General features: G+C 63.0%; 52 protein-coding genes and 2 riboswitches (1 of these 54 running past the window's edge). Of the genes, 32 read left to right on the top strand and 20 right to left on the bottom strand.

What is annotated here, in order from left to right; genetic code table 11:
* The 3 genes from QZ501_RS01715 to QZ501_RS01705 form a co-directional block, all read right to left on the bottom strand.
* A protein-coding gene (locus QZ501_RS01715; protein ID WP_151439726.1) for a DUF1682 domain-containing protein crosses the window boundary here: on the bottom strand, positions 1-417 show its 5' portion. 60 nt of this gene lie to the left of the window's left edge; only the first 417 of its 477 coding nucleotides appear in the window; its start codon is at positions 415-417; the stop codon falls past the left edge of the window.
* Between the two features lie 96 nt (positions 418-513).
* Positions 514-1,125: a class I SAM-dependent methyltransferase gene (locus QZ501_RS01710; protein ID WP_202405660.1), complete on the bottom strand. Its 612-nt coding sequence runs from the start codon at positions 1,123-1,125 to the stop codon at positions 514-516.
* Between the two features lie 158 nt (positions 1,126-1,283).
* Entirely contained in the window at positions 1,284-2,417 is a 1,134-nt protein-coding gene (locus QZ501_RS01705; protein WP_295716682.1) for a porin, read from the bottom strand.
* Between the two features lie 296 nt (positions 2,418-2,713).
* Between QZ501_RS01705 and QZ501_RS01700 the strand changes: the two genes are divergently transcribed.
* Positions 2,714-3,391: a transporter substrate-binding domain-containing protein gene (locus QZ501_RS01700; RefSeq protein WP_160898929.1), complete on the top strand. Its 678-nt coding sequence runs from the start codon at positions 2,714-2,716 to the stop codon at positions 3,389-3,391.
* On the opposite strand, the gene QZ501_RS01695 is transcribed toward QZ501_RS01700, so the two are convergent.
* Entirely contained in the window at positions 3,385-3,873 is a 489-nt protein-coding gene (locus QZ501_RS01695; protein WP_160898930.1) for a YcgN family cysteine cluster protein, read from the bottom strand. The two genes, QZ501_RS01700 and QZ501_RS01695, sit on opposite strands and share 7 nt — an antisense overlap.
* Positions 3,874-3,992: 119 nt before the next feature.
* Between QZ501_RS01695 and QZ501_RS01690 the strand changes: the two genes are divergently transcribed.
* The 6 genes from QZ501_RS01690 to QZ501_RS01665 all read left to right on the top strand — a co-directional run bounded on the left by QZ501_RS01690 (position 3,993) and on the right by QZ501_RS01665 (position 12,065).
* Positions 3,993-5,372 (top strand): M20/M25/M40 family metallo-hydrolase, encoded by a 1,380-nt coding sequence (locus QZ501_RS01690; RefSeq protein WP_295716679.1) that lies wholly within the window; start codon positions 3,993-3,995, stop codon positions 5,370-5,372.
* 80 nt (positions 5,373-5,452) lie between these two features.
* The gene (locus QZ501_RS01685; RefSeq protein WP_295716677.1) at positions 5,453-8,062 is read left to right on the top strand and encodes an EAL domain-containing protein; all 2,610 of its coding nucleotides are present in this window, start codon (positions 5,453-5,455) and stop codon (positions 8,060-8,062) included.
* A 6-nt stretch (positions 8,063-8,068) separates the two neighbouring features.
* Complete coding sequence (locus QZ501_RS01680; protein WP_095615966.1) at positions 8,069-8,263, top strand: CPXCG motif-containing cysteine-rich protein; 195 nt, start codon at positions 8,069-8,071, stop codon at positions 8,261-8,263.
* 14 nt (positions 8,264-8,277) lie between these two features.
* Positions 8,278-8,679 (top strand): MAPEG family protein, encoded by a 402-nt coding sequence (locus QZ501_RS01675; protein ID WP_095615965.1) that lies wholly within the window; start codon positions 8,278-8,280, stop codon positions 8,677-8,679.
* A 142-nt stretch (positions 8,680-8,821) separates the two neighbouring features.
* A complete protein-coding gene (gene acnA, locus QZ501_RS01670; RefSeq protein ID WP_151439733.1) occupies positions 8,822-11,494 on the top strand; it encodes an aconitate hydratase AcnA in 2,673 nt (890 codons plus the stop codon).
* A gap of 247 nt (positions 11,495-11,741) precedes the next feature.
* Positions 11,742-12,065 (top strand): DUF2288 domain-containing protein, encoded by a 324-nt coding sequence (locus QZ501_RS01665; RefSeq protein ID WP_160898934.1) that lies wholly within the window; start codon positions 11,742-11,744, stop codon positions 12,063-12,065.
* A gap of 62 nt (positions 12,066-12,127) precedes the next feature.
* Here the strand turns inward: QZ501_RS01665 and QZ501_RS01660 are convergent, their stop codons facing one another.
* Entirely contained in the window at positions 12,128-12,949 is an 822-nt protein-coding gene (locus QZ501_RS01660) for a TatD family hydrolase (protein WP_151439735.1), read from the bottom strand.
* A 71-nt stretch (positions 12,950-13,020) separates the two neighbouring features.
* On the opposite strand from QZ501_RS01660, the gene QZ501_RS01655 reads away from it, so the two are divergent.
* Both QZ501_RS01655 and QZ501_RS01650 read left to right on the top strand, forming a co-directional pair.
* On the top strand, positions 13,021-13,380 hold the full coding sequence (locus tag QZ501_RS01655; RefSeq protein WP_151439736.1) for a DUF6164 family protein: 360 nt from the start codon (positions 13,021-13,023) through the stop codon (positions 13,378-13,380).
* A 102-nt stretch (positions 13,381-13,482) separates the two neighbouring features.
* On the top strand, positions 13,483-15,111 hold the full coding sequence (locus QZ501_RS01650; protein ID WP_151439737.1) for a methyl-accepting chemotaxis protein: 1,629 nt from the start codon (positions 13,483-13,485) through the stop codon (positions 15,109-15,111).
* A gap of 12 nt (positions 15,112-15,123) precedes the next feature.
* Here the strand turns inward: QZ501_RS01650 and QZ501_RS01645 are convergent, their stop codons facing one another.
* On the bottom strand, positions 15,124-15,726 hold the full coding sequence (locus tag QZ501_RS01645) for an isoprenylcysteine carboxylmethyltransferase family protein (protein ID WP_151439738.1): 603 nt from the start codon (positions 15,724-15,726) through the stop codon (positions 15,124-15,126).
* On the opposite strand from QZ501_RS01645, the gene QZ501_RS01640 reads away from it, so the two are divergent.
* Genes QZ501_RS01640 through QZ501_RS01630 form a run of 3 tightly spaced genes read left to right on the top strand, consistent with a single transcriptional unit; the run spans position 15,725 to position 18,720 of the window.
* Entirely contained in the window at positions 15,725-16,408 is a 684-nt protein-coding gene (locus tag QZ501_RS01640) for a gamma-glutamylcyclotransferase family protein (protein WP_151439739.1), read from the top strand. The genes QZ501_RS01645 and QZ501_RS01640 overlap by 2 nt on opposite strands.
* On the top strand, positions 16,405-17,928 hold the full coding sequence (locus QZ501_RS01635; protein ID WP_295716670.1) for an AbgT family transporter: 1,524 nt from the start codon (positions 16,405-16,407) through the stop codon (positions 17,926-17,928). Before QZ501_RS01640 ends, QZ501_RS01635 begins: the two co-directional genes overlap by 4 nt.
* Before the next feature lie 21 nt (positions 17,929-17,949).
* A complete protein-coding gene (locus QZ501_RS01630; RefSeq protein ID WP_295716668.1) occupies positions 17,950-18,720 on the top strand; it encodes an SDR family oxidoreductase in 771 nt (256 codons plus the stop codon).
* Between the two features lie 4 nt (positions 18,721-18,724).
* Here the strand turns inward: QZ501_RS01630 and QZ501_RS01625 are convergent, their stop codons facing one another.
* Positions 18,725-20,677 carry a hypothetical protein gene (locus tag QZ501_RS01625; protein WP_295716666.1) on the bottom strand — a complete coding sequence of 651 codons (1,953 nt, stop codon included), beginning with the start codon at positions 20,675-20,677 and terminating at the stop codon, positions 18,725-18,727.
* Positions 20,678-20,857: 180 nt separating this feature from the next.
* On the opposite strand from QZ501_RS01625, the gene betI reads away from it, so the two are divergent.
* The 6 genes from betI (at position 20,858) to QZ501_RS01595 (ending at position 29,325) form a co-directional block, all read left to right on the top strand.
* Positions 20,858-21,463, top strand: a complete 606-nt coding sequence (gene betI / locus QZ501_RS01620; protein WP_151439743.1) for a transcriptional regulator BetI — start codon at positions 20,858-20,860, stop codon at positions 21,461-21,463.
* Positions 21,454-22,917, top strand: coding sequence for a betaine-aldehyde dehydrogenase (betB, locus tag QZ501_RS01615; protein ID WP_160898939.1), 1,464 nt, complete (start codon positions 21,454-21,456; stop codon positions 22,915-22,917). Before betI ends, betB begins: the two co-directional genes overlap by 10 nt.
* A 77-nt stretch (positions 22,918-22,994) precedes the next feature.
* A complete protein-coding gene (gene betA, locus QZ501_RS01610) occupies positions 22,995-24,680 on the top strand; it encodes a choline dehydrogenase (protein ID WP_295716663.1) in 1,686 nt (561 codons plus the stop codon).
* Between the two features lie 127 nt (positions 24,681-24,807).
* The gene (locus tag QZ501_RS01605) at positions 24,808-26,010 is read left to right on the top strand and encodes a BCCT family transporter (protein ID WP_160898941.1); all 1,203 of its coding nucleotides are present in this window, start codon (positions 24,808-24,810) and stop codon (positions 26,008-26,010) included.
* A gap of 105 nt (positions 26,011-26,115) precedes the next feature.
* Positions 26,116-27,483, top strand: a complete 1,368-nt coding sequence (locus QZ501_RS01600) for an FAD-dependent oxidoreductase (RefSeq protein WP_295716661.1) — start codon at positions 26,116-26,118, stop codon at positions 27,481-27,483.
* A gap of 156 nt (positions 27,484-27,639) precedes the next feature.
* Positions 27,640-29,325: an AMP-binding protein gene (locus tag QZ501_RS01595; RefSeq protein ID WP_295716660.1), complete on the top strand. Its 1,686-nt coding sequence runs from the start codon at positions 27,640-27,642 to the stop codon at positions 29,323-29,325.
* 86 nt (positions 29,326-29,411) lie between these two features.
* Here QZ501_RS01595 and QZ501_RS01590 read toward each other — a convergent pair whose 3' ends face one another.
* From QZ501_RS01590 to QZ501_RS01575, 4 genes are all read right to left on the bottom strand, one after another.
* Complete coding sequence (locus QZ501_RS01590) at positions 29,412-30,272, bottom strand: tetratricopeptide repeat protein (RefSeq protein WP_295716658.1); 861 nt, start codon at positions 30,270-30,272, stop codon at positions 29,412-29,414.
* Between the two features lie 46 nt (positions 30,273-30,318).
* Positions 30,319-31,278, bottom strand: a complete 960-nt coding sequence (locus QZ501_RS01585) for a DUF523 and DUF1722 domain-containing protein (protein WP_295716656.1) — start codon at positions 31,276-31,278, stop codon at positions 30,319-30,321.
* Positions 31,279-31,356: 78 nt separating this feature from the next.
* Positions 31,357-32,286, bottom strand: coding sequence for a PA2778 family cysteine peptidase (locus QZ501_RS01580; protein ID WP_160898944.1), 930 nt, complete (start codon positions 32,284-32,286; stop codon positions 31,357-31,359).
* Positions 32,274-32,675 (bottom strand): PA2779 family protein, encoded by a 402-nt coding sequence (locus tag QZ501_RS01575; protein ID WP_202405662.1) that lies wholly within the window; start codon positions 32,673-32,675, stop codon positions 32,274-32,276. The genes QZ501_RS01580 and QZ501_RS01575 overlap by 13 nt, the downstream gene beginning before the upstream one ends.
* 108 nt (positions 32,676-32,783) lie before the next feature.
* On the opposite strand from QZ501_RS01575, the gene QZ501_RS01570 reads away from it, so the two are divergent.
* The 3 genes from QZ501_RS01570 to fetB are packed head-to-tail and all read left to right on the top strand — an operon-like array spanning position 32,784 to position 34,846.
* A complete protein-coding gene (locus QZ501_RS01570; RefSeq protein WP_202405663.1) occupies positions 32,784-33,434 on the top strand; it encodes a hypothetical protein in 651 nt (216 codons plus the stop codon).
* Positions 33,435-33,444: 10 nt separating this feature from the next.
* On the top strand, positions 33,445-34,056 hold the full coding sequence (locus QZ501_RS01565) for an ABC transporter ATP-binding protein (RefSeq protein ID WP_295716652.1): 612 nt from the start codon (positions 33,445-33,447) through the stop codon (positions 34,054-34,056).
* A complete protein-coding gene (gene fetB / locus QZ501_RS01560; protein WP_151439751.1) occupies positions 34,043-34,846 on the top strand; it encodes an iron export ABC transporter permease subunit FetB in 804 nt (267 codons plus the stop codon). The genes QZ501_RS01565 and fetB overlap by 14 nt, the downstream gene beginning before the upstream one ends.
* A gap of 217 nt (positions 34,847-35,063) precedes the next feature.
* On the opposite strand, the gene QZ501_RS01555 is transcribed toward fetB, so the two are convergent.
* On the bottom strand, positions 35,064-35,915 hold the full coding sequence (locus QZ501_RS01555; RefSeq protein WP_151439752.1) for a class I SAM-dependent methyltransferase: 852 nt from the start codon (positions 35,913-35,915) through the stop codon (positions 35,064-35,066).
* A 502-nt stretch (positions 35,916-36,417) separates the two neighbouring features.
* Between QZ501_RS01555 and QZ501_RS01550 the strand changes: the two genes are divergently transcribed.
* From QZ501_RS01550 to QZ501_RS01535, 4 genes are read left to right on the top strand one after another with little or no spacing between them, the layout of a single operon-like run.
* A complete protein-coding gene (locus tag QZ501_RS01550) occupies positions 36,418-36,975 on the top strand; it encodes a nicotinamidase (protein ID WP_295716650.1) in 558 nt (185 codons plus the stop codon).
* Positions 36,972-38,333, top strand: coding sequence for a nicotinate phosphoribosyltransferase (locus tag QZ501_RS01545; RefSeq protein ID WP_363174384.1), 1,362 nt, complete (start codon positions 36,972-36,974; stop codon positions 38,331-38,333). The genes QZ501_RS01550 and QZ501_RS01545 overlap by 4 nt, the downstream gene beginning before the upstream one ends.
* Entirely contained in the window at positions 38,326-38,667 is a 342-nt protein-coding gene (locus QZ501_RS01540) for a TraR/DksA C4-type zinc finger protein (protein WP_151439755.1), read from the top strand. Before QZ501_RS01545 ends, QZ501_RS01540 begins: the two co-directional genes overlap by 8 nt.
* An 8-nt stretch (positions 38,668-38,675) precedes the next feature.
* Positions 38,676-39,857, top strand: a complete 1,182-nt coding sequence (locus QZ501_RS01535) for a cation:proton antiporter (protein WP_151439756.1) — start codon at positions 38,676-38,678, stop codon at positions 39,855-39,857.
* On the opposite strand, the gene QZ501_RS01530 is transcribed toward QZ501_RS01535, so the two are convergent.
* The gene (locus tag QZ501_RS01530) at positions 39,843-40,403 is read right to left on the bottom strand and encodes a DJ-1 family glyoxalase III (protein ID WP_295716646.1); all 561 of its coding nucleotides are present in this window, start codon (positions 40,401-40,403) and stop codon (positions 39,843-39,845) included. The genes QZ501_RS01535 and QZ501_RS01530 overlap by 15 nt on opposite strands.
* 21 nt (positions 40,404-40,424) lie before the next feature.
* A complete protein-coding gene (locus QZ501_RS01525) occupies positions 40,425-41,039 on the bottom strand; it encodes a Yip1 family protein (RefSeq protein ID WP_151439758.1) in 615 nt (204 codons plus the stop codon).
* A 178-nt stretch (positions 41,040-41,217) separates the two neighbouring features.
* Between QZ501_RS01525 and QZ501_RS01520 the strand changes: the two genes are divergently transcribed.
* Entirely contained in the window at positions 41,218-41,949 is a 732-nt protein-coding gene (locus QZ501_RS01520; protein ID WP_160898949.1) for a sulfite exporter TauE/SafE family protein, read from the top strand.
* 30 nt (positions 41,950-41,979) lie between these two features.
* Here the strand turns inward: QZ501_RS01520 and QZ501_RS01515 are convergent, their stop codons facing one another.
* Positions 41,980-42,966: an AraC family transcriptional regulator gene (locus tag QZ501_RS01515; RefSeq protein WP_237416561.1), complete on the bottom strand. Its 987-nt coding sequence runs from the start codon at positions 42,964-42,966 to the stop codon at positions 41,980-41,982.
* A gap of 122 nt (positions 42,967-43,088) precedes the next feature.
* On the opposite strand from QZ501_RS01515, the gene QZ501_RS01510 reads away from it, so the two are divergent.
* Genes QZ501_RS01510 through QZ501_RS01500 form a run of 3 tightly spaced genes read left to right on the top strand, consistent with a single transcriptional unit; the run spans position 43,089 to position 46,196 of the window.
* Positions 43,089-44,012, top strand: coding sequence for a sterol desaturase family protein (locus QZ501_RS01510; protein WP_295716641.1), 924 nt, complete (start codon positions 43,089-43,091; stop codon positions 44,010-44,012).
* Complete coding sequence (locus QZ501_RS01505) at positions 43,991-45,004, top strand: D-arabinono-1,4-lactone oxidase (RefSeq protein ID WP_295716639.1); 1,014 nt, start codon at positions 43,991-43,993, stop codon at positions 45,002-45,004. Before QZ501_RS01510 ends, QZ501_RS01505 begins: the two co-directional genes overlap by 22 nt.
* On the top strand, positions 44,997-46,196 hold the full coding sequence (locus tag QZ501_RS01500) for an alanine racemase (RefSeq protein WP_160898952.1): 1,200 nt from the start codon (positions 44,997-44,999) through the stop codon (positions 46,194-46,196). The genes QZ501_RS01505 and QZ501_RS01500 overlap by 8 nt, the downstream gene beginning before the upstream one ends.
* 7 nt (positions 46,197-46,203) lie before the next feature.
* Here the strand turns inward: QZ501_RS01500 and QZ501_RS01495 are convergent, their stop codons facing one another.
* From QZ501_RS01495 to QZ501_RS01475, 5 genes are all read right to left on the bottom strand, one after another.
* A complete protein-coding gene (locus tag QZ501_RS01495) occupies positions 46,204-47,124 on the bottom strand; it encodes a metal-dependent hydrolase (RefSeq protein ID WP_295716635.1) in 921 nt (306 codons plus the stop codon).
* A 161-nt stretch (positions 47,125-47,285) separates the two neighbouring features.
* Entirely contained in the window at positions 47,286-48,233 is a 948-nt protein-coding gene (locus QZ501_RS01490; protein WP_295716633.1) for a metal-dependent hydrolase, read from the bottom strand.
* Between the two features lie 151 nt (positions 48,234-48,384).
* Entirely contained in the window at positions 48,385-49,170 is a 786-nt protein-coding gene (locus QZ501_RS01485) for a MerR family transcriptional regulator (protein WP_151439795.1), read from the bottom strand.
* A gap of 103 nt (positions 49,171-49,273) precedes the next feature.
* Complete coding sequence (locus QZ501_RS01480) at positions 49,274-50,761, bottom strand: PepSY domain-containing protein (RefSeq protein WP_295716630.1); 1,488 nt, start codon at positions 50,759-50,761, stop codon at positions 49,274-49,276.
* Positions 50,761-52,695 (bottom strand): TonB-dependent receptor, encoded by a 1,935-nt coding sequence (locus QZ501_RS01475; protein WP_295716628.1) that lies wholly within the window; start codon positions 52,693-52,695, stop codon positions 50,761-50,763. The genes QZ501_RS01480 and QZ501_RS01475 overlap by 1 nt, the downstream gene beginning before the upstream one ends.
* A gap of 137 nt (positions 52,696-52,832) precedes the next feature.
* Positions 52,833-53,046: riboswitch (cobalamin riboswitch) on the bottom strand.
* 71 nt (positions 53,047-53,117) lie between these two features.
* Positions 53,118-53,329: riboswitch (cobalamin riboswitch) on the top strand.
* Between the two features lie 47 nt (positions 53,330-53,376).
* On the opposite strand from QZ501_RS01475, the gene QZ501_RS01470 reads away from it, so the two are divergent.
* The 3 genes from QZ501_RS01470 to QZ501_RS01460 all read left to right on the top strand — a co-directional run bounded on the left by QZ501_RS01470 (position 53,377) and on the right by QZ501_RS01460 (position 55,326).
* Positions 53,377-53,949, top strand: coding sequence for a cobalt-precorrin-5B (C(1))-methyltransferase (locus QZ501_RS01470; protein ID WP_295716626.1), 573 nt, complete (start codon positions 53,377-53,379; stop codon positions 53,947-53,949).
* Positions 53,950-54,173: 224 nt separating this feature from the next.
* Entirely contained in the window at positions 54,174-54,617 is a 444-nt protein-coding gene (locus tag QZ501_RS01465; RefSeq protein WP_295716624.1) for a RidA family protein, read from the top strand.
* Positions 54,618-54,738: 121 nt separating this feature from the next.
* Positions 54,739-55,326: a uracil-DNA glycosylase gene (locus QZ501_RS01460; protein ID WP_295716622.1), complete on the top strand. Its 588-nt coding sequence runs from the start codon at positions 54,739-54,741 to the stop codon at positions 55,324-55,326.
* Positions 55,327-55,331 lie beyond the last annotated feature (5 nt).

Here is a 55,331-nt window from a genome sequence, read left to right as displayed (position 1 = left end):
GCTTCCTTTACCGGCCTGAGGGGCGCCATCCTTTTTGGCGAGTCCGGCGGGCATGTCGTCTCCCTGGCGCTTGCTCTGCTTGCCTTTTTTCTCTTTTTGCCGATCATCCCGGTCGCGAGCTTCCCTTTCGCGCTCTTTCGCCTGTGCCCGCTTTTCTTCAGCACGTTCCTGGGCTTCCTCGCGCTTTTCCTCAGCGTCTTCCCTCGCGTCTTCTTCCTGCTCCTGGGCTTGTTCCCGTTTTTCTTCAGCGCGCTCCTGCGCTCCTTCACGCTGCTCTTCTGCCCGCTCGCGAGCCTTTTCCGCGCGTTCCTTACCCTTGCCGGCGGCGTGATCCGGAGGGCCATCCTGCCCCATCGCCCCTGAGCTGAGGGTGAGGGTCAACGCGGTTACGATCATCAAAGCGAGTTGTCTGTACATGTCTGCTTCCTCGGGCATGGAAATGGTTGCGTCTGCAGTTGAACAGACGCTCATGGTCCGCTACCGGTTCCATGTTATGAAACACCGGGCGTTTTGTCAGAGGTTCCGGGGTCGGGCAACCGCGAGACAGGACGCCCGGTCGCCGTGGGTTTCGAGGGTTGTGAAGGTTTCCAGCTCCAGTCCCGCTGCCTCGATCTGCGCCCGGAAGTCGGCCTCGTAGGTGACTCGTCCGAAGTCGATGCTGGTAAGGCGTCGAAGCACGGGCTTGAACGCCTCCATCATTCTGGAGTGGCTGTTCTGGATGGTCTGGGTGAAATGGATCCGGCCGCCGGAATTCAGGAGCGTGCAGCAGTGGCGCAGTGCCTGTTCAGGTTCGGGCAGCAGCATGAAGCTGGCAGAGAAGTAGATGGCATCATAGGGGCCGCCCTGGTGAGCGTAGACGGATTCCTGGTGGACCACGACCCGATCACTCAGGCTGGACTGCGCCAGCCGCTGCTGTGCCCGTTCCACGTAATCCCCGTCGATATCGATACCGGTGATGTGCAGCTGTTTGCGGGTGACATGCTCGGCATTGGCAATAAGGGCGCCGGCGGTTCCGATGCCGACATCCAGTACGGAGGCGCCCGCAGGCAACCGTTCCAGCACTTCAGCGTACCAGCGGCTGGTCAGCCTGAGGATCAGTGTGTCGTAGATAGCGCTTCGGATCATGGTTGCCAAACCTATCACAGCAGCCAGTTGGTAACACGCCTGGTTGTGGGTGAAACCATTCCGGTTCCAGGGTGAGCCGGCTTGGTCTGGGGATAGGGTGGGGGGCTTCTGGGGACGCCACCGCCACCATCATCAATGGCGGTGGCGTGGGGCATGGATCAGAAGTAGTAGTCCATGGTCACGTACATGGCGTCGAAGTCCGACTCGTAGATATCGCCGTTGCCATCGATATCACCATTGGAGTTCAGGTACTCGACGTAAACCCAGCCAGGCCCGTAATCATACCGGACGCCCGGAGAGATGCCGTAAACGGTATCGGCCTTGTTCGTATCCGTATCCGTTGTTGCTGCGGTCGCATCCAGGTAGGCGAACCAGTTACCTGACGTGTAACCGCCCTGAACCGCATAGCGGGTGTTTTCTATATCCGCTTGAACGCCAGCATCGGGGATATCGCGTTTAACGCGGATCACTTCCGCTTTGGTGGTGATGGATCCGTATGATCCTTCAAAGTATGCAGCAAAAGCGCTGTGCGAGCCGTCATCGTTAGTGCTGCAGGTTGTCGTGTCGCATTTGTTTCCGAGGTCTTCAATGTCCTGGAGAATACCCGTCTGTGCCGATAGGCCGAATGTCGAGCTGTTCCCTTCTTGCTCCAAGGTGTAGCTGACGTCGGCGACACCTGTCTTAATCTTACGGTAGGTCGCGGGAATCCCTTTGAAACTGCCCCAGTGCCCGTTGTCGTCGACAGTGTCAGTGCTGGTTTCACCCCAGTCATCCTGATGGAAATAGGCAATCGAGATATCCAGATCGGACATTTGCCCTGTGAATTTGGCGCCAACATCCATCTGGTCACCGTAACCGCCCTGAAGCATGTCACCAGGCCAGAAGTTCACGGTCTTCCAGCCAAACGGCACCTGAGACTTACCGATTTTAACGTCCCAGTTCTCGTTCAGGTCCCGTCCGACCCACAGCTTGTGGATCGCGAATCGGTCACCCGTTGAGTTGTTCACTGGGTCGGTGAAGCTGCCTGGCCCAAAGCGCACCTCAGTCGATAAACGCCATGGCCCGTCATCCTGAGTGTGGTCACCATACAGAATGAAGGTTTCTTCACCGATATCGCCCCCGGTCTCGTTATCCAGGTTCTCATTGAACTTGAGCGAGCTGAAATCGGAATTGGTCACGTGCCGGTAGGTCGCCCAAACCCCCGCTGAAATATTGGTCGTCGCAACGGCCAGTGAGGGGGCGGTGGCTGAAATGGCGGCTGTTACTGCGGCACCGATCAACTTTTTCTTCATTGCATAGACTCCTTTTCTAAGGGATTTCCGAAACTCCGAGTTGCGAGAGGGTAATTTTATTTTGATTGAACGTCCAGTTAAAAAAAGAAACACCGATTCTGTGGGTGATGGATTCCAGCGTTGGGCCTGCCTCCTGGGCGAATTAACCGATCATTGCAATTCGGGCTCGTGATCGGTCACAAATAACATTAACCTGACGCAATCGAACCAGGTTCATGGGTAGGCGATCGATGAGGCGGAATGGATGCTTTCGTGCATGCCTCGTGCTGGCGTTGGTGCTGACATCAGGAGCGGGTGTGCATGCTGGCCAGAGCGTGACCGTGGCAGCGCCCAATCTGGCCAACCTGATTGAGCCGGATGGTTCCGGCATCTATCAGCGGCTGATGGCGCGCGCCCTGGAGCCGCTGGATGTGAAGGTGGAACCGGTTTTCTACCCATACCGGCGTGCCCTTCGGATGTTTGAGGAATCCCGGGTTGATTGCCTGCTCTCACTGACGGATGTGGTGCGTCGGCGCATTGGCAGCGACGCCATCGTCTACAGTTATCCCCTTGGCAGGTTCAGCTTCCATATCTTCACACTTGCTGAAGACCCTCCGATTGAGTCCCTTGAGGCGCTGGAAGGCCGGGTTGTCGGGAGTATCAAGGGGCATGAGCTGTATCTGGGCCCGACCATAAAGGGAGATATGGCGCTGGAGTCGGTACCCTCCGAGGCGCAAGCGGTCCAGATGCTGAAAATGGGCCGTCTGGACGCTCTCATCGCCGCCCTCCCGGACATCCGGCCCCATCTGGATGGGCTGAACTATGACCCGGACCGCCCCCTGCTCGAGAGCTACGACCGCATCAACTGCCATGATACGGCGAAAAACCGGGCCTTCATCCAGGCCCTGTCCCGGGAACTCAGGGGTCTCAAGGAAAAAGGTGTCTACCAGGAGGTTATGGGGTCGTTATATATGCCGTTTAAGGATCCTCACTGAGCCCCTTTAGAAACGGGGGCGGGCTCCTCCTGGATCCAGTCGACGATGTGCTCCTCATAGTCCTCCGGGTCGACGATGGGCTCGGGAAGAACATGACCCTGCACCGAGATTCCCGCTGTATGGACGGTGGCGCGTGAACCGGAAACCAGGGGGTGCCACCAGGCCAGCCCCCGACCCTCGGCGATCCGCCGGTAGGCGCAGCTTTTGGGCAGCCAGTCGCTGTTGCGCGCGATCGAGGGGGTGACCTGGAGGCAGTCCGGCACCTCGCTCAAGCGGTTGGGGTAGTCCGAACACAGGCAGCTCTCGCAGTCGAGCAGCCGACAGGCGATCTGCGTGGCATAGACGTCACCGGTATCCGCGTCTTCAAGCTTATGGGTACAGCAGCGCCCGCAGCCGTCGCAGAGAGATTCCCACTCATCAGCCGTCATTGCTTCCAGCTGCTTGCGCTCCCAGAACGGAACGGTTCCATCAGTATTGGTCATGGCCTACCCCCTGTTATCCGCGAGGGTACGGTGATCGCGCGGTGCCTTCAAATACTTGTTCGCCCGTGGCTGCTCCCCTATGCTCGAAAGCCCCGAAACCGGTGAACAAGGAGCGCCTCATGCTGGAATCCGTCCTGCAACGCATCGATAACGGCCTCGAGGGATCCATCGAGCGCTGGGCCGACCTGTTGCGTATTCCCAGTGTCAGTACGGATCCAGCCTATGAGAGCGCCATGCGCGAGGCAGCGCAGTGGCTTCTGGATGAGCTGGCGCCGCTGGGATTCCGCATTGAGATCCGCGAAACCGAGGGTCACCCGGTGGTGATCGGCCATCATGAAGGCCCCGGGGATGATGCCACCCACGTGCTCTACTACGGCCACTATGACGTGCAGCCGCCTGAGCCGTATGAGGAGTGGCGCAACGAGCCCTTTGAGCCGACGCTCGAGGACAGTCCCCATGGCCGGAAGATGGTTGCCCGGGGCGCGGTCGACGACAAGGGTCAGTTGATGATGTGGGTCGAGGCCCTGAAGGCCTGGCATGCGGAGCACGGCGGTCTGCCGATACAGGTGACGGTGCTGCTTGAAGGGGAAGAGGAAGTTGGCAGTAGGAACCTCCGACCAGTGCTGGAGCGCTACCGGGACGAGCTCAAGGCCGACGTCTGCGTGGTGAGCGATACCGGCATGTGGGACGTGGACACCCCTGCCATCACCTACACCCTCCGTGGCCTGCTCTACACCGAACTGACCTGTCGTGGCCCGGGCCATGACCTGCACTCCGGCTTCTACGGCGGTGCCATCGAAAACCCGATCAATGGTCTCACAAAAGTACTCGGCGCACTCCAGGATGAGAAGGGCCGGGTTCAGATGCCCGGGTTCTACGACGGCGTGGTGGAACCCTCCGACGAGGAGCTGGCCGCCTGGAAAGCCCTCAATATGGACGATACCGGCTTCCTTGCCTCCGCTGGCGTGACCACTGCAGGCGGTGGTGAGTCGGACCGCAGCCTGCTGGAACGGGTCTGGTCGAGGCCCAGCTGCGACATCAACGGCATCATTGGCGGTTTCACCGGCAACGGCGCCAAGACGGTGATCCCCCGGGAGGCCAGCGCCAAGGTGAGCTTCCGGCTGGTGCCGGACCAGGACCCGGACCGCATTATCGAGAGCCTGCGCCGCTTCATTGATGACCACACGCCGGCGGGCTGTTCCATTGAGCTCACCGTGCACTCGGCGGCCCCGGCCATCCGTATTCCCACGGAATCCCGGTACCTCAAGGCCGCCCTGAGCGCATTGGATGCGGTCTATGACCGCGAGCCGGTTCTGCTGGGCAGCGGCGGCTCTATCCCCATTGCGGCCTGGGCGCGGGACATCCTCGGCATCGATACGCTGCTGATGGGCTTCAGCCTGGAGGATGACGGCATGCACAGCCCCAATGAGAAATTCGAGGTGACCTGCTTCCATCGTGGCATGCGGGCCCATGCGGCACTTCTGGAGCAGCTGCGCTGACGGACTGTCCGGAAGTCGCAGGCACAGCCGCAGCTCACTGTCTATACTGCAGCCGGTAAGACACAGGCTCAGGAGTATCCATGGGCAGGGTCGCATTGCACATCTGGACCGCATACCGGGGCGCCGTTGGAGCGATGCTCGCGCTGGCGCTTGTGCTTGCGAGTCTGTCCGCTGCGGGCGCGGTTACGGTACTGCCCGGCACCACCAGCCAGAATCCTACCCACAGCCTCGAGTACTGGTCTGAGCCGGCCGACCGCTCTGTGACCATGCCCGCTATTCTCGCAGGGGAGGTCAGCCCGGACTGGTCGCCGGTGGAGGGGGATGTGGCCAATTTCGGCTATACCGCGGGCACAAACTGGTATCGGATGCGGCTGGAAAACCCGCTTCAACAGCCGGTAGAGCGGCTTCTGGAGATCCGATACCCGCTGCTGGATCATATAGAGTTCTATCGGGTGCGTGGTGGGACCATTGTCGAAAGCCACCTGACCGGGGACCATTACCCTTTCGAGTCCAGACCCATGGGCCACCGGACCTTCATTCTGCCGATGGAGCTCGAGCCGGAGTCAGAGAGCCGGATTTATCTTCGGGTCAGGACGTCCGGTTCCCATCAGGTTCCGATGATGTTGTGGAAGCCAGAGACCTTTTTTGAGGTGAATGAGACGGACATGGTGGGTCGCAGCATGTTCTACGGCATGCTGCTGATCATCATCACCTTCAATGTCTTCCTTTATGGCGCACTGCGTGAACGCAGCTACCTCTACTATGTGCTCACCAATGCCACGCTTCTGGTGCTTATGGCCAGTCTCCACGGCATGGCCTTCCAGTTCCTCTATCCGAGCTATCCGGAGATCAATGAGCGTGTGACCCTGGTGTCCTCCGCCATGATCGCGCTCTTTTTCAGCCTGTTCGCACGGACCTTCCTCAACATCACGCCGGAGATGCGCGTCCGGAGCAATGTTTTCCATGGCCTGACCATTGTCACTGCACTGAATACCGTGGCGGCATTCTTCATCAGCTATGACCTGTCCACCCGGCTGTCCGTGATGCTGGCGGGCATGGTGAGTCTCATCATGTTCCTCATCGGCCTTGCGATGATGGTCCGGGGGCACCGGGCTGCCCGATACTTCATGGGGGCCTGGATCATGCTGCTGGTGGGATCGATGGCCTGGATACTGCTGGTGGCCGGGCTGGTGCCCTCCAACTTCCTGACGCGCTATGGCGTGGAACTGGGGGCGGTCTCCCAGGCGCTGGTGCTGACGTTCGCGATGGGGCAGCGCTTCAGCTATGAACAGCGCGCCCGCCTGAAGGCCATGGAGGAGCGAGAATCCATGGAGCAGAGCCTGCTGGAGCAGGCGCGGCACCATGGCCTGACAGGGCTGCCGGGCCGCAATCTTCTGGAGGTGGTGCTGGGCGGGTGCACTGAGCGTGTGGACCATCGGCGGGACTGCAGTCTGGCGCTGGTGCTGATTCATTTCCGGGGCTTTGACGACATCAACAAGACCCTGGGCCATGAAAACGCGGACCAGCTTCTGTACCAGCTGTCATGGCGGATGAATGAGGTGGTCCTGGGACTCCCGGATTCGGTCATCATCGAGAACATCAGCGGTAGCCCCTGTGCCGTTGCGCATGTGGAGGGCATTACCTTCGCCTGCGCCTTCCATCCGCGGGAGACAGAGGCCATGCATGGCCAGATGGAGGCGCTCGTGGAAGCGCTGCGCCAACCGATGGAGTTCCGCGGGTTGAGCCTGGATATGCGGATGGTCGGTGGCTGTTCCTTTTACCCGGAGGACAGTGCCGACATCACCACCCTGCTCCGCCACGCCTTCATCGCCTTTGATCAGGCCGAGAGCGGCGTCAGCCACGTGGCGACCTATACTGAGTCCATGAATCCCTACAGTGAGCGCCGCCTTACCCTGATGACCGAGCTCCGCCGGGCCATCAGGGAGGACAGTCTGGCGCTGTACTTCCAGCCCCAGGTGCGGCTGAGCTCCGGGGAGGTGTGTGGCTTTGAGGTGCTGCTGCGCTGGAACCATCCGGATCACGGATTCATCCCCCCGGATGAATTCATCCCCATGGCGGAGCAGACCGGCCTTATTCAGCCTCTGACCCAGTGGGTTCTGGATCGCTCCCTGCTCTTTGGCGCTTCCATGGATGCCGCCGGCCATCCCGTGCGCATGGCGGTGAACATCTCCGCACGCAATCTGGAGGAACCGGCGTTCGCGGACATGGTTCTGGGGTTGCTCGAGCGCCATGGACTGCCCACCGGGCGGCTGATTCTGGAAGTGACCGAGACCGCCACCATGGTTAATCCCATCAACGCCCTCCAGGCATTACGCGGTCTCTATGACGCCGGCATCCGCCTTGCCATTGACGATTTCGGCACCGGGTATTCGTCGCTGTCCTACATCCGCAAGCTGCCGGTTCACGAGATCAAGATTGACCGTTCCTTTGTGCGGGAAATGGACGCCAACCGGGAGGACGCCACCATCGTGCGCACCACCATCAACATGTGTCATGATCTTGGTTTCGAAGTGGTCGCCGAAGGCGTGGAAAGCGATGACACCTCGCAGCTGCTGCGGAACATGCAGTGCGACATCATGCAGGGCTATCATCTCAGCAGGCCCATGCCGGAGGAGCATGTCGCCGGCTGGCTGTCGACCTGGTATTACACCAGCGGTTCAGGAGGCTGAGACCCTATGGCGCTGACCGAGACGGTACCCGTGCCCTGTCCCTGCTGCGGGGAGGTGATCGATGTCCTGGTCGACTGCTCCCTGGGTGACCAGACCTATGTGGAGGACTGCTTCGTCTGCTGTCAGCCGCTGGTGCTGACCGTCTCTGTAGACCCCGAGACCGGCCAGCCAGCAGTGGATGCCATGCCCGAAAACGCCTGAACCGAGGAGACTCCATGCTCGCACCCGCGACTGCCTTCTATGCTGTTGTCTTTGTGGTCCTGAAACTGATCCTGGTGTGGCGGGTCGTGGCGTTGCGCCAGCAGTTGGGGGTGGGTGTTGGTGATGGCGGGCATCAGCAGCTGAATGTGGCCTCACGCATCCACGGCAACTACATCGAGTCCATGCCGCTGATGCTGGTGCTGATGTTCATTGCGGAGATGAACGGGGTGGCCTATGCCGCGTTGCACACCGTGGGAGGTCTTTTCCTGGTCAGCCGGATCGGCCACGCGTGGGGTATGCACGAAGCCCAGGGGCGCTGGCATGCGGCCCGCGCAGCGGGCGTTGCGGGCACCTGGCTGGCGCTGCTCGGCGCTTGTGGTCTGCTGGTGTACAACGTGCTGACCATCCGTTACTGATTTGACCCCCCGTAACCGATCTCGGGTTACACCTACAGTTCTCTGTTCATTTCCAGTACAATCCGCCACCGATCCGGGCCGCTTGAATAACCGCTGTCTGGTATAATCGGCCCGTCGAATAACCCTACATAGGGAGGATGCCATGTCGCCTGTCGATAGTTTCAAGACCGCCCAGACCCTCGAGTCTGGCGGCAAACAGTACCGGTACTACAGCCTGCCGGAAGCCGAGAAGCATCTCGGTGACCTGCAGCAGCTGCCGGTTTCACTCAAGGTTCTGCTCGAGAACATGCTGCGTCACGAAGACAATGAGACCGTGACGAAGGATGATGTCGAAGCCATTGCCGGCTGGCTGAAGAACCGCTCTTCCAGCCGTGAGATCCAGTACCGCCCGGCGCGTGTTCTGATGCAGGACTTCACCGGCGTACCCGGTGTCGTGGACCTTGCCGCCATGCGTGATGCGGTCAAGAAGGCCGGTGACGATCCCGAGAAGATCAACCCGCTGTCGCCGGTGGACCTGGTTATCGACCACTCAGTGATGGTCGACCAGTACGCCACCTCCGACGCTTTCCGCGCCAACGTCGACATCGAGATGACGCGGAACCGCGAACGTTACGAATTCCTGCGCTGGGGCCAGGAAGCATTCGATAACTTCCGCGTGGTTCCGCCGGGCACCGGCATCTGCCACCAGGTCAACCTGGAGTACCTGGGCAAGGTTGCCTGGACCAAGGAGCAGGACGGCGAGACCCAGGTCTACCCGGACACCCTGGTCGGCACCGACTCCCACACCACCATGATCAACGCCCTGGGCATCCTGGGCTGGGGTGTTGGCGGCATCGAGGCGGAAGCGGTGATGCTGGGTCAGCCGATCTCCATGCTGATCCCGGAAGTGGTCGGTTTCCGTCTGACCGGTTCCATGAAGGAAGGCGTGACCGCGACTGACCTGGTACTGACTGTGACCCAGATGCTGCGCGAGAAGGGCGTGGTTGGTAAGTTCGTCGAATTCTACGGTCCCGGTCTCGACAACCTGCCGCTGGCCGACCGTGCCACCATTTCCAACATGGCGCCTGAGTACGGTGCGACCTGTGGCTTCTTCCCGGTCGACAACGAGACCCTGAACTACCTCAAGCTCTCCGGCCGCAGCGACGAGCAGATCAAGCTGGTCGAAGACTACAGCAAGGCCCAGGGCATGTGGCGCGATTCCAGCAAGCCCGAGCCCAAGTTCAGCGATTCGCTGGAGCTCGACCTGGGCGATGTGAAGGCCTCCCTGGCCGGCCCGAAGCGGCCCCAGGATCGGGTCGACATGCCGGCCATGAAGAGCACCTTCGAGAAGCTGCTGGATGACGCTGGTGTTCAGGACAAGGACAAGCGTGTACCGGTCAAGGGTCAGGACTACGACCTCGGCCACGGCGACGTGGTGATCGCGGCGATTACCTCCTGCACCAACACCTCCAACCCGAGCGTGCTGATGGCCGCCGGCCTGGTGGCCAAGAAGGCCCGTGAGAAGGGTCTGGACCGCAAGCCCTGGGTCAAGTCCTCTCTGGCACCCGGCTCCAAGGTGGTAACCGACTATCTGGATACCGCCGGTCTGAGCAAGGAGCTGGATGCGCTTGGCTTTAACCTGGTTGGCTACGGTTGCACCACCTGCATCGGTAACTCCGGCCCGCTGATGGACGAAATCGGCGAAGCCATCAACGAAGGCGGCCTGCAGGTCTCCTCCGTGCTCTCCGGTAACCGGAACTTCGAGGGCCGTGTGCATCCGGATGTGAAGGCCAACTGGCTGGCGTCACCGCCCCTGGTTGTGGCCTATGCCCTGGCCGGCACTACCCGTGTCGACCTGGAGAACGAGCCGCTGGGCAACGACCAGAGTGGCAACCCGGTCTACCTGAAGGACATCTGGCCCTCCAATGCGGAGATCGCCCACGAAGTGTCCAAGGTCGACGACGAGATGTTCCGCAAGGAATATGCGGATGTCTTCAAGGGCGACGAAGTCTGGCAGGGCATTCCGTTCAGCAAGGACGAGACGTACCAGTGGGACGACGAGTCCACGTACGTGAAGAACCCGCCGTTCTTCGAGGGCATTGAGAAGCCGCTGCAGCCGCCGAAGGACATCGAGGGTGCGAATATCCTGGCGCTGTTCGGTGACTCCATCACCACGGACCACATCAGCCCGGCCGGCTCGATCAAGCCGGATTCCCCGGCAGGCAAGTACCTGCAGGAGAAGGGCGTGCATCCCAAGAACTTCAACAGCTACGGCTCGCGCCGGGGTAACCATGAAGTGATGATGCGCGGTACCTTCGCCAACGTCCGCATCAAGAACGAGATGCTGGACGGCGTCGAGGGCGGTTTCACCAAGTTCGTGCCCACCGGCGAGCAGATGGCGATGTACGATGCGGCCATGGAGTACCAGAAGCAGGGTACGCCGCTGGTTGTGATTGCCGGCAAGGAGTACGGCACCGGCTCCTCCCGTGACTGGGCCGCCAAGGGTACCCGCCTTCTGGGCGTGGAAGCCGTGGTTGCCGAGAGCTACGAGCGGATCCACCGTTCCAACCTGGTGGGCATGGGCGTTCTGCCGCTGCAGTTCAAGGATGGCGAGAACCGCCAGACTCTGGGCCTGACCGGCGAGGAGAAGATCAGCATCAAGGGTCTGGATGAGAATCTGGAGCCGCGCCAGGTGCTGAAGCTCGTTGCCGAGCGCTCGGACGGCAGCACCACGGAGACCGAGGTGATCTGCCGCGTGGATACCGCCAACGAGATGAACTATTACCTCAGCGGCGGCATCCTGCACTACGTGCTGCGCAACATGATCGCCAAGTGAACTCTGGCGGTTGATGGGTTAGCCTCTTCGGGAGGCTGATCCGAGGAAAACGGGTGGCTTTCGGGCCACCCGTTTTTGTTTCTATTGTCACCAGATTGTTGACTGGTAGCAGGCAGGCGATCGGGGAGGGCTTTCAGGGAATCGCCACGAGTACATCCATGTAGGCTGCTCTTCCGCCATCCCTGGCTCCAGAGCTTCCCTGAAAGCCCTCCCCGATCCCCTGCTTTCGAACGTGTTGGAGACGCTGATGTCCCTTGAAACTGACGGAATTCCTGAAAACGACGACGAACTCCGCGCCAAACTCCACCAGGAGACGGCCCAGATCGGCTGGGTGGAGCTGCAGCGGTTCTACGCCCGAGGCAATGTGGTACGCGTTGCCCCGGGGCAGGATCTGATCGAGGTTGGATTGTCACTGGTGCGGGATGACAAGGCCCGTTTCCAGCAGTGGATCCAGGATGGGTCCGTGGGTGAGGTTAAGCCGGATGAGGCCCAGGGGTGGCATGATTCGGATGCGACAGTCTGGGCTCTGGTTGTCGCTCCCTGGGTTCTGGTGCAGCCGAATCACCAATAACGCCTGATCGGTAAGGGGAATGGGAGAGCACTCCCCCATTCCCCTTACCAGGCAACGATTTATCAGTTCTGCTGACTGAAGAACACCGCTTCACTGTTCCGGTAAGCCTGCGCCAGGAACTCTTCGACTTCCAGCCCCTTGTGCTGGGCGATGAACTCCCCCACAAACGGCAGGTAGTAAGGCATGTTCTCCTTGCCCCGGTACGGGACCGGCGCCAGATATGGCGAATCCGTCTCCAGCAGGATCCGGTCCGCCGGCGTCAGGTCGATGATCTCACGCACATTCTCCGCCTTCTTGAACGTGCAGATCCCGTTGAACCCGATGTACCAGCCCTGCTCCAGCGCATAGCGTGCCAGCGTCTCACCCGAGGTGTAGCTGTGCACAACGCCCCGCTGCTTCAGTGACCCTTCGAACTCCTTCAGGATCTCCATGGTGTCCTCATCGGCATCGCGCGTGTGGATCACCACCGGCTTGTCCAGATCCGAGGCCATCTGCAGCTGCTTGCGGAAGACCGACTTCTGGGTCTCCGGGTCGCTGAAATCGTAGTGGTAGTCCAGCCCGATCTCACCGATGGCCAGCAGCCGCTTGGGGCTTGCCGCCATGGCCTCCCGGATGAAGGGGTCGAGCCCGTCGTGCCAGTTGTCCGCCTGGTGCGGGTGAATCCCCTGGGTGCCGTAGACGCGCGGGTGGGCACCCACCAGGTGCTGGACGGTCTCCAGATTGTCCGGCGAGACCGTGATCGTGATCAGTCGCTCGATGTTCACCTGTTCGGCGGCCATGACCACGTCTTCCACCGGCTCTCCCTGGAGGTAGTCCAGGTGGCAGTGGGTCTCGATGATCGGATGTTCGAAGACCGGTACGGGACGGCGTTTGTGTTTGCTCATGGGCGCGGAACTCCACCACGGGTGCCTGCTACAATGGACCCACATGATAGCGGAACCGACGAGGTCCTGACATGGGGCATCTGCTCCTCAACCTGCGCAACGTGCCCGAAGATGAATACTTTGAAGTCAAAACGCTTCTTGAGGAGCACGGCATTGCGTATTACGAGACGGAGCCCAGCCGCTGGATGGTGTCCTTCGGAGCCATCTGGCTCGATGACCCATCACGGCTTGAGGAAGCGGAGCAGCTGTTGGCCGACTATCAGGCCGAGCGCGCCGAGCAGGCCCGGTCCGACCATGAAGAGGCGCTCGCCCGTGGGGAAGCCGAGACACCCGCCCAGCGATACCGGCACAATCCCCTTGCCTTCATTGGTGCCCTGATCGGAATTGGCGTGATCCTCTACCTGGCGTTGATGCCCTTTCTGACCCTCTAGCCCGCAGGGGCAGCTCATCCGAAAGTATAAGGGCATCCGTGCTGGCTATAATCTAACCTCTCCTGAGACCTTGAATAATAAGACAGACAAAGGGTGGCTGGTATGGGGGCGCTTCAGAAACAGGTAGTACTACGGGCCTGTGCCGGTATGGGCGGGAGTCTTCTGGTTGCGGTGGCATGCAGTTGGTTGCCTGTCCCGGAGCTGTACCGTTTTCTTCTGGCGGGGGCTCTGGGGGCAATCGCCGCAATCCTGCCCCTGATGGCACTGCTGCAGCGTGTGCAGGGGGAGGCGCACGCGGACGCCCAGGCGGAACACCCTCTGTTGCAGGCGCTCATGCCCTCCATTTTCCGCAAGGCACGGACCGGTGAAGCACTGGAGCAGACGCTGGTGGAAGGCGCTGACGCCAATGCCGTCTCGGCCGCCCAGGTTTCCTATGCCGCGGACCGACTGCGCAGTCGTCTCGATCGTCAGGTGGAAAACACCAACCACATGACGGACTACGCCGGGCGGATCATGGAAACCATCCGCCAGTCCGCGGAGCAGGCCTCGGAGGCGGCGTCCGCCGCCAGTCAGGCCAGCGAGGTCAGTGATCAGGGGCAGACCGCGTTGAGGGAAGCCATCGAGCAGGTCCGGCGGGTGCACGAGCAGTCCTCGGAGACGGTATCGCTGATCCAGGCGCTGAACGACAAATCCGAAACCATCCAGAATGTGACCTCGGTGATCGAGGGCATCGCCGAGCAGACCAACCTGCTCGCACTCAATGCCGCCATCGAGGCAGCCCGGGCCGGTGAGCAGGGTCGCGGTTTTGCGGTGGTGGCGGATGAGGTGCGCCAGCTTGCCGGCCGTACCTCGGAGGCGACCAAAGAGGCGTCCAGCACACTGGAATCCATACAGCAGGACACCGGCCACATTGTTACCCGGGTCAAGGAGCTGGCCACCAGTGTCGAGAATGGCCTTGATTCGGTCGAGGCCGTTGGCCACCAGCTGGATGAGATCAATACTGGCTCAAGGAAGGTGGAGGAACAGGTGCGGTGGATTGCCGAGGGCGACCAGCACAACGAGGAGAGCCTGGGGCAGATGTTCGGCTCCATCGAGAGCCTGCGTGATGAGATGCGCGACAGCGATGAGGCCGTTGCCGAGCTGGCGCAGCAGGCTTCAAGGCTGATGGAGCTGGCAGAGCAGACCAACGCTGAGTTCGCGCTGTACAGCAGCGAAAGCTACCATCGCCGCTTCTACGAAGCGGCAAGGACCGGGGCGGCGGAGATTGCGCGTTGTTTTGAGCAGGCCCTTGAGCGTGGCGAGCTGACCCGGGAACAGCTGTTCAGCAAAGAGCGCACCCCGATCCCGGGCACCGACCCGCAGAAGTACCACAGCCCCTTCGATGCCTTTACGGATAGGCATCTTCCCGCCATTCAGGAGCCCGTGGTTGAGTCGCTGGAACCCATTGTCTTCGCGATCACCGCCGCGCCGGATGGCTATGTGCCCACCCACAACAATGTCTTTGCCCATGAGCCGACCGGGGATCCCCAGGTGGATCTGGTGAAGAGCCGCAGCAAACGCCTCTTCAATGACCGCACCGGGGCCCGCTGTGGCAGCCATACCCGCGACATGCTGCTGCAGACCTACCGGCGGGATACCGGGGAGATCATGCACGATCTGTCAGTGCCCATCTATGTGAACGGTACCCACTGGGGTGGCTTCCGGCTGGGCTACCGCCCGGCGCAGCACTGAGCGCGGGGCGCTTCAGAACCAGCGCGGGACGCGCTCCCGGTACTGGCGGTAATCCGCACCAAGCAACGTGTTCAGACTCGTCTCCTCGGCCAGGGCCTGACGTCTCAGGACCGCGACGCCAACCACCAGGCACACCAGCGAGAACAGGCTGGGCAGTGCCAGGAAGAAGCCGAGCTGCCCCAGCATGATGATCAGGAACATGGGGTTACGGCTCCGGGACCAGGGCCCGGTGGTGAGCAGTTTCGGCGGGTTTTCAGTATCAATCCCCGAGCGCCAGTCCTCGTGCATGTAGGCCTGCAGGTAGTTGATGCCCGTGAAGGCCGCACACAGAAGAACCACGCCCGACAACAGTACCGGCGCGCTGTAGAGTGGCTCGATGATGCCCAGCCAGGGATCCACCGGCAGTCCGATGCGGAGAACACTGATCAGCAGGATAGCGGCCCTGAAGACATTGAATATGTGGCGGTTCCACCAGGGGCGTGAGCCCACGTGACCGTAATGGATATGGGAGTGGCGGGTACGCGCGCTCAGCCCCAGTGTCCGCCCGGTGAAGAACAGGCCGATCAACAGGAAATAGGTGGCGACAAAACATCGGGTGAACAGTTCTGCGCTCATGGAGCGAGCGTCTCCGGTCCGGTTTATGTCTCATTCTAGCCGGAAAAGACGCTATGGTTCAGCCGGCTCCTATAGGATCTTCCAATTCCATGTATTGCCCGGGGCGGGTAACCGTGGCAGTTTCGGGCACTGCACGTCTTCGGGAGAGGTTCCATCAATGCTCTGTTTTGCCTATGGCTCGAACATGTCCATTCGCCGCCTCCAGGCCCGGGTCCCGGAATCCCGTTTCCTGACGGTTGGCTGGTTGCACCGTCACCGTCTGGTCTTCCACAAGCGCAGCCGCGAAGACCATTCGGCCAAATGCGATGCCTTGCATACTGGCGATCCGGGTGACTGGGTCCTGGGGGTGGTCTATGACATCCCGGATCGCGAGAAACCGATCCTGGACCGGATTGAGGGGCTGGGGAATGGCTATGAGGAGGCGTTGATCCGGCCCCGGACCCCGGAAGGGGACTCCCTGGAGGCGCGGATGTACGCCGCCACGGATGTGGACGCCTCGCTGACACCCTACAGCTGGTACCGGGCGCACGTGCTGATCGGGGCCCGGGAGAATGCATTCCCGGCCGATTATGTTGATCGCATCCTGCGGACACCAGCGCAGCACGATCCGGATTTCGCACGCCACCAGAACGAACTGGCCATCTATCCGGAGGATGTTCTGCCGCATGGGGCCGTGACATGAAACCCGCGATTTCTTCAACCCGTTGGCTGGATCGGATCGAGCGGGCGGGCAATGCCCTGCCGCATCCGGTCACCCTGTTCGCCATGGCCCTGAGTCTGGTCATGGTGCTCTCCCAGGTGGCCGCCTGGGCGGGCTGGTCCGTGCGCAAGCCCGCGGGCGCGGCCGGCGAGGGCGAACTGGTGCAGGCCCGAGGATTGCTTGAGAGTGATGGCCTCTGGTGGCTGCTCTCGCACCTGGTGGACAATTTCATGCAGTTCCCGCCCCTGGGGCTGGTGCTGGTGGCCATGCTGGGGATTGGCGTGGCGGAGCGCTCCGGCCTTCTGCCAGCGCTGCTTGCCCGGCTGCTGAGGCTGACGCCCAGGGCGCTGCTGGCGCCTATGGTCGTCCTGCTGGGGATTCTGTCTTCGGTCACCCTGGATGCGGGCTACGTGGTGCTGCCGCCGCTGGCGGCGATCCTGTTCCACGCGGCGGGACGCTCGCCCCTGGCCGGGCTGGCAGCGGCCTTTGCCGGGGTCTCCGCCGGGTTCAGTGCGAACCTTGTGATCACGGCCCTGGATCCATTGCTGGCGGGGCTGACTGAGGCGGGGGCGCGCATACTGGACCCCGATTACGGGGTTGCGGTCACGGCCAACTGGTGGCTGATGATTGTCTCCACCCTGGTGCTGGCACTGCTCGGGTGGTGGGTCACCGCCCGGGTTGTGGAACCAAGGCAGGCCGGCGTTGAGCTTGCCGGGGCGCATGGGAGCCGGGCGGATGACGATGTGGGTGCAGACCCCGGGCGCGGGCTGCGCCATGCCGGGTTTATATTCGGGGTTACCCTGGCCCTGGTGCTGGCCGCGGTGCTGGTTCCCGGGGCGCCACTCCACGGCGAGGGTGAGAACTTCGCCCGCTGGGTCGAGGCCATGGTCCCCCTGCTGCTGATCCTGTTCCTGCTGCCCGGCCTGGCCTACGGGTTCGCGGCCGGCACCCTGAACAGCAACCACGACGTGGCGCAAATGCTGTCGGCCACCATTGCCGCACTGGCGCCCTATATTGTGCTGGCGTTTGTCGCGGCCCAGTTCATCGAGGCTTTCAACTACAGCCAGCTCGGGCTGCTGTTGGCCATCACCGGTGGCCAGTGGCTGGCCTCTCTGGCTGTACCCGCGCCGGTGCTGGCGGTGGGCTTCATCCTGATCGCCATGCTGGCCAACCTGTTCATCGGTTCCGCTTCCGCCAAGTATGCCTTCCTGGCACCGGTGTTCGTGCCCATGTTGATGCAGGCGGGCCTGAGCCCGGAACTGACCCAGGCGGCCTACCGCATCGGGGATTCGGTGACCAACATCATCACGCCCCTCAATCCCTACTGGGTCATTGTCCTTGCCTTTGTGCAGCGATGGCGGCCCGAGGCAGGCATCGGCACCCTGATGGCGCTGATGCTGCCCTACGCGATCGCCTTTGCCGTGGTATGGCCGTTATTACTGGCGGTCTGGGTCGCTCTGGGCATTCCGCCGGGCCCGGGGGCCCCGGTTATACTCGGCTGACGCTGACACAGGGAGAGAACCATGAAGACGATCTTCATCACCGGGGCAGCCGCTGGCATCGGCCGTGCCACGGCCCAGCTGTTTGCCGGGAAAGGCTGGTTCGTGGGAGCCGCGGATCGGGATGAAGCGGCATTGCGGACCCTTCAGGAGGGACTGGGTGAGGCCAACTGCAGTGTCCACGTCATGGATGTGACGGATGCCGCGTCGGTACGCCAGGCACTCGCGGGGTTCGCCGCGCGCACCGAGGGCCAGCTGGATGTACTGCACAACAACGCCGGCATTCTGCGGGTCGGGCGCTTCGAGGCGATTCCGCTGGAGGACCACAGGGCCCAGGTGGACGTGAATCTGACCGGGCTGCTGAACGTCCTCCATACCGCGTTCCCCTGGCTCCGTGATACGCCCGGCGCCCAGGTGGTGAACATGAGTTCGGCCTCTGCGATCCATGGCACGCCGGACTTCGCGTCCTATTCCGCCACCAAGCATGCGGTGCGCGCCATGACCGAGGCGCTGGACATTGAATGGCAGGAGTACGACATCCGTGTTTGTGACCTGATGCCGCCTTTCGTCGCCACGGGGATGGTGAACGCCAACCGGGCCGGATCCGGTATGTTCGACGGTATAGGGGTGAATCTGGGCGCGGAGGATGTGGCCGCGCAGGTGTGGGCCGTAATCCGGGGCGGGCGCGGTGTGCACCACCCGGTTTCCTTCCCGATGAAAGGGCTCTGGTCCACCTCCGGGGCCATGCCTACCGCAGTCACGCGCCGCATCATGAAACGGCTCTGGGGGCGCTGAGGGGTCAGTGCCTTTCCGGATCGCGCCCCAGCACCACCAGTTGGTCCCCCGCTGACAGGTTCAGGGGCTCTCCGGGATCCGGGTTGAGGGTCAGGTGGCGCCCTTCCGGGGTTGGTTGCGCCCGGTGGATGCCAAGGGCGGTTTCGCCGCTGGTGGCAACCGACTGTGCCGCCGCCCGGAAGTCCGTGTCGGCTGCCAGAAGCTCTGCGGGAAGCGCACGGAAGCCGATCTCGGCACCGCCCTGGGTGAAGAGTTCGTCATACACCAGGCGAAGCTCCCGGCGCAGGGCGACCTGGGCCAGCAGGTGGCTGAGCATAACGGGGCTGAGGAAGATCTCACTGTTCCGCGCCAGAAGCAGGGCCTCATTGTGCGGGTCAGTGAGTTCCAGCAGGATCTGCGGCCACGTCCCCGCCTGCTGAAGGTGATCCTGGAGCTGCAGGTAGCCCACCATGGCCCGGGCGTCCGCTTCTTCGTTGCTGCCCATGCGGTCACTGGTCAGCAGCATGACGGTGTCATAGCGTTCGGGGGCCAGTCGGGCAATCTCACCCTCCATCAGGAAGTCCGTCTTCACGTGCTGGCAGCCGACGCGTCCAGGCTCGGGCACATAGCCGTTGATCATGTTCTGGCGGTCTTCCACGGGCCAGAACGAGGCCACTGTGACGTCCGCCGTTTCGCCCGGGTAACTGTCCAGTTCCTGCAGCAGTGCCGGCACCCTGTGGTTCCAGCCCAGGATCAGGATACGCCGGTGACGGGAGGGTGGCCTCTCCCCCTCATTGCGCGGCCGGCGATGCAGTGGCTCCAGGGTCTGCCCGCGTGCCGGATTGGTATCCTCGAACCGTCGTGCCAGCAGGATGAGCCCGTCACCCTTGCGCAGGCGTTGTTCGGACGGCGCATTCATATGGACCACCCACCCACTTCCCGCTCGCTCAAGCACGCCCAGTACAATCGCGCTGGGCCGCCGGCTGTCGAGGCTGGCCAGGGGCTCGCCAGCCCACTCATCCTGGAACCGGATGTAGAGTTCATTGCCATCGGGCAGGATCATCATCTCCTGGAAGACCTCGGCCAGACCCGGATGACGCAGTGTCTGGACCATGAAACGGCTGAGCGTGGCGTCCCCGGCCACCAGTTCCAGGTCCCCGCCAAAGGCGCTGTGCAGGATGCGTTCGCGGCGCGGGTCCTGCAGTTCCGCCACCACATAGGGTAGGGGCCGGCGCTGGTCCTTGGCCTGGGCTGCGATGGTGAGAAGGATCTTGATGGTCTCGGTATCCGCGTTAAGAAGGCTGTTCGTGGCCTGGGTACTGCCGGGAATGATGACCGCGGCCGCATCCAGGCAGGCCACACGACGCAGGGCCTCGGACTGGAGCGGGTCACCGGAGCGCAGGATGACCTGTCGGGCACGGCGGCCGACGCCGCTCTCGCTGCGCAGCTGGTGCTCCCGGCTGGCGGAGACTTCCTCGGCCAGCGCCACCAGTCGCAGGCGCTTGGTGTCATTGCGGTGCAGGAACAGCCGCATCCGGCCGGTGGTGCTGAGCAGTTTGGTGATCAGGGGCAGGGTGCGGCTGGTCCAGCCCAGCACCGCAATGTGGTGCTTCAGCGAGACCGGCGTGAGCCCGCGTTCCAGATTGGTCATGGCGCTGATCAGCCACCGGGTCATGATGGCCACCAGGGTGCCCATGAACACCACATAGCCGCTGATGGTCAGCAGCGTGGCAACCACCCGCCGCCAGCTGCCCTGGTCATCGCCCAGATACCCCGGGTCCGTCAGCCGCAGGAACGCCCACCAGAGTGCTTCACCCAGGTCCGAGAAGGCTCCCTCCAGTGGCAGCACCAGCAGACCACCGATCAGCGAGATCAGGGCAATGAGCAGCCCGACCACCATCAGCTGGAAAAATGCGCCGCGGATGAGCTGGCGTTCAAGGAAGAACTTGAGCCGGTCTATGAATCGGAGCGGGGTCATGGACCTCCCGGTGGCGTCGCGTGCTGTCGCCAGTGTAGCGGAAATCCGAAAATGCATCCTGTCGGCAGGCTACTGATCTGAAAGGTTTCTGTGGTTGGGTTACCATCAACCTATCACGCGCCTGTTGATCAATGGCGATCAGCAGGCTATCCTTATTTTAATTGAACGGTTAATCAACTTATGCCCAAGGTCGGAGTACAGGAAGAACGCAGGCGCCAGCTCATTGAAGCCACCCTTGAAGTGGTGGGTGAGCTGGGGCTCCAGAGCGCCACCATTGGCGCCATCAGTCGCACCGCCGGGATGTCGTCCGGCCTGATCAGCCATTACTTCGGCGGCAAGCAGGCACTGATCGAGGCCACGCTGCGCCAGCTGCTTGAGGAGCTCAAGCTCGCGCTGCTGGAGCACACCCAGGCCGGAACACTCACGCCGCAGCAGCGGCTGGTGGCGATCGTGGAAGCCAACTTCAGTGACTTCCAGCGGTCCACGGCCACCACCCGCACCTGGCTCAGTTTCTGGGCGCGGGCGATGCACGAACCGGGGCTGGCGCGCCTGCAGCACATCAACAACCGCCGTCTCTACAGCAACCTCTGCTATTCATTCCGGCAGCTGTTGCCGGCAGAGGCGGCCCGGAGCGCCGCGAAGCAGACCGCCGCACTGATCGACGGGTTCTGGCTGCGCAGCGCTCTCTGGCCCGACCAGGAAGAGGGCTTCCGCGAGAGCGAGGCGCTCTGCCGGGCGTTCATCAACGACACACTGACACAGCACGGAGTCGAACCATGCCACTGACCCGCTACCAGAACTTTGTGGCCGGCCAACCCATGGCCAACAGCACGGGCGAAACCTTTGAAGTGGTGAACCCGGGCACTGGCGAGGTGATCTATGAAGTGGAGGTGGCGGACGAAAGCGTGCGCCAGGCCGCACTGGAAAGCGCCCGCGAAGGCTTTGCTACCTGGTCCGCCATGACCGGCATGGAGCGGGCACGCATCCTCAACCGGGCCGTGGCGATGCTTCGCGAACGCAATGACGAACTGGCAAAGGTGGAAGTGCTCGACACCGGCAAGCCCTGGCAGGAAGCCAGTGAGGTGGACGTGAACACCGGCGCGGACTCCCTGGAGTTCTACGCGGGGCTGGCTCCGGCGCTGGAAGGCAATCAGCAGGACCTGGGCGGCGACTTCTACTACACCCGGCGCGAGCCCCTGGGTGTGTGCGCCGGCATCGGGGCCTGGAACTACCCGCTGCAGATCGCCTGCTGGAAGTCCGCACCGGCTCTGGCCTGCGGCAACAGCATGATCTTCAAGCCCTCCGAGGAAACCCCGCTGGGCGCCCTCAAGCTCGCGGAAATCCTCATGGAGGCGGGCATGCCGGCCGGTGTATTCAACGTCGTCCAGGGCGCGGGCGAAGTCGGCAGCTGGCTGAGCCACGAGCCGGGTATCGACAAGGTCTCCATTACCGGCGAGGTGGGCACTGGCAAGAAGGTCATGGCCGGCGCCGCCACCACGCTCAAGGAAGTCACCATGGAGCTGGGCGGCAAGTCGCCGCTGATCATCTTCGATGACGCGGAAATCGACAATGCCGTCTCCGCCGCCATGCTGGCGAACTTCTACACCCAGGGCGAGATCTGCACCAACGGCACCCGGGTGTTCGTGCACGAGGACCTGTACCCGACCTTCATCGAGAAGGTGCTGGAGCGTACCCGCAACAACATCATTGCCGGTGACACGCTGAACCCGGAGACCAACTTTGGCGCTCTGATCTCCGCGAAGCACCGGGACCTGGTCATGGACTATATCCGCAAGGGCGTGGAAGAGGGCGCGACCCTGGCCTGCGGTGGTGAGGAGCTCTCACCCCAGGGTGTTGAAGGCGGCTATTTCGTGGCTCCGACCGTGTTCACGGGCTGCACCGATGACATGACGATCGTGAAGGAAGAGATTTTCGGCCCGGTCATGAGCGTCCTGACGTTCCGCGACGAAGACGACGTCATCCGCCGTGCCAACAATACCCAGTATGGCCTGGCCGCCGGTGTCTTCACCCGCGACATCAAACGCGCGCACCGGGTGATCCACCAGATCCAGGCCGGCATCTGCTGGATCAACGCCTACAACGAATCACCCTCGGAGATGCCGGTGGGCGGCTACAAGCAGTCCGGCATCGGCCGCGAGAACGGCGCGGCGACCATTAACCACTACACCCAGCTCAAATCCGTTTACGTCGGAATGGGTGATATTGAAGCACCGTTCTGAACCGGCGCCTGCTGACTCTGTAGCAGGCGAGGGCGGGGATCCCCGCCCTCGCCCGTTGGCATCTTGGAGTGGATCCTATGAGTAAACACCAATACGACACCATCATCGTCGGTGCCGGCTCAGCCGGCTGTGTGCTGGCGAACCGGCTCACAGAGGACCCGCACCACCGGGTCCTGCTGCTGGAGACCGGCGGCAGCGACCGCAGCATCTTCATCCAGATGCCCACGGCGCTGTCCATTCCCATGAACACAAAGAAGTTCGCCTGGCAGTTCCACACCGAACCTGAGCCCTACCTGGATAATCGCCGCATGCACTGCCCGCGGGGCAAGGTTTTGGGTGGCTCCTCCTCCATCAACGGCATGGTCTACGTGCGTGGTCACGCGAAGGACTTCGACGAGTGGGAGGCGCATGGTGCCGAGGGCTGGAACTACCAGAACTGTCTGCCTTACTTCAAAAAGGCCGAAACCTGGGTTTTTGGCGGGGACATGTACCGTGGTGATGCCGGCCCCGTGGGGACTTCCAACGGCAACAACATGAAGAATCCCCTGTACCAGGCCTTCATTGATGCCGGGGAACAGGCTGGCTACCCCGTAACCCGGGATTACAACGGGCACCAGCAGGAAGGCTTCGGGCCCATGCACATGACCGTGAAGAATGGCGTGCGCTCCTCCACCTCGAACGCTTACCTGCGGCCAGTGATGAAGCGCCCGAATCTCACCGTGCTGACAGGCGCACTGGTGCACAAAGTGCTGCTCAAAGGCAAACAGGCTGTGGGCGTGCGCTACGAGCGTGGCGGTAAGGTGCAGGATGTGAAGGCCAACAGCGAGGTCATCCTGTCTGCGGGCTCCATCGGTTCGCCGCATATTCTGCAGCTTTCCGGCATCGGTAACCCGGACGTGCTCAACAAGGCGGGTATCGAGGTGAATCACGCGTTGCCTGGCGTGGGGTCGAACCTCCAGGACCATCTTGAGTTCTACTTCCAGTTCCGCTGTAAGCAGCCGACCTCCCTCAACAGCAAACTCAACCCGCTGAGTAAGGCGTTGATCGGCGCGCGCTGGATCCTGAACAAGGATGGCCTGGGTGCCACCAACCACTTCGAGTCCTGCGCCTTCATCCGCTCGAAAGCAGGCGTCGAATGGCCGGACCTGCAGTACCACTTCCTGCCGGCGGCCATGCGCTACGACGGCAAGGAGGCGTTCGCCGGCCACGGTTTCCAGGTGCATGTGGGCCACAACAAACCGAAGAGCCGTGGCCACGTGCATGTGCGTTCCGCGGATCCGAAGGCCGCACCGGAGATTCTGTTCAACTACCTCCAGCATGAGGACGACCGGGAGGGCTTCCGGGACTGCGTGCGGCTGACCCGGGAGATCATCAATCAGCCGGCCATGGATGACTATCGCGACGAAGAGATCCAGCCAGGGGCCGATGTCACTTCGGACGAAGCCATCGATGCTTTCGTGCGCCAGGCCGTGGAAAGCGCCTACCACCCATCCTGCACCTGCCCCATGGGCACGGACGCGCAGACGGTGGTCGACCCGGAAACCCGGGTGCACGGCATCAGTGGCCTGCGCGTTGTTGATTCCTCCGTTTTTCCAACCATCCCCAACGGCAACCTCAACGGGCCGACCATCATGGTGGCTGAGCGGGCCGCGGACCTGATCCGTGGGCGTCAGCCCGAGGCGCCGCTGGATGCGCCGGTGGGGATGGACGAGCACTGGCGTGTGCGCCAACGGGCCGGAGAGCCCGAGCGCGTGCTCCGCTAAGCACCTCTCCTCTCCAGTGTTGACAGCGCTGATACGGGTCGCCTGTAAACGGCTCCAGGCGGCCCGGGAGGGGAATTATTGCCATAAGAAAGCAAATTGACGCCGCAACCAGCAAAGGAGTTGGTTTATGTTGACCTGGCTAAGTATCGGACTGGTATTCACTTTCACCATGATTGCAGTGATTCTCCTGCGATGGGGCAACCTGCAGGTGGTGGGCGTGACACCAGTGCGTACCTTCACCTTCATGGCCATTCTGTTCACTTCCGGCCTCGACGTGGGCCTGATCATGTTCCCGCTCACCGAATTCGGTGGCTATGCGGAGGACTACAGCGTCACCAACCCGCTCGCGATCGAGTTCGGGTTCTGGGCCTTCCTGATCTGGGGCTTCTACTTCCTTACCTGTTTCTACTTCTGCGTGATCGAACCACGGATCAAGTTCTTCGAGATTCCGGTGGTGAAGGTCATCAACAACGTAGTGATCATCGGCACCTGTGCCTTTACCGCCTATCTGCTGCTGAAGAACCTGCCCTGGTATCTTCCGGAAATGGGTGATGACGGCACCGCGCAGACGGTTTTCTACGGCATCGTTTTCGTGTCCATTGCCATGGCCGTCTACTCCAGCACCAGCCTCAAGTATGTGCGGGTGCTGAGCGTGAGCACCAGCTGGATGTTCATCGGTCTGATCGCACTGTTCTGGTACTACGCCTTCATGACCGATAACGGCACCTTCGGGGACTTTGCCGGGACGCTGAGCCTGCTGGGTGGCTACTTCGGCAACATCCATGAGTTCATGCTGCCGCTGAGCGACTACCACGCCTTCTACCTGTACTGGTGGTTCGCCTGGTCCATCATGATCGGCCAGTTCACTTCGCGCTTCGTGGGCGGGCTGCGCACCTGGCAGCTGCTGCTGGCGATGCTGTTCCTGCCGTCGATCGCCATCGGTATCTGGTTCACGGTGCTGTACTACTACCATCTGGAGGACATTGGTACCACGGGCGTGTTCAACATCCTCATGGTCACGGTGGGCATCACCATGGTCATCAACTCGCTGGACTCGCTGATCCGCCTTTACACCGACAACCTGAACCTGACGGTGAAGCGCTTCGGTAAGGGCCCCTACTTTGCGGGCAACCTGGTGGCCATGATCGGTCTGACCCTGCTGTTCCAGCTGGAGTTCCTCAGGATCCAGTGGGTCGGTGCCCTGGTGATCGGGATCTACTTCGCGTGCATCCTGTACATCATCGGCCGAAACTGGCGCACCGTGAGCAGCATCAACAGCTCGCCGGAAGAGAACAAGCTGGACTACAGCCTGGTCGATTCCGCGAACTGACCTTCTGATGGGCCGTTGTGGCCGGAATGACTGGATAACGTCTGAATCTTTCTGGTAGAAAAGGACGTTGTCCGGCATTCCAACAACAACACAACGGAGTCCATCATGGATCAAACCCCAAGGGTCGCGGTCATCGGGGCCGGGCCCAGCGGTCTCACGGCAGCCAAGAACTGCCTTGAGGCCGGTCTGGACGTCACTGTGTTCGAGCAGAGTGACCAGGTCGGTGGCAACTGGGTCTTCAACAGTCGCACCGGCCATTCCAGTGTCTACGAGAACACCCACATCATCAGCTCCAGGGCGTGGTCGGAATACGAAGACTTTCCGATGCCCGAGGACTACCCTGAATACCCCAACCATCGCCAGCTGCACGCCTACTTTGAAAGCTATGCGCGTCATTTCGGTGTCATGGACGTCATCCGGTTCGAGCACTGGGTGGATCAGGTTACCCGTAACGAGGACGGCACCTGGCACCTGAAGGTGACAGGGCCCGACGGCATGGCCGTGGAAGAGGATTTTTCCCACCTGATGGTGGCCAACGGGCACCACTGGAATCCCAAGAACCCCGACTATCCGGGCACGTTCAACGGCACCTGGATGCATTCCCACGACTTCAAGGGGGTCAGTGATAAGTGGCGAGGGAAGCGGGTGCTTGTTATCGGCGCCGGTAATTCCGCCTGCGATGTGGCGGTGGAAACGGCCCGGGTGGCGGATCACGTCGCGCTGAGTATGCGCAGTGGTCAGTGGTTCATGCCCAAGTTCATGTTTGGCAAGCCGACGGATGTGCTGGGCTCCAATATGCCCACCTGGGTACCGAACCGCATCCGGCAGCTGCTGTTCACCGGGCTTCTGAAACTCCTCCAGGGGGATTACTACCGCAACTACGGCCTGCCCAGGCCCAGACGGCCGGTGCTGAGCCATCATCCGACCATCAACTCGGATCTGCTGGATTTCATCCGCCACCGGCGCATCCACCCGCGCCCGGCCGTCCGCGAGCTCAATGGAGACAGCGTGATCTTCCAGAACGGGCGCGAGGAAGCGTTTGATCTGGTGGTCGCCTGCACCGGGTTCTGGATCAGCTTCCCTTTCTTCGACCCGTCGTTGATCGACTTCAGCAGTGCCGAGCGGGTACCGCTGTACCGGAAGATGATGCACGCGGACTTCAGCAACCTCTATTTCATCGGTCTGTTCCAGCCTCTGGGCTGCATCTGGCCGCTGGCGGACTACCAGGCGAAGCTGGCCTGTCAGGAAATCCTCGGGCATTACGCCCGTCCGGCCAACATGCGCCTGGCCATCCAGGAGGAGGCCGCCAATCCGCACCTGGATTTTGATGCCGGTGGGCGCCACTCCACCGAGGTGGACTATCACCGGTTCCGGCGGGACCTGAAGAAGGAGCTGCGGAAAGCCGGGGTCGAGATAGGCCGCCCACCCGCCGGCAAGCCCGGGCGCTACAAGGATTTCAGTAGGGCATCATGAAGGGGCAGGCACTGCACTGTTTGTGATCCGCTTCCGCCCATTGATTCAAATTCTGGAGAGAATGTGCCATCGAGGCCAATGCAGTGACAGGGGAAGTTGAATAGTATCCCGACGTTTATACCTTTCCAATAAACCATAACAATCAGGAGCTCTTGGATGATCAAAGTTGATGACAGGCCCACCACGCTGCACAGCCTGTTCTACTGGGCGCAGCGTTCTCCGGACATGGTCTATATGAACCAGCCCTATCCGGACGGTTCGGTGGAGGAGACCACCTGGAAGCAGGCTGCGGACCAGGTGCTGCGCATGGCCGCCCACCTCAGATCCCTGGAACTGCCGGAGAAAAGCTGCATCGCCATTCTGGGCAAGAACAGCGACCACTGGGTGATGGCGGATCTGGCCATCTGGGCTGCCGGTCACGTCTCGGTGCCGCTGTACCCCACACTCAATGGTGACACGGCCGCCTATGTGCTGGAGCACAGTGAGGCGAAGCTGATGATGCTCGGCAAGCTCGATGGCACGGCCGACGGCTGGAACGACATCAAGAACCACATCCCGGCGGATCTTCCGATCATTTCCATGCCCATGTCGCCGCGCAGGGATACCGAGCAGTGGAAGGACATCGTCGCGCGCACCGAGCCGTTGGCTGAGCCGCACCTGCCGTCACCGGATGAGCTGGCCACCCTGGTCTATACCTCCGGCAGCACTGGCAGGCCCAAGGGCGTGATGCACTCGTTCGGAACCATGATCTCGGTGGCCGAGGGGCTCAAGCAGATCTTCCCCGTGGACCAGAACGACCGCATGCTCTCCTACCTGCCACTGGCCCACGTGGCCGAGCGCGCCGCTGTCCAGACGTCCTCGCTGTACTTCGGTTTCCCGCTCTATTTCGCCAACTCCCTGGACACCTTTCAGGAGGACCTGCAGCGGGCGCGCCCGACGCTGTTCTTCTCCGTACCGCGCCTGTGGATGAAGTTCTATCTGGCCATCTGCGACAAACTGCCGCCGAAGAAGCAGAAGGTGCTGTTCCGGATTCCGCTGCTCAACCGGGTTGTGAAGCGCAAGATCCTCAAGCAGCTGGGTCTGGACCACGTGCGTGCGGCCCTGACCGGGGCGGCCCCGCTGGCGCCGGAGATCATCCACTGGTACCGCAACATCGGGCTGGAGCTGCTTGAGGTCTACGGCATGTCCGAGAACTTCGGGTATTCCCATGCCAACCGTCCGGGTGACGCCAAGGTCGGCACGGTGGGTCTTCCGAACCCCGGTGTGGAACACCGCGTGACGGACGAGGGCGAGCTTCAGGTGAAGAGCCCTGGGCAGATGCTCGGGTTCTACAAGAACGATGAGAAGACCAGGGAAGAAATCACCGAGGACGGCTTTCTCAGGACCGGCGACATGGCGGAAGTGGATGCCAATGGCTATACCCGCATCACTGGCCGGGTGAAGGATCTGTTCAAGACCGCCAAGGGCAAGTACGTGGTGCCCGTTCCCATCGAGGGCCGGTTCACCCATCCCAGGGTGGAGGTGGTCTGCGTGGCCGGCGCCAATCAGCCCCAGCCCTGTGCCCTGATCACCCTGTCCGAGGAGGCCCAGGCGGAGCTCCAGAAGGGCGGCGACCGCGCGACCATCGAGAAGGAGCTGGCGGAAGAGCTGGACCGGGTCAACTCGGAGGTCGAGGACCACGAGAAGCTGGCATTCGCGGTGATCGTGAAGGAGCCCTGGACCATGGAGAACGGCATGCTGACGCCGACCATGAAGATCAAGCGCAACGTGATCGAGGATCACTACGCTGAGCGGCTGCCGAAGTGGTATGACCAGAACAAGAAGGTGATCTGGGAGGAATGAGCGCCTGCTGATCAGTCTTAAACCAGAAAACCCCGCCCCGGTGGTTCCGGCGCGGGGTTTTCTGGTTCCGGGCGGTGGCAGGCGGGTCAGTCGCCGTGGATGATCTCCTCCAGACGGCGGATCTCGTCGAGGCTGTCCAGGCGCTCCTCATTACTCATGGCATCCCGGTACAGGCGCTGGTTCTTTCGGCCCTGGGGGCTGCCGTTTTCGGCCGCCAGGGTTGACCAGGCATAGGCCTTTTTCAGGTTCCGTTCGGTGCCCTGACCCTCGCCATAGAGGTAGCCCAGGTTGGCCTGGGCCCCTACATGGCCCTGCATGGCGGCCTTCCGGTACCAGCGGTAGGCGGTTTCCGCGTCTTTCTCCACGCCTTCGCCCTGGAAGTGGACGAACCCAAGCATGGCCTGGGCACCGGCGTGGCCGCGCTCTGCGGCCACCCGGTACCAGTAGGCAGCCAGTTCCCGGTCTTTCGGAGCGTTGTTGCGGCCCTCAAAGAGTTCGTCCCCCAGCTGTTTCTGGCGGTCCGGGGAGCTGCGGGCGACCCGGATTTCGCGGGCGAGCAGGCCATCATCCTTTTCTAGATAATCAGTAGCCGGCTGGTAGCCTGCCTCCGCGGCGGCTTCAAGGTGTTTCTCGGCGGCCTCCAGTTTCCGCTCTTCGCGCAGCATCCGGCCGAGCTGGTACCGGGCTTCCGCGATGCCGTGTTCGTTCGCCAGGGTCTCGAGCGCGGCACGGGCCTTGGCATCCGACTCAAAACCTGTGCCGGTTTCCCGGTAAAGGTTGTACAGCTTCATGCGCGCACCGGGATTGCCCATATCGGCAAGCTCGCGATAGAGCTCCGCGGCGGCCTTGTGGTTGCCATCAGCGCGCATGCGGTCCGCATCTTTCAGGGAAGGGGCCGCGCAGGCGGCAAGCAGCAGGACGGTCAGTAACAGCGTGGTTTTCTGCAAAACGGGGAACCTGTTGGTTGTGTGGGCCTCCCGGCCTGCCCGCCCATCAGACGTGGTTGCGCAGGCCGAGCTCGTCCGGGTAGGGAGTAAGATAGTCCTGGCGCTCCAGATAGGCAACGGGTTCCCGCCTCTGGGCCATGCGCAGCAGGGTCATGGGCACCACCAGCGGCACCTGCCCCTGCTGGTACAGGTCGATCTGTTCGTGCAGCATCTCGCGGTCCGCATCGCTCATGGAACCGCGCAGGTAGCCCATCAGGTGCTGCATGGCATTGGCGTGGTCGCCGCGCGTGATCTGTTTCTGCATGGCCTTCATGAAGGCGTTGATGTAGCGTTCGGCGATATCCGCCAGCGGTTCCGCCTTGAGGTCGGAGAGCATGGGGCCGAGTTCCCGGTAGGTCTTCTGGCAGTGCGCCAGGAGCTGGAACTTGTGTCGTGTGTGGAAATCCAGAAGGGCGCTCCGGGTCAGCCCCGCCTCGATCATGCGACACCAGTCGTCGTATACAAAAACGCGCTCGATGAAATTCTCGCGCAGGTGACTGTCATTCAGGCGGCCCTCCTCCTCCACCGGCAGAACCGGGTAGGCTTCCATCAGCGCCTGCGCGAAAAGCCCCCTGCCATCCCGCCGGATGACCTGCCCTTCCTCGTTGTGGATGCGGATGCGTTCCATGCCACAGCTGGGGGACTTGGCCTTGAGGATGAAGCCACGCAGGTCCGTGAGCGAGGGCAGGGCGTCCCGGATCCAGTGCTCCATGGAGGCGGTATGGTCCGCATTGCCACTGGTGGTGATCAGGCGCAGGCCGTCCTGGTGTTCACGCAGGTGGATCGCTGGCCGGGGCACGCCCAGGCCGGCTTCCAGCTCCGGACACAGGGAGCGGAACTCGAAGAAGTGTGAGAGCACCTGGGAACAGTAGCGGGCATGCTTATGGCCGCCGTCGTAGCGGACTTCCTCGCCAAGGAGGCAGGCGCTGATACCCACCGGGATTTTCCGGCCCTGCTCGTAACTCATGGATGACCTCCGGAGACAGACGTATTTCCTGTTTATACGCTCCAGACTAGCAGTGCGATTGAAAGCTGCCGCCCGGGTTCACTTCGCCGGGCAGTGGATCACCGGGCAGGCCGCCGTGCTGCCTGCTGGTGTGGGGGCTTCCGGAAGAGTCGTGTCGGCGCAGCCCGCCGCGTGCCGGGCTGCCAGAGGGCAGCCCCTGCGTGCCAGGAGCGTGGCGAGGTTGAGCCATCCAGCGGTAAGCTCCGGGGCTTCCCGGGTCAGAGTGATGAACTGGGACAGAGCCTGCTCCGTCTCCTCCTGTGCGTAGAGGCTGTTGGCGAGCCCAAAGCGGGCGGCCGAGGCATCCGGCCAGTGTGCCAGGGCGGTTCGATAGGCCTGCTCCGCCAGGGGCAGTTGCCCCAGCTCTTCCATATCACTGGCCGCGGCCAGCCAGGGCAGTGGCCGTGCTGTGGCCGGAAGTCGATCCGGCGGGGTCATGACCATGGCCCAGTGGTCGGCGCGCGCCCAGCTGGCCAGGAAGGGACGGACCGGTTCCGCATGCCGGGGCCGGGTGTCGGTGTGCAGGATGATCCGGTCACGGCCGCGGTCGTAGCCAATGACCACGGCATAGTGCCACTGGGGCCACCAGTCGAGCCCCAGGTTCTGCATCACCAGCACCGGGTTACCCGCTTCCACCTCCCGGAGGATGGCTCCCAGCTCCGGTTCCAGTGGATAGGCCAGCAGGCCGTGGGCGCGGGCGGTGGCAACCATTTCCACCTGGAGCGAGCCGCCGCGTTCCGGCACATAGACCTGGTCCACGAGACGTTCCGGTGTGGTGGCGACGGAGCGGTGGTTCAGGACCGTGGCCAGGGCTGCGGGGCCGCACTGGTAGGCTTCCTGGGGATGGAACGGGACCCCGTCAATGACGTGGCTGGCCGAGGAGCCGGTGTGTTCCGGCCACTGGGGCTGGCTGGCGCAGCCGCCCAGAAGGAGGACGGCGGCCAGCAGCAGGGCTGTCAGTTGATGCAACGGACGAACGAGAAGATGTTGGTGGCGCAGAGCATGTCGGTAACAATGAACACCAGCACAAAGAGCACAATAATGCCCACGACGCCTTCACCGGCGGGTGCCTGGGAAAGCTGTTCGTTGAAGGAGGCCAGCTCCTGCTGTGTCAGGTTGTTGATGCGTTCCGACACCTGGGCGCGATCCACGCCCATGCGCTCCAGGGTTGCCTTGACCTCGTCCCGGTCAAGCATGGCGCGCAGCTCCTCACGGTCGTGCTGGAGCTGCTGGTCGGCCACAACGCTGCCGGTTTCAATCATATCCGCTGAACCCATGAGCGGCATGCAGGCCAGAAAGAGCATGGCCAGAATCTGGATGAACGCCACACGGCGCATGGGCAGACGCTGGTACAGCATGGTGTGCCTCCTTCTTTACGGATTTCCCCGGAGTCTAAAGTTCTGGCGGGGATTCGTCACTGGCCGGAACGCGACCTATAATGGCTGCTTCAATCAGGAGGGGGTGTTTTGGAGCGAGCCCGAGTCGTTGCCGGCCTGATGGCCGAGGCCTGCCATGAGCTGCATAACGCCTGGGCGCCGGCATGCCGGCTGCGCACGCGGGTGGGCTCGGGGCGTGCTACCTGGCACCGCTATGATCCCCGCCGTGATGACCATTGCATTACGATTGGTACACTCATGGTCGCGGACAAGGCCCAGCCGGCTCTCTGCGGCGGCTGGCTTTCCACACGGGAGATCCAGGGGCGCGGCTACTTCGGCGGTGCCGTTTCGGAGCTCAACCTGCTCGCCCATGGCTGCTGCCACGAGTTCGCCCACCTGCTCCAGACCCGTTCCGGCGGGCGGCGATACGGCCAGGTGCATAACGCCGCTTTCTATCAGTGGCTGGATCAGCTTCACAGCGCCGGCGCCGCCCATGCCCTGCGCGGCCGGCTGGCGGAGGAAGCCCAGACACGGGGAGTCGTGCTGGCCACTGACATCGTCAGTACCGCCGGAGAAACGGCGCTCCGGGACTTCTCCCCCGGTGACCGGGTGCGTTTCGGACCCGGCCTCCAGGGGCGGATCCGGCGGGTGAACCGGCGCACCTGCACCGTGGACGGCACCGGGCCCTGCCGCGGCCGACGCTATCGGGTACCACCACAGATGATGACTGTTACAGGCTGATCACAACCCCATGAACCAGACCCTGATCCTTAATGGCCTTGCCACCGGCGAGCTGGATGCGATTGACCTGACGGTGCCCCCGGGAGGCATCGTCTGTCTCTCCGCCCCTTCGGGCTCCGGAAAATCACGGCTGCTGCGTGCGGTGGCCGACCTGGATCCCCATGAGGGGGAGGTCCGTCTCGATGGGACTCCGGCACACAGCCTGAAAGCCAACGAGTGGCGCCGCCGCGTCATGCTGGTGCCCGCCGAGAGCCGCTGGTGGCATGACACCGTGGGCGAACACTGTGGCATACCCCGTGAGTCCGACCTAACGGCACTGGGGTTTGAGCCTGATGTCCACCAGTGGCCCGTCAGCCGCCTGTCGTCCGGCGAGAAGCAGCGCCTGGCGCTGTATCGCGCCCTGTCACTGGACCCCGAGGCCCTGCTGCTTGATGAGCCCACCGCCAACCTCGACGAAGCCACCCGTGACCGGGTCGAGCAGTGGCTGGTCAAGCGCATCCACGACCAGGGCCTGCCGGCACTCTGGGCCACCCATGACCCCAGCCAGATTGCCCGCGTGAGCGATACCCACTACCGCATCAACGGCCGTCGGCTGGAGGAGGCCTCCCATGGAACTGATTGAGCTCCAATACTGGCAGCTGGCGCTTGCCTCCGTGCTGGTGCTGCTTCTTGCAGGCTGTTCCTGGTGGGTTCGCCTTGGTTTCGGCCGCTCCCTGGTGATTGCCGCAGTGCGGACCACCATCCAGCTCTCGCTCATCGGCCTCGTTCTTGAGGCCCTGTTCAGCGTCGGCGCCCTGGGCTGGGTGGCCCTTATGGGCGTGGCAATGGTGATACTGGCCGGTCGTGAAGTCATGATGCGCCAGCGCCGCCGCCTCAGGGGCGGCTGGGCCTTCGGCATCGGCACCTCCGCCATGTTCGTCTCCGCCTTCACCATTGCCGTGATGACCCTGCTCATCGTCATCCGCCCCGATCCCTGGTACCAGCCCCAGTACGCCATCCCGCTGCTGGGCATGATGCTCGGCAACACCATGAACGGCATCGCCCTCAGCCTCGACCGCCTCACCGACACCGTCTGGCGCCAGCGCGAAGACATCGAAGGCCGCCTCATGCTCGGCCAGCGCTGGCAGGACGCCATCAGCGACATCCGCCGGGAAGCCATGCGCTCCGGCATGATTCCCACCATCAACATGATGGCCGCCGCCGGTCTCGTCAGCCTCCCCGGCATGATGACCGGCCAGATCCTCGCCGGCAGCCCACCCGCCCTGGCGGTGAAGTACCAGATCCTCCTGATGTTCACCATCGCCGCCGGCACCGGCTTCGGCACCATGCTGGCGGTGACGGCGGGGAGTTACCGTTTATTCGATCAGAGACAGCGACTCCGGACTGACCGGATCACGAACCCAACGCATTAGGTCGGACTATTCGAAAACTCAGGGATCGCAGGGTGGGGGAGGTCTTACCGGGAAGCTCTGGAGCCATGGATGGCGGAAGAGCAGCGTACACGGATGTATTTACAGCGATTCCCGGTAAGACCTCCCCCACCCTGGGAGCCCGTCTTTAACAGTCCGGACACAAAAAAGCCGGCCCCGCGAGGCCGGCTTTTCAATCCAGGTTCACCTGTTCAGGTGATTACTGGGTCTTCTTGAAGCGGAAAATCCCCCAGGTCAGGTAACCACTGTTACCGCCGTTGACCCAGTTCTTCAGACCCGTCTTCATGCGGTCAATGTACTCCTGGGACACCAGGTTCTTCTCGACCAGCTCCTTCTCACGACGCTCAGTTTCCTCCAGAACCCGACCGTAATGACGCGGAAGGTGAGGCGTGTTGTCCTCGAAGTCCACTTCTTCCATGCCATTGCGACGGCAGGCATCCCGGTAGAAGCCAGGGGAGCCCAGAGTATCCAGATGCAGGCGGTCCAGAATCGGCTGCAGAACGCCATCCGGGCAATCATCCGCCATCATCGGATCCGTGAAGATGAACAGACCGCCCGGCTTGAGAACGCGGCCAACCTCCTCGATCACCTTCTCACGGTTGCCGCTGTGAAGGAACGAATCCTGGGAAAACACCACATCAAAGGTACCGTGCTCGAAGGGAAGCTCCTCGAAGTTGCCATCCACGACCGTGATCCTGTCCTCAAGGCCCGCGTCCTTGTTGAAGCCGCGGTTGCGATCGTTCTCGACCTCGGACAGGTTCAGGCCCGTTACATCCAGCCCCAGCGCCTGGTGGAGGTAGCGACCGGAACCGCCGAAACCGGAGCCCAGGTCCAGCAGCTTCTGGCCGGGCTGCACGTGGGGCTTCATCAGCTCGCCCATGTGCTCAACGATCCGGCGGCTGGCGTCAAGGATCGGCTCCTGATCATCCTTGTAGAGGCCAACGTGCAGATCCTCACCTCCCCAGACGTGGAAGTAGAAATTATCGGCATCGGTGCTGTTGTAGTAGTCACGTGCTGTGTTGACGGCTTCACTGTCATACTTCTCGGTCATGAGATCAGACCTCCTCAGTCTGTTGCTTTCCTCGGTAAACGGTTTCCCGCAGCAGCGGATGACGCTTCACACCAGACGATCCGGGGACGATAACCATAGCCACCGCCACGTTACGACGCTGTCCGGCTGGCCGCTCGCCTGCGCGCAGCGGCGCTGCCTGTCTATTTCTGAATCAGTTCTTCTGGTCAGGGAAAGTGTCCATCACGTGTCCGACGAACGTCAGACCAGACCATGCGGGCAGCTTTCCTGCTCAACGGCCTCTCGGTGAGGCCAGACCGAATCGCCCCGCCGGGCAGCGCCATGCGGGACGGGGATTCAAGCAGCGGGGTCACAGCCTTCTGGCTGAGCCCGGGTGGTTGCGGGTTTCGTTTACACCCTACCGGCTTGAGAGAAGATTTCAAGTCCCCCTGGTGGATCGCGGGGGCTCTGATGCTTGATTCAGCCTGGCGCTGGAACCATAGTCGGTACGTGGAAAACCCGATTCAGTCCGGAGGAGGTTCCCATGAACCCGTCCTATGAGAGTGATGATGCGCTCATCGTTGTGGATGTCCAGAACGATTTCTGTCCCGGCGGCGCGCTCGGGGTGGCAGAGGGCGATGCTGTGGTGCCGGTGCTGAACCAGGCCATCGAAGCCGCCCGTCAGGCAGGTGTGCCCGTGGCCGCCTCCCGGGACTGGCATCCCCAGAGCCATTGCAGCTTTGAGGCCCGGGGTGGTCCCTGGCCGCCGCACTGCATTCAGGAAACCGAAGGCGCTGCCTTCCATCCGGATCTGGTACTCACGGACAATGCCCACCTGGTCTCCAAGGGCACCTTCGAGGGTGAGGACCAGTACTCAGCACTGGATGGGACGGGCCTGGGTGACTGGCTGAGGCACCAGGGTGTCCGCCGGCTCTGGATCGGAGGCCTGGCGCAGGATGTCTGCGTTCGGGCCACGGTTATGGATGCCCTCAGGGAAGGCTTTGCCGTGAATCTGATGCAGGAGGCCACCCGGCCCGTGGATCCCGATGGCGGTCGCAGGGCACTGGAAGAAATGCGCGAAGCCGGCGCCAACATCGTCTGAAGCTGGGAGCGCGCATGCTGTTCACCGACCTCTACGAACTCAGCATGGCCCGCGTCTACCACGCGGAAGGCCTGAACGGGGATGCTGTTTTTGAGCTCTTTTACCGGCGTCTTCCGCAAGGCCGGAACTATGTGCTCAGCTGTGGGCAGACCCGGGCGTTACAGGCGCTGCTCGATTTCCGCATCACGCCGGAAGAGATTGATTGGCTGGAAGGGCTGGGCCGTTTCCCCGGCGACTTTCTGAAAATGCTGTCCGGACTGCGCTTCACCGGGGACGTGGATGTCATCCCGGAGGGCAGCGTGGTGTTCCCGCTGGAGCCCGTGCTCCGTGTGCGGGCGCCGCTGATCCAGGCCCAGCTGGTGGAAACCCTGCTGCTCAACACACTGCATGCCCAGAGCGTGCTGACCAGCAAGGCAGCGCGTGTGGTGCAGGCCGCGGCGGGACGGCCGGTGATGGACTTTGGCGCCCGCAAGGCCCATGGCCGCGAAGGTGCCATGAATCTGGCCCGTGCGGCCTGGGTCGCTGGGGCTGCTGGAACCTCCAATGTTGAGGCCGGGCGCGCGCTGGACATCCCGGTTCTGGGGACCATGGCGCACAGCTTCGTGCAGGTTTATGGCGATGAGGCGCAGGCTTTCCGCGCCTTCAGCCACTACTGGCCGGAGACCACGCTGCTGGTCGACACCTGGGACACCCTCAACGGTGTGGATCGGGTGATCGAACTGTTGCGCAGTGCCGGGGAAGGGCCGCGGCCTGCTACTGCTGTTCGGCTGGACTCCGGGGATCTGCTCGAACTATCCCGCGCTGCCCGTCAGCGCCTGGATGCGGCTGGCTTCCCGGAGGTGAAAATCATTGCGTCTTCCGGGCTCGATGAGTACGCGATCCGGGATCTGGTTGGATCCGGTGCCCCCATCGACGGCTTCGGCGTTGGCACTGAATGGGCAGCGGTTTCGGACGCGGCAAGCATCGATTTCGCCTACAAGCTGGCCGAATACAAGGGTGAACCGCGGATCAAGGCCTCCAGCAATAAAAGTACCTGGCCTGGTCCTAAGCAGGTGTGGCGCCACAGCGAGCAGGGGCGAATGGTCGGAGACACAGTGGCTGCCGCCGACGAACCGGCGCCGGAAGGTGCCGAGCCTCTGCTGCGGCCGGCTATCCGCGCGGGTGAAGTCTGCACTGGGGCCCTTCCCCCGCTGCAGGCAGTACGTGAACACGCCGCCCGGGAACTGGCTGCCCTGCCGGAGGCACTCCGGTCGCTTACACCAACGGATACCCATTACCCCGTTGCCATCAGTGATAGACTCGAAAGCCGTAAACAGCAACTGATTCAGAGGTATCGGGGCAGAAAGGGCGATGACTGAGGAACTGGATCCGGAAACCTGGCGACAGCGGCTCCTGGATCTCCGCGAGGAGCTGCAGGCGATTGAGCGTGAAGGCGGGAGCTCGACCGGTACAGTGGAGCTGGACCAGCAGCGCATGGGTCGGCTTTCACGCATGGATGCCCTGCAGGGCCAGCAGATGGCGCAGGCCTCGGCGCGGCGCCGTCAGGAGATGCTGACGCGTATCGAGGGCGCTCTGCGGCGCATTGAGGCCGGGGATTTCGGGGACTGCTTTGTCTGCGGCGAGGCCATCGGTGAGAATCGGCTCAGTGTGGACCCTACCGTTACGCGCTGTATTGACTGCGTCAACGCCTGAGAGACCTGATGACGGACCCTGGAACCACCGTTACACACCTGATCGTGATCGGATTGCTGCTGAGTGTCAGCGTTCTGGCTGACGCCATCGCGACCCGTACCCGCCTCCCCCGCATTTCTCTGCTGGTATTGATCGGCGTCCTGGTCGCCGCAGTGCAGCAGGGCATTCTGGGGTACGCTGAGGCGCGCCCGCTGGGCGAGCTCAGCGAGCCACTGATCACCCTGGCACTGGTTATGGTGGCCTTCCTGCTGGGTGGGGAGCTGACCCTGGACCGGTTGCGTGCTACCGGGCCGGCCATCCTTGTGATCTCGCTGAGTGTGATCGGCGTGGGTGCGGTCGCGGTGGCGGCCGGGTTGCTGGGAGTGGGCTATCCCCTGGCGGTGGCCTTCTCTCTCGCTGCCATTTCGGTGGCCACGGATCCGGCGGCCGTGAGTGAAGCCATCCGTGAAACAGGAAAGGATGACACCCAGTCCCGGGTGATACGCGGAATTGTGGCCATTGACGATGCCTGGGGCATCATCGTGTTCGGGCTGGTGATGGCCGGGCTGGGTTTTCTCGTTTCCGGGGATGGCGCAGGCGCGCTTCTTGAGGCTGGCTGGGAACTGGGCGGGGCGGTGCTTGTCGGTGTGGGGCTGGGCCTTCCGGCGGCCTGGCTGACCGGCAGGCTGCGGCCAGGGGAGCCGACCCAGTCTGAAGCACTGGCACTCGTCTTCCTGATTGCAGGCCTGTCCGAATACCTGCATCTCTCCTCCCTTCTGACCGCGATGGTTGCGGGCTTTGTGATCGTCAACGTCACTCACCACCACACCCGTTCCTTCACCGAGATTGAGCACATTGAATGGCCGTTTCTGGTCTTTTTCTTCGTGCTTTCCGGAGCCAGCGTGGATTTTGCGTATCTGGGGTCGGCCGGGGGGCTGATTCTGACCTATATCGGCCTGCGGGTTTTGGGGCGTTATGTGGGCGGACGCCTGGGCGTGACTCTGCTTGGCCACCGGGGGCGGGATTTGAGCCCGGGTATCGGGCTGGCGCTCACACCGCAGGCAGGGGTTGCCATGGGCATGGCACTGCTGGCAGCCGAGCGTCATCCGGAGCACGGCAGTCTGATCGTGGCGACCGTGGTGACATCCACCATTGCGTTTGAGCTTCTCGGCCCCCTGCTGGTGCGGCGGGTGCTGTCACGCGCCGGGTAGGACCATAGGGGCGGCGACCTCGTCGCGCTTCGCCCGGCCGCACAGATGTTCCACCAGGGTCAGGGCGAACGCCAGTGCCGTGCCGGGCCCCTGGCTGGTAATGCAGTGCCCGTCGACCACCACCCGCTCACCAATCCGGCTCTGGTTGGTGAGCTTGCTCTGGAAGCCGGGGTGCGCGGTTGCCGCGTGGCCCTCAAGCAGTCCATTGGGTTCCAGTGCCACAGCCGGGGCCGCACAGATGGCCCCGTAGAGTCGGCCGGCTTCCTTCTGGGCCCGCAGCATCCCCACCAGGGGGGCACTGTCGCCCAGGTTCCGGGCTCCCGGCATGCCGCCGGGAAGCGCTATGAGGTCGAAGGTCCGGTCGCTGCAGTCCGTAATCAGGGTGTCGGCAGTGATCCGCGTCTCCCGGGCCGCGGTGACAGTGGCATCAGCGTGCACACTGGCCACGGTTACCTCGACGCCGGCGCGGCGGAGTACGTCAATGATGGTGACGGACTCTATGTCCTCACTGCCGTTGGCAATGGGGACCAGTGCCGTTGCAGTCATGGATCCTCCTTCTGTGGGGGCTTAAAGGCCTGCCTCAACAAAGGTGGGGCCAAAGCCGAAGTTCCACAACAGGCCGGTGGTCGCCAGGGTACTCACGAGCAGTACCAGTGCGAGCGTCAGGATGCCGCCGCAGTAGACCATCGACTGTTCCTTGCTCATGCCCATCACTACGGGCACCCCTTTCCACATCAGCCAGGCGCCATAACTGGCGGCTGCCAGCAGGATCATGGCATTGCCCCAGGGGTCCGGGTAGAGCAGGGTCAGGCCGGCGATGTACATGGGCGTGAGTGAATAGGCCACCAGGGCCAGGGCGTTGTTGCCGTTCTCTTCCTTCTCCGCGCCAAAGGTGGTGGCCATCCAGTTGATGCCGTAACCCAGGGCGAAACTGCCTGCGAGAATGGCCAGGTAGGTCAGGATGACCAGCTGCATGGCACTGTCCGGTGTCAGCTTGATGAGCCGGTCACCGATGGTCCACCCGGTTTCCACGGTGCCGATATAGGCGGAGATCGGTCCGATCAGGGCCAGGATCACGATGTAGAGGCCGTACACCACCATCGGTGTGGGTTTTTCCTGCTTGATGGCCGCCCATTCGGTTTCAGGGCGGAAGAGCATGCCAAAGGCGTGACTGAGGATCATGGTGCAATTCCCTGTTTTGTTGTTGGAGCGGGACCTTTCAGGCCCGGAACGGTTACCAGTGTAATACACCATGGAGACAGTGCGTTAAGCGCCGCATCACTGCATTGCGTTATATCAAGACGGGCACGCGGATCCGGTTCTGGTAGACTGCGCGCTCCATGCTTGGGAGTGGTGGATCATGGCGGAACTGGCGCTGTATCAGATACTGCTTGCGAATCTCGTGGTTCTGGCCGGAGCCTGCCTGCAGGGGGTTGTGGGCTATGGCATCGGCACCCTGTCCGCGCCATTGCTGTTTCTTATCAGCCCCGTGCTGGTGCCTGGTCCGCTGACCCTGAACGCCACCCTGCTCACCGTCATGATGCTGGTGCGCAACCGGATGGCGGTGCGCGTCCGCGAGGTGCGTCTGGCGATCGGCGGCGGCGTGGTCGGAACCTGCCTGGCCGCTGCTACCCTTATGGCGATTTCACCCCGGGGGTTCGAACTGATATTCGGCGTGCTGATCCTGGTGGCTGTGGGGCTGAGCGTGGCTGGCTGGCGACCGCGCCTGAGCGGGCGCAGCAGTGTTCTGGCCGGCATGGCCTCGACCTTCATGGGGACCATTACCGCCGTGGGTGGCCCGCCCATCGCCATGATCTACCAGAACGAGCGCGGCCCACTGGTACGCGCCAACATGTCCGCCTTCTTTCTGTTCGCCAGTCTCCTGAGTCTGAGCGCGCTGGCATTCTCAGGCTATCTGGGAGCGCGCGAGTGGCTGCTTTTCCTTGTGACCTTCCCCGGCGTGATTGCCGGATTCCTGCTGTCCGCGCATTTTGTGGGGCGGATTGATGGCGAACGGCTGCGTGGCCTGATTCTGGGCATTGCCGGCCTCGCCGGGGCGGCGGCCCTGGTGCGGGGGCTTTTGAGCCTGTAGTCAGCACCGGAACCGTACCATGTGGTGGGCTCAGTGGCAGGGCGTATTCCGCCAGCTGCCCGGCGGCTGGCGGTGCCAGCGCTGGAAGGCACGGGTAAAGGCGCTCTGCTCGGAATACCCCAGCAGCAGGGCGATGTCATTGAGGCTCAATGCCGGGTCGGCGAGGTACTGGTGGGCGAGCCGATTACGGGCGTGGTCCAGCCACTGCTGCCAGCTCAGGTCATGGCGGCCCAGGCGGCGTTGGAGTGTGCGTGGTGCCATGTGAAGGGCCCGGGCCATGCGTTCAAGGCTGGGGTTACCCTCGGCGAGAAGACGCAGCAGATGGTGGTTCAGGCGTTCTTCCAGGCGCTGGTCGTCCGGCAGCAGCCCCAGCTGGGCACTGGCCTGGCGGTCGAGCAGGGCCCGCAGGGTTGGGTCCCGCCGGGGCATGGGCAGCTGCAGGTGCTGCACCGGAAAGCGCATGCGCACGTGGGTATCACCGAAGGTAACGGGGCATCCGAAGAAGGCCTCATAGGCACGGGCACGCTCGCTGTCCGCCCGTTCGTGGAAGCTCACGGATAAAGGTGGAGGCGGGTCTTCCAGCTGTCGGCGCAGGAAAGTGACCAGGGCCGCAATAGCGGCGCCGTCGGCCTGCAGTCCCAGCGGTTCCGGCCCCTGGGGCCACCGGATCTCGGCATCGGAACCGGTTACGTCTATTTCGGCCAGTTGTTCGCCGTAGAACAGGCGCTCGTAGCGCTGGTAGGCGAGCATGGCATCACCCAGGGTGTCGCAGGCCAGTACCAGGTAACCCAGGACCCCCACGTGGTGGGGCTGGACGCAGGCCCCCACCGCCAGTTCCGGGGCCGGCTCGCTTTCGGCAAGTGTCAGCCCTGAGGCCAGCAGGTCCCGCCATACCGGTACGGGCACCGTGTCGTCCGGGGCATAACGGGCGAGGCGGTCCCGGGTGTCAGGGGCGTCCAGCCGCTGCTCGTCGAGCCAGTCCGTCAGCAGGCCGGTCCAGGCACCGTTGATCCGCATGGCCATCTCCCGTCAGGCGTTATGGCGTCAATCATCAAAATGGTGGCGTGAAAAGTCAATATGGGCGCTGGGCGTTGATCAATACTGGTGTCGTACGAACGAACCCGGGAGGGGCAACAGGCATGACACTATTTGAGATGATGCACGCCGTTCTGGCGGACAGCGGCCTGCTGGCGCTGTGGGTGATCGCCAGTGAGTGGCTGGCCCTGGATGCCCGGCAGCTGGTGTTCGTGGTGGCGACGCCCGTCTTCCTGCTGGTGGCGCTTTGGGAATACCAGAAACTCAAGCATGATCCGGACCGGATGGACGGCCGCGAGGGTGTAAAGAACTTCATGCTTGGGGCCGGCTATCAGACCACCGAACTGCTGTTTGCCGGGGTCATCGCGTTTCCCGTCTATTCACTGCTCTATCACTACCGACTGTTCGACATTGAGCTGAACCTGCTCACCGGACTGCTGACCTTCATCGGCGTGGATTTCTGCTTTTACTGGCAGCACTGGGCCGGGCACCGCATCCGTTGGTTCTGGGCGGCGCACGTGGTGCACCATTCCTCGCCACGGCTGAACTTCACCACCGCCATGCGCCAGAACGCCACCAACATTTTCAACGGCACCTGGCTGTTCTACCTGCCGCTGGCGTTTGTCGGCTTCAATCCGGTCTGGATCGGCATCGCCTATGCCCTGTCGCTGGTGTACCAGTTCTTCATCCACACTGAGCTGGTGGGCAAACTCCACCATTGGGCCGAGTTTGTGTTCAACACGCCCAGTCACCACCGGGTTCACCACGGCTGCAACCCCGGCTACATTGACCGCAACTACGGGGGCGTGCTGATCATCTGGGACCGCCTTTTCGGCACCTTCGTGGATGAGAAGGAAAAGGACCCACCCGTCTATGGCATCACCACCCCGGTACCGGGCGATGACCTGATCACGCTCTGGACCCATGAATACGTGGACATGTTCCGTGACATGAGGATCCGGGGGCCGGTGGCGCAGCAACTCAAGCACCTGTGGAAGCCGCCCGAATGGCAGCGGGAAAGCGACTGAGCGGGCCGGGGGTCTGTGCCGTGACACAGTCCCTGGCCGGTGCCGTTGCTACCGCCACTCATGGTACGGGGCGCAACCTGCCGTGCCTTGCCGCCGACATCACCGGGGTGCGACTGCTGACCGCTGCGGGTGAGGATCTGACGATCACACAGGAGGAGGATTCCGACCGGTTGCGGGCGGCCCAGGTGTCATTGGGAGCGCTGGGCGTTATCCACGGGCTGCGCGTGGCGTTGCGACCGTCCTTCCGGTTGCATCGCCGGACCTGGGCGGAACCACTGGGGTCGATTATTGCGGATGCCGCCGCCCGCTGGGAACGTCACCGCAATTTCGAGTTCTTCTATATTCCCTTCTCCGGCTGGGGCATGTGCATTGCTCATGATGAGACCGCCGCGGCCCCCACGGAACGCGCGCCCAGCACGGATGACGAGGACCTTATGAAGGCGAAGCGCCTGCGGGATCTGACCCGCTGGTGCACGCCCCTGCGCCGGGCCATTCTCAGCCGGGTTGTGCGCGGCGTGACTCCCGAGGACGTGGTGGGCGACAGCTGGCGGCTTCTGGCCAGCGAGCGTAATGTGCGCTTCAACGAGATGGAGTACCACCTGCCGCCGGAGAATGCCCTGGATGCGCTGCGCGAGGTGATCGAGGTGGTGGAGCGTGAGCGCCGGGACGTGTTCTTTCCCATCGAGGTGCGCCAGACGGCGGGCGATGATGCCTGGCTGAGCCCGTTCAATGGCGGCCGGCGCATCTCCATTGCCATGCATACCCACGCCCCGGATGAAGACGAATGGCTGTTCCGCCGGGTCGAGCCGATCTTCCGCCGCGCCGGTGGCCGTCCGCACTGGGGCAAGCTGCACTCGCTGGGAGCCCCGGAACTGGCGGAGCTTTATCCGAACTTCGAACGCTTCCTGACACTGCGCCGGGAACTGGACCCGAACAACAAGCTCGTGAACGCGCACACTGCCAGGCTCTGGGGGGAGCCGCACCATGACTGATCCAGGGCGCGATGCCTATTTCCAGGCCCTGCAGTCTGCGCTGATCGACGCGGGGGTAGCCGGCCCGACCCTGGTGGTGGACCGCGCCCGCCTGGACGCCAACATCGACACCCTCATGGGGGACCTGCCGGAGGGCATGGGCTACCGCATCGTGACCAAGTCACTGCCGTCGCCGAAGCTTCTGGCGCATGTGCGCGAACGCACTGGCAGCGATAAGCTGATGACCTTCAACCAGCCCATGCTCAAGGCCCTGGGTGAGCTGATGCCGGACACGGATCAGCTACTCGGGAAGCCGTTGCCGGAGGCGGCGGTGTGGGCTCACCTCTCGCAGCTTCCGGAGCCCCGCCAGCAGGCACTGGATCGGATCCAGTGGCTGGTGGATACGCCCCAGCGCCTGGCCCAGTACGAGCGGCTGGCGGAGGCGTTCGGGGTGAGGCTTCGAATCAGCCTGGAGCTGGACGTGGGGCTCCATCGCGGTGGCTTTGTGACGGGGCGGCGGTTGGGGGAGGCCCTGGAACGGCTGGGCAACAGTGACCGGCTGATGCTGTCCGGCTTTATGGGGTATGAGCCGCATCTGGCCTCCATACCGGAGCTCCTGGGGTGGCGCCGCCATCTGCTGAGGCGTGCTAAGACCGCTTACCGGGCGGTCATCGAACAGACGGAATCCGTCCTCGGTGCCGGTGTGGTGGAATTGCTGACCCGCAACGCGGGCGGCAGCCCGACCTACCGCATGCACCCGGAAACAGACGTTGCCAATGAGGTTTCGGTGGGGTCGGCGCTGGTCAAACCAACCCATTTCGATATCCCGGAACTGGCACCGCACAAGCCGGCCTGCTTCATTGCCACGCCCGTGCTCAAGGGACCGGCGCCCACCCGCATACCGGGCCTGGAGTGGGCGAGCGCCCTGGGGCGGCGGCTGCGGCCGAAGACGGCCAGTGCACTCTTCATCCACGGGGGCAACTGGCAGGCGGATCCGGTGGATCCGCCCGGCCTTCATTACAACCGGATTCTGGGTCGCTCCTCCAACCAGGAGATGCTCAACGGGGACCGCCGGCTGGCCATTCAGCCGGACGAGTTCGTGTTCTTCCGGCCCCACCAGAGTGAGGCCGTGTTCCTGCAGTTCGGCGACATCGCCGTCTACGAGGACGGCGCCATCGTGGACTGGTGGCCGGTGCTGCCGCCCTCCGCCTGAGAATGGCTCAGTGCCGGGTGGCGTGGGCCGCGATGGCTTGCTGGTAGGCCTTTTCCGCTTCCTCGGCCAGCTCATCCAGCCCCTGCAGGTGGTGGCTGTTGTTCTGGTGCCAGGGGTGGAAGCTGTACTTGAAGTATTCCAGCCATGACGGGATCTGGCGGCGCAGCAGGCCGGGGCGGCCGAGCAGGGTGTTGAGCACCGTCAGGTGACCACGCCAGCCTTCCCGTTGGCAGGCCTCGCTGGCGGCCGTCATCTGCAGGTAGAAGCGGGTGACGTTACTCCAGAAAAGCGTGGTGGCCCGCATCATCCCCACGGCCCGGTGTACATAGGCGCGCGGGCCACGGCCCACGCACTTCTCCCAGACGTCGTAGCACACCGACTTGTGCTCGACTTCCTCCATGGCGTGCCACTCCCACATGCGCCGGTAGTCTTCCTGGGAGCCCTCGAAGATCTCGGGGTGGTCCAGCATGAAGCCGCCCATGAGCGCGGTGAAGTGTTCCAGTGCGATAGTCTCGCACAGCAGATCCTGGCGGCTGCCATGTTTCTTGAACCAGTCCAGCATCTGGCGTACCTGCTGGTCGAGACGCCCGGCGGGCAACCCGGCCTCTTCCATGAGCTGGTTGTATTCCGCGTGCTCGCGGCTGTGGTAGGCCTCCTGAGCGATGAAGGCGGACGCCGCCCGGCGCAGGTCCGGATCCGGGATTTCATCGCGGTAGGCGCGCACGGCATGGATGAACAGGTGCTCGCCCGCCGGAAAGAACAGTGACAGGGTGTTCATGAACTGGCTCAGGTGCGGCCCCATGGCGTGCCAGTCGTGGATGCGTTCCTTCGGCGGCAGGAAATGCAGGTCCCGGCGTTCCGGGATGACCATGTCGTCCTGGGTGGCCTCCGTTGTGTGCTGGTCGTTGGCGGCGGTGGATGTGGCCATGACGCGTCCTCCCTGTTCAATGGGTGTCTACCCAATGTAACGCCGGTCTGGATTGGGACAAGGCCGAAGCGACGCAGGTACGCGTCAGGTTGGCGAGCGTGCATAAAAAAGGCCCGGGCGGACCGGGCCAAGGGGTTGGGGAGCTCTTGCAGTCCCGAAGATCAGTGATGGGTATGGTGGTGCTCGCGGCCATGACCGGCCATGGCCTGCTGGTACGCTTCCTCGGCCTCTTCCGCCAGCTCATTGAGATGCGCGATATGGTGGCTGTTGTTCTGCTGCCAGGGATGGAAGCTGTACTTGAAGTATTCCAGCCACTCCGGGACCTGGCGGCGCAGTACACCCGGCTTGCCGAGCAGGGTGTTGAGCACCGTGAGATGGCCGCGCCAGCCTTCCTTGCGGCAGGCCTCGCTGTTGCTCACCATCTGGAAGTAGAAGCCCACGACCAGCGGCCAGAAGATTACCGTTGCGGTCGTCATACCGAAAGCGCGCTTGAGATAGGCGGTTGGGCCGCGGCCGATGCACTTCTCCCAGACGTCGTAGCAGACGGCCTTGTGCTCAACTTCCTCCATGGCGTGCCATTGCCACATCCGCAGGTAATCATCCTGGGAGCCTTCCATCACCTCCGGATGGTCCAGCAGGAATCCGCCCATGAGCGCAGTGAAGTGCTCCAGAGCGATGGTGGCATTGAGCGGCATGCTCTTGGGGGTGCGTTCCTTGAGGAAATCCAGCAGTGACCAGACGAAGGCGTCCAGCTTATCGGCCGGAAGCCCTTCTTCCTGCATCAGCTTGTTGTATTCGATGTGTTCGCGGCTGTGCATCGCCTCCTGGCCGATGAAGGCGGTGGCTGCTTTCTTCAGGTCCGGGTCCGGAATCTGATCGCGGTAGGCGCGCAGGGCGTCGATGAACAGCCGCTCGCCGGCCGGGAAGAACAGGGAAAGGGCGTTCATGAACTGCGTCATGTGCGGCCCCTGGGCATGCCAGTCGTGGATACGCTCCTTCGGCGGCAGGAAGTGCAGATCCCGGCGCTCTGGCATCACCATGCCCTCGTCGCCCGGGCCCTGGATGCTCTCGTCGGATTCGTGTTCTTTGGCTGCGGTTGCGGCTGTCATGGCGGCCCTCCCCTTGATGATTGTCAGCCCTCATCAATCTGACATTGATGAAAGTCACAATGCTCAATGTAACAGTATTCGGGGGAGCGACAAGGCCCGCGTGACGGAGGGTGACGTCATGAGGGCCAATCGTGGCGTCACAGCGGGTGGGTCAGCCGGAGTTGTCCTGGGATTCCGGCAGGTTCAGGTGGTCCAGGATGTAGGCCAGCCGGTCGCCCAGGTGGCGATCCGCGGCCTTCTGCATGGCCCGGGCGACCTCCGGTAGCACGGCCATTTCCACCAGTGGCCGAAGGCGCCATATGAGCTGTGCGAGTTCCTCGGATTCACCGGGCGGCGGCATATGCTGGCCGTAACGGCTGAAGATGTGGCGCTCCACCAGCTTGACCATCTCTTCCGCCGCCTGCTCGACGTTGTGGCGCAGGTAGGCCACGACATCCAGCATGTCCTCCAGCGGGATACCGCTTTTTGCCAGTTCCGAGCCGGCGTGCAGGATACGCGGGCTGGGAATACGGTAGCGCCGCCCCTCGGGGATGATCAGCTCCAGTTCCTCCGCGCGCTTGAGCGCACTCCCCATGAAGATGCTGCCGAAGCGCTGGACCAGTTCACGCTTGGTCACGAACTCGGGCAGTTCATCCGACCAGGGGCTGACCACTGCCTTCTCGAGCCCCAGGATGTGCTCGATACCGTTGCCGCTTTCCCAGCTCTCCACCAGCTCGGCAATGTTGTTGAGCGTGTAGCCGCGCTCCAGCAGCCGACCGATGATGCGCAGCCGCGACAGGTGGGTCTCGCTGTAGATGCCCTTGCGGCCGCGACGTTCGGGCGGCGGGATGAGACCGCGCTCCTGGTATACCCGGATATTGCGCACCGTCATCCCGCTGGCACGCGCCAGCTGGTCGATGGAGAACTCGCCGGATTCCTGGTTGCCGCTCTGCGCCATGGGCGGTCTCTGGCCGTTTCATGAGTGAAAACGGCATTTTAGCGTGGAACTGCGGGGATGAATAGCGCCATCTGACCATTGGGTGATGGCGCTGTGGCCAGCCTCACGCTTTTCGCCGCCGGCGCAGGTGCCGGATCGACAGCCAGGTGCCGGTGAGGCACAGGACGGTGCCGCCGCTCATCAGCGCGAGCACGAGCCCGTACCAGAACAGACTGCCCGGATTGAGGATCGGGAAGTCGAGGCTGTGCAGGCCGTTGTACAGCCAGCGATTGAGTCGGCTCAGCGGCGTTGAGTGCTGGAGCGGGCGGCCTGTGGCCGGGTCGATGTAGAGTCTGGCTCCGCCGTCGTAGTCGGCCCGATAAACCGGCAGGGGCGGGCCGTCGCCGCCGATGCGCTCGGAGCGGCCTGCGTAGTAGTGCGCGTCGTAACGCGACTGGCGGGTGATCCCCGTCAGACTGGCGTCCTCCACTGGCGCCAGGGCGGATCGGATCACGTCCGGTGGCAGCTGCCCCGCCGCAACCGGAACATCGATCCCGGGACGACTGGTATGGAGCTGTTCGTTGCCGTCTTCGTCCATCGCTTTGTAATAGACCCGGCCGTGGAAACGGTGCAGCTGCAACTCATGCGGGCGCCGGTCCGAGAGCGTGGCGATGGCCGACGGCGCGGCAACGTCATCGTGGGCGCCGGGGCTGCTGCGGCCCAGGTGCTGCGTGAGGGCGGGCTCGCGGTCGACCCACGTCCAGTGGAAGGGCGCCATCGACAGCAGCCCGCTGAACACCCAGGTGGTGGCCAGCGCGCCGAAGGTCAGCCCCAGGTAATGATGCCACCGGAACCAGCCACGGAACGGGCTTATCCCGCCCCGACGTTTGTTGCGGCGCATCAGTATGAGCCCCAGAACCACGCCGCTGAGGCAGGCCAGAGTACCGATGCCGGAGAGCCAGAGGACCACCTGGCGCCAGAGCCCGGACAGATCCCGCAGCTGGGTGGGATAGATCCAGTGGATGACCGGCCCGGCATAGCCCCAGACCCGTTCGTGGAAGGTGGTGCTGTGGATCACCTCGCCGGTGGGCCGGGACAGATACAGGTGCGTGCCGGCTTCATCCGACAGGGCCACTCGCCACAACGGCGCCGGTGCCCGGACGTGGCTGTTGACGGTCCACTGGTCCGGGCCGTCCAGTTGCGTGATCGAGGCCACCCCGCTGCCGGAAAGGGAGTCGGCCCGTTCCACCGCCTGCTCCCGGTCCAGCGGGGGCGCGGGCTCACCCGTGTCGGCGAAGGCACTGTGCCACTGGCCGTCGTCGTCCATCGCGTGCAGGCGCGGGCGTTCACCCGGCCGGTTGATGCGAAGCCCTTCGGGATCGTCCAGACCCAGCCGGGCAAGCGCCTGTGATGGCGCCACAGTCAGCTCACTCATCGCCAGCGGCTGCAGCCAGGCCATGCGTTCATGGTCCGGGGTCCTCGGGTAACCTTCGAACATCATGACGATCCCCGAGGCGAACCACAGCAGCAGGATCAGGCTCATCCCGAGCCCGAGATAGCGGTGGAGCGGGATGAGCCAGCGCAGGGTGCGTTGCTTTAGCGGCCCTGTCATCAGAAGCTCCGGCTGTATTCAAGCTGGACGTTGCGGGGCGGGCCCAGGGTCTCCAGCCGGTAGGGATCGCCCTTGGAGGGCGTGGCCTGAGCGACCCCGTTGGCATATTGCCTGTCCCTCAGGTTCTCCAGGCGCAGGGTGATCCGGTGGGCGCCATCGGCTCCGAATTGACGCCAGGCGCTGGCGCTCAACAGGGTGTGATCGCCGTAGGATTGCCTGCCGATGTCCGCCGTTGTGGTGGCGACTTCGCCGGTGTGGCGGGCGTTGAGCTGCCAGCCCTGGTCATTGCCCTGCCAGCTGAGTGTGGCGTTGGCATGCCATTCGGGGATGTCGGCGATCTGTTCATCGCTGCCCCCTTCGCGGGCATCAGCCCAGGTGGCGTTTAAGTCCAGCTGCCAGCCGCGGTCGCCGCCCAGATTGAGCATCGCCTCAGCGCCGTGCACCCGGACCGTCCGATTACTGTTGGCGTACTGGCCATCCTGAACCGTGATGAGGTTGTCGATTTCGCGGTAAAAGCCCCCCAGATGCCATTCGACGGGCCTGCCGATGTGTCCGGTCAGTGACACATTGCTGTTGATGCTTTCCTCCGGCTCCAGGTTTTCATTCCCGGCCGGGAAGTCCTCGTCAATCACGAACATCTCAAAAGCCGAAGGCAACCGGAAGTTGGTGCCGACACTGGCTTTCAGGTTGAGGTCCCGGGACAGCGGTTGCTTCAGGCTGATGTTCCAGATGCTGTGATCATCGGCGAAGTTGGAGTGGTTGTAGCGGGCGCCCAGGGCCAGGTGGGTACTGGGTGAAAAACTCAGGTGTGGCCGGTACTGGACAAAGCCTGCGGTGACAGCCTCGGTCTTACCATCAATGCGCAGCGAGTAATCCTCGCCCTGGTAGCGCTGGTAATCCACGCCGCCCAGAAGCTGCGAGCCGCCGTCGGTCGTGTGACGGCCGGTCAGGTTGATGCCGTAGTCATCAAATCCCCACTCCGCGCGGTCGCTGATGAGTGTGATGTTGCGATCCGCGTCCATGTTCAGGCGGGTGTAGTCGGTCCACCAGTCGTGCCAGTAGGCTTTGATGAAGTAACCGTTCTGTTCATTCACCTGGTGATCCCACTTCAGGGAGACAATGTGCTCGTCGCGGTCGTTGACCGCCTTGAAGTTGTTGGAGGCCCGGGAGAAGTCAGCTTCAACATCGTTGCGAAGCACAAGCACATTCAGCGATTGGCCTGTGCCCGCATCCAGCTGGTAGCGACCACCGTAGGAGCTGCGGGTAAAGCCGCGTTTCTGGCGTCGGGCGCTGTCCTGAAGTGCGGTATCGCGGTAGGGCTGATAGCCGTCTGAATGGTCGTGCTCACCGAACACCAGCCAGCGCCCATAGTCATTGCGGTTGCTTACATGGCCGGCGAGGCGGCGGTCACCCAGTGACCCGATGGCACCGGTGAGGGTGCCCCCTGAATCCTTTTCAGGTTTACGCAGCACAATGTTCACAACACCGGCCACCGCCTGGGTGCCGTAGAACAGGCCCTGGCCGCCCTTAAGGATCTCAATGCGCTCCACCATATGAGTGCTGATGGAATCCAGCGGCGAGGTGCTGCCGAACAGCCGGTTATTGATGCGGACACCGTCCACCAGCCAGAGCACATCCTGGCTACGTGAGCCCTGGATGGCGATGTCGGCGTAGTCACCGCGGCCGGTCTTGGGACTCAAGTAGACGCCGGGCACGTTTCCCTGGAGTGCCTGACCGACATCGCTGATGCCGGTCCGTTCGAGCTCCTGAGCGTCGATGACTTCCAGTTCCGCGCCGTAATCGGACAGCTCCGAGGGAAGGGTTTCTTCAAGGGCAGAACCCTGGACTACCAGCTCGTCCAGTGCCATATGGTGATCAGCCCCGAGCGCGGACACTGGGGATACAAGGGCGAGTAGTAGACAGAGTCGTTTCATACAAGGTGCTCCAGCACTGAATCCATTAGTGATGGAGCCCTCACGCGGGCAGGCCGACAGGGGGTCAGCGGTTGTAACACCGGTCCGTTGGCGGCCCGAACACCTCAATCGCGAAGGCTCGGCTTCCGGCCCTTCAGTAATGTGGACCGGGCTTCGGCAGGTCTTCGGACTCAGGGGCGGGCGCCATTGCCTGGCGCTGGCCTTGGATCACGGCTTCCCATCCGGTCAGGACAGTGCCCGGGTTACCCCCTGTGATCCTTGTTCCCCAATACCGCTGCGCGTCAGTCCCGGACTCTCACCGGGTTCCCCAGCGCTCCTCGTGGAGCGCTGACCGAAGCGTCGGGGAGCCTAGGAAAGTCGCTGATGAAAGTCAAAGGCGGTTGGTGTCAGTTTGACCAGGCGGTGGCAATCCTCTAGGATTCGATCCTCTTTCGTCCCTGGGTGGTCAGCATTCGTTCGGATGCCTGGCTGAAACGGGAACCCGGTGAGAGTCCGGGACTGCCCCCGCAACGGTGAATGCTGGGCGCGGATCATACCCCGCCACTGTGATGGTGCCATCATGGGAAGGCGATCCGCCCGAACCGATCAGGTTCCAGCATGAGTCCGGAGACCGGCCCAGTGGGAACAGCATCGAGCGCGCGGCGGGCGCGCTGGTGACGCTGGCTGACCCGTAACCGACCCATGCGTCCTGAAACCCCGGAACACAACGGCCCACTTCGACAGGGGCTATCCACCGGTGCCTGTGCCACGGCCGCCTCGGTAGCTGCCGCGCGTGCGTTGCTGGCGGGTGTTGAGGAGCGATGCGTAAGTATCCGGTTGCCCCGAGGCGAGGAGCCGGCCATGACTATCGAGGACCTGGCGGTGACCGGCGTAGCCGCCACCGCCGGCGTCATCAAGGACGCCGGGGATGATCCCGACGCCACCCATGGTGCGCGGCTCTGGGTACGCCTGGAGCTGGGGAGTGAGCCGGGCGTACGCTTCCATGCCGGGGAAGGGGTGGGTACCGTGACCCGTTCCGGTCTGCCGATAGCCGTGGGCGAAGCCGCCATCAATCCGGTGCCCCGGCGCCTGATCGCCGAACACCTTGACTCCATCGCGGCAGATACCGCCTACGAAGGCGGCTTCGATGTCAGCGTCGGCATCGACGACGGTGAGGCCGACGACGTGATTCACGCGTTCACGCCGGAGGGCGGCCGTCCGGAACCGCTCCGGGTTGCCCGATTGGCAGCGCGGGGACTGGTCGAGATGGAGTGAATCACGTAGCGGGAGCGCCCGCCCGGAGACAGTGTGACACTGGCCGCCGAGACAACGGGCGGATCGGAGTCACTACTTCAGCTACCGCAGCTGGGTTATTATCTATAGCTAAATTGAGGACAGGATTTCGTAACTGTCTGAGTGGTAGCAATGTCCTATTTTGTCCTGTTTTAGCGATAGCTAAAGACAGACTGATCGTCCGAGGCTGTATACGTAGAAACACAATGGCAGAAAGCAGAACGCAGGCGAGGAACACTGTAGAGCCCGCAGAAACGAACGAACAGACGAATATCAACAGTAGTGTGACCCGGTACGAAGGCGATCAGCCGACAGAGCACAGCGTCTACGGCACGCGCCAGCAGGACAGCCAACTCATGTTCTTCGACGGGCAGGTCCCCGACGCGGAAACGGTTCGCAGCGGCGATGTCCGGGAACAGACGCTGGCCGTGCTCGATCAGATTCGTGCCATGGCCGCCGAATCCGGTCTCGAATCGCGTGACCTGATGCGGACGACGGTGTACCTCACGGAGATGGACCAGCTGGAAGGTGTCAAGCAGGCGTACGCGGCGTTCTTCGACGGGCAGCGACCGTCACGGACCGTCGTCGGTGTCGCAAGCCTACCGAACGATGCGGCGGTGCAGATCGAAGCGACGGGCGTAAAGCGGTAATCGGTGGCGAATCTGGGCAGCTATTGTCACTGAACCCAGCGGAACCGGATTCCGGCCGGAAGCCTGGCGACGGACCGCTGCGTTTGAGAGCCCCCGGTGCAAACGACGGGACATGGAGCAGATGGACGGCCTCGACGTCGTCGGCTGTGAGCGCTGTGACGAGCTCTGTCGCTCGCGCTCGCGAATCGTCAACGGCGTCGGCCCCGCGGACGCGGACCTGCTGTTCGTCGGCGAGGCCCCCGGCGCGAACGAGGACGAGGAAGGCGAGCCGTTCGTCGGACGTTCGGGGAGTATCCTCGACGACGCGCTCCGCGATGCGGGGCTGGCTCGCGCCGACGTCCGGATCACGAACTGCGTTCGGTGCCGTCCGCCGGACAACCGCGATCCGACGAGCGACGAGCTCGCGAACTGCCGCGGGTACCTCGAACGGGAGCTCTCCCTTCTGGATCCCGAACTGGTCGTGACGCTCGGGAAAGTACCCTCCGAACACCTGCTGGATCGCTCGGTCGCGGTCACCAAGGAAGCCGGCGACGTCGTCGACGTTCGTCTCGGCGATCGCTCCTACCGCACTATCGTGTCGGTCCACCCCGCGGCGACGCTGTACGACGGCAGCCAGCGGGAGACGTTCTTCGAGACCATCGCGCACGCGGCCGACCTCGCGGGCGTGAGCGAGCGCGACGGCGGCCAGTCGAACCTGGGATCCTTCTGAGATCG

Origin of the sequence: uncultured Halovibrio sp., assembly GCF_913056445.1 — a bacterium.
Lineage (GTDB): Bacteria > Pseudomonadota > Gammaproteobacteria > Pseudomonadales > Oleiphilaceae > Halospina > Halospina utahensis_B.
Note: the sequence above shows the minus strand (reverse complement) of the source record. Positions and strands in the feature narration are given on the sequence as shown.

What these genes read in the sequence shown, in the direction of transcription:
- QZ501_RS01710 (WP_202405660.1), bottom strand. Translation starts at nt 1,125, where the DNA reads ATGATCCGAAGCGCTATCTACGACACACTGATCCTCAGGCTGACCAGC.
- QZ501_RS01705 (WP_295716682.1), bottom strand. Translation starts at nt 2,417, where the DNA reads ATGAAGAAAAAGTTGATCGGTGCCGCAGTAACAGCCGCCATTTCAGCC.
- QZ501_RS01695 (WP_160898930.1), bottom strand. Translation starts at nt 3,873, where the DNA reads ATGACCAATACTGATGGAACCGTTCCGTTCTGGGAGCGCAAGCAGCTG.
- QZ501_RS01690 (WP_295716679.1), top strand. Translation starts at nt 3,993, where the DNA reads ATGCTGGAATCCGTCCTGCAACGCATCGATAACGGCCTCGAGGGATCC.
- QZ501_RS01685 (WP_295716677.1), top strand. Translation starts at nt 5,453, where the DNA reads ATGGGCAGGGTCGCATTGCACATCTGGACCGCATACCGGGGCGCCGTT.
- QZ501_RS01680 (WP_095615966.1), top strand. Translation starts at nt 8,069, where the DNA reads ATGGCGCTGACCGAGACGGTACCCGTGCCCTGTCCCTGCTGCGGGGAG.
- QZ501_RS01675 (WP_095615965.1), top strand. Translation starts at nt 8,278, where the DNA reads ATGCTCGCACCCGCGACTGCCTTCTATGCTGTTGTCTTTGTGGTCCTG.
- acnA (WP_151439733.1), top strand. Translation starts at nt 8,822, where the DNA reads ATGTCGCCTGTCGATAGTTTCAAGACCGCCCAGACCCTCGAGTCTGGC.
- QZ501_RS01665 (WP_160898934.1), top strand. Translation starts at nt 11,742, where the DNA reads ATGTCCCTTGAAACTGACGGAATTCCTGAAAACGACGACGAACTCCGC.
- QZ501_RS01660 (WP_151439735.1), bottom strand. Translation starts at nt 12,949, where the DNA reads ATGAGCAAACACAAACGCCGTCCCGTACCGGTCTTCGAACATCCGATC.
- QZ501_RS01655 (WP_151439736.1), top strand. Translation starts at nt 13,021, where the DNA reads ATGGGGCATCTGCTCCTCAACCTGCGCAACGTGCCCGAAGATGAATAC.
- QZ501_RS01650 (WP_151439737.1), top strand. Translation starts at nt 13,483, where the DNA reads ATGGGGGCGCTTCAGAAACAGGTAGTACTACGGGCCTGTGCCGGTATG.
- QZ501_RS01640 (WP_151439739.1), top strand. Translation starts at nt 15,725, where the DNA reads ATGGAGCGAGCGTCTCCGGTCCGGTTTATGTCTCATTCTAGCCGGAAA.
- QZ501_RS01645 (WP_151439738.1), bottom strand. Translation starts at nt 15,726, where the DNA reads ATGAGCGCAGAACTGTTCACCCGATGTTTTGTCGCCACCTATTTCCTG.
- QZ501_RS01635 (WP_295716670.1), top strand. Translation starts at nt 16,405, where the DNA reads ATGAAACCCGCGATTTCTTCAACCCGTTGGCTGGATCGGATCGAGCGG.
- QZ501_RS01630 (WP_295716668.1), top strand. Translation starts at nt 17,950, where the DNA reads ATGAAGACGATCTTCATCACCGGGGCAGCCGCTGGCATCGGCCGTGCC.
- QZ501_RS01625 (WP_295716666.1), bottom strand. Translation starts at nt 20,677, where the DNA reads ATGACCCCGCTCCGATTCATAGACCGGCTCAAGTTCTTCCTTGAACGC.
- betI (WP_151439743.1), top strand. Translation starts at nt 20,858, where the DNA reads ATGCCCAAGGTCGGAGTACAGGAAGAACGCAGGCGCCAGCTCATTGAA.
- betB (WP_160898939.1), top strand. Translation starts at nt 21,454, where the DNA reads ATGCCACTGACCCGCTACCAGAACTTTGTGGCCGGCCAACCCATGGCC.
- betA (WP_295716663.1), top strand. Translation starts at nt 22,995, where the DNA reads ATGAGTAAACACCAATACGACACCATCATCGTCGGTGCCGGCTCAGCC.
- QZ501_RS01605 (WP_160898941.1), top strand. Translation starts at nt 24,808, where the DNA reads ATGTTGACCTGGCTAAGTATCGGACTGGTATTCACTTTCACCATGATT.
- QZ501_RS01600 (WP_295716661.1), top strand. Translation starts at nt 26,116, where the DNA reads ATGGATCAAACCCCAAGGGTCGCGGTCATCGGGGCCGGGCCCAGCGGT.
- QZ501_RS01595 (WP_295716660.1), top strand. Translation starts at nt 27,640, where the DNA reads ATGATCAAAGTTGATGACAGGCCCACCACGCTGCACAGCCTGTTCTAC.
- QZ501_RS01585 (WP_295716656.1), bottom strand. Translation starts at nt 31,278, where the DNA reads ATGAGTTACGAGCAGGGCCGGAAAATCCCGGTGGGTATCAGCGCCTGC.
- QZ501_RS01575 (WP_202405662.1), bottom strand. Translation starts at nt 32,675, where the DNA reads ATGCTGTACCAGCGTCTGCCCATGCGCCGTGTGGCGTTCATCCAGATT.
- QZ501_RS01565 (WP_295716652.1), top strand. Translation starts at nt 33,445, where the DNA reads ATGAACCAGACCCTGATCCTTAATGGCCTTGCCACCGGCGAGCTGGAT.
- fetB (WP_151439751.1), top strand. Translation starts at nt 34,043, where the DNA reads ATGGAACTGATTGAGCTCCAATACTGGCAGCTGGCGCTTGCCTCCGTG.
- QZ501_RS01555 (WP_151439752.1), bottom strand. Translation starts at nt 35,915, where the DNA reads ATGACCGAGAAGTATGACAGTGAAGCCGTCAACACAGCACGTGACTAC.
- QZ501_RS01550 (WP_295716650.1), top strand. Translation starts at nt 36,418, where the DNA reads ATGAACCCGTCCTATGAGAGTGATGATGCGCTCATCGTTGTGGATGTC.
- QZ501_RS01540 (WP_151439755.1), top strand. Translation starts at nt 38,326, where the DNA reads ATGACTGAGGAACTGGATCCGGAAACCTGGCGACAGCGGCTCCTGGAT.
- QZ501_RS01535 (WP_151439756.1), top strand. Translation starts at nt 38,676, where the DNA reads ATGACGGACCCTGGAACCACCGTTACACACCTGATCGTGATCGGATTG.
- QZ501_RS01530 (WP_295716646.1), bottom strand. Translation starts at nt 40,403, where the DNA reads ATGACTGCAACGGCACTGGTCCCCATTGCCAACGGCAGTGAGGACATA.
- QZ501_RS01525 (WP_151439758.1), bottom strand. Translation starts at nt 41,039, where the DNA reads ATGATCCTCAGTCACGCCTTTGGCATGCTCTTCCGCCCTGAAACCGAA.
- QZ501_RS01520 (WP_160898949.1), top strand. Translation starts at nt 41,218, where the DNA reads ATGGCGGAACTGGCGCTGTATCAGATACTGCTTGCGAATCTCGTGGTT.
- QZ501_RS01515 (WP_237416561.1), bottom strand. Translation starts at nt 42,966, where the DNA reads ATGCGGATCAACGGTGCCTGGACCGGCCTGCTGACGGACTGGCTCGAC.
- QZ501_RS01510 (WP_295716641.1), top strand. Translation starts at nt 43,089, where the DNA reads ATGACACTATTTGAGATGATGCACGCCGTTCTGGCGGACAGCGGCCTG.
- QZ501_RS01505 (WP_295716639.1), top strand. Translation starts at nt 43,991, where the DNA reads ATGGCAGCGGGAAAGCGACTGAGCGGGCCGGGGGTCTGTGCCGTGACA.
- QZ501_RS01500 (WP_160898952.1), top strand. Translation starts at nt 44,997, where the DNA reads ATGACTGATCCAGGGCGCGATGCCTATTTCCAGGCCCTGCAGTCTGCG.
- QZ501_RS01495 (WP_295716635.1), bottom strand. Translation starts at nt 47,124, where the DNA reads ATGGCCACATCCACCGCCGCCAACGACCAGCACACAACGGAGGCCACC.
- QZ501_RS01490 (WP_295716633.1), bottom strand. Translation starts at nt 48,233, where the DNA reads ATGACAGCCGCAACCGCAGCCAAAGAACACGAATCCGACGAGAGCATC.
- QZ501_RS01485 (WP_151439795.1), bottom strand. Translation starts at nt 49,170, where the DNA reads ATGGCGCAGAGCGGCAACCAGGAATCCGGCGAGTTCTCCATCGACCAG.
- QZ501_RS01480 (WP_295716630.1), bottom strand. Translation starts at nt 50,761, where the DNA reads ATGACAGGGCCGCTAAAGCAACGCACCCTGCGCTGGCTCATCCCGCTC.
- QZ501_RS01475 (WP_295716628.1), bottom strand. Translation starts at nt 52,695, where the DNA reads ATGAAACGACTCTGTCTACTACTCGCCCTTGTATCCCCAGTGTCCGCG.
- QZ501_RS01470 (WP_295716626.1), top strand. Translation starts at nt 53,377, where the DNA reads ATGCGTCCTGAAACCCCGGAACACAACGGCCCACTTCGACAGGGGCTA.
- QZ501_RS01465 (WP_295716624.1), top strand. Translation starts at nt 54,174, where the DNA reads ATGGCAGAAAGCAGAACGCAGGCGAGGAACACTGTAGAGCCCGCAGAA.
- QZ501_RS01460 (WP_295716622.1), top strand. Translation starts at nt 54,739, where the DNA reads ATGGACGGCCTCGACGTCGTCGGCTGTGAGCGCTGTGACGAGCTCTGT.